This window comes from Acidovorax sp. SUPP3334, from assembly GCF_030159055.1.
GTDB lineage: Bacteria > Pseudomonadota > Gammaproteobacteria > Burkholderiales > Burkholderiaceae_C > Paracidovorax.
In genome coordinates, this window is record NZ_BQXQ01000033.1 from 1 (window position 1) to 57161 (window position 57161).

Here is a 57161-nt window from a genome sequence, read left to right on the forward strand (position 1 = left end):
GGTCGTGAATGCTTTGCTCTGCGGCCCCGCATTGCGGGCACGCCAGCCTGTGCTCGCCACAGGTGACCTTGAAATCAATGCGCCGTTTGGCCGTCTTGAGGTCCACCTCGCTGACCGACCACGGTGCATGCAAACCCAGCGCCGCCGTGAACAAGGTCTCTACACCAACGCTCATCTTCTTGCCTCCGCTTCAGCCCAGCACTATCTCATTACCCCGCATGTTCCCTGAGGTCAAGTTCCACTCGAAACGGCATAGAGCCGCAAAGGGGCGGTTTGTGCAACAAAGCCCAGTAGCGCGCATTGAACCATCCTATGGAAAAGAGAATGCATGTTAGTGGGCAAAGCGTGGCTATTCATGCGACACAATGCCCGCCATATTCAAATATCTAAAGGGAGAAGAATGATTGCACCAGCCACCCAAAAGCTCGATGGTTTCCTCGTAGCACTTTGCTTTGCTGTTTTTATAAGTACTGTAGGCGCCACGGCAAAGGCGGCGCCTCAACCACCAAATGCAGAGCGCACCGTCAAGAAAAAGCACTCTACAAAGGTAAAAAGCACTACCCAAAAAAGCACTTCCGAAGAGTCGAAGGCCGAGCGTGATCGCAGGATGTACAGGGAGTGCAAGGGCCGCCCCAATGCCGGGGCATGTTTGGGATACACCAGCAGATGACTGCCGGTAAAGTTTTGGACTTAAAACGCGTCGCGTCCCGACAGTCTTGCCACAACACGCAAGTCGGGTCCTATTGGATCAACCGAATGAAATGCCAACGCATCACCATTTGACAAAGCTGATATGTCGGGACGACGCGCGATTTCGCGCCCTGACCCCAATAATTTCGGCGCTAAATACAGCAAAATTTCGTCAACCATCTTCGCCCGAAGCATTGCGCCATTGAGCAAGCTCCCTGCCTCCATGTGCACCTCATTCATTTGAAGGCGGCCCAGATCGAAACACATGGCAGCAAGATCGACTTGGCCCGATGCGTCAGGGAAATGCAACACCGTCACTCCACGTGAGGCCAACACGGCTTCTTTCTCAAGATTTCGAACTGCCGTGTAAATAAAGACACTGCGTTCAGGCCTGAACAAAGCTGCGTCCAAAGGCATCCTCAACTGGCTGTCCAACAAGATCAGGGACGGTTGGCGATGAGTGCTCACCTCCCGCACATCCAACCTTGGATCGTCCGCCAGCACCGTACCAATTCCAGTCAGCACCGCACAAGCTCGGGCTCTCCAGGCATGGCCATCTGCACGTGCCAAAGTTGAAGTTATCCATTGACTTTCACCAGTGTGGAGAGCCGTTACACCGTCGAGAGACGCTGCGGACTTCATCCGAATCCATGGACGCTTCCGGATCATGCGGCTGAAGAATCCGATATTCAGTTCTCGAGAAGACTCGGCCTCCAACCCAACCGATACAGCAACTCCTCGCGCAGCCAACTTCTGAAACCCTTGCCCGGCCACTTCTGGATTTGGATCGGTGATGGACGCGACCACTCTTGCCACCCCAGCCTCCGCCAAGGCATCGCAACAAGGTCCAGTCCGCCCCTGATGAGCACAAGGCTCCAATGTCACATAAGCGGTTGTGCCTTCCACCGAAAACCCATGCTCCCGAGCATCGCGCAATGCCATGGCTTCTGCATGCGCTTCGCCCACCGCCTGGGTAGAACCTCGTCCAATCACCTTGCCCGCAGTGTCAACAATGACACAACCAACGCGGGGGTTCGGAGATGTGCGAAAGAGGCCTTCCTTCGCCAACCCCAAGGCCATCGCCATGTAGGCGGAGTCTGAAATCATCTACGTGTACCCCTGTGAAACTGTGCACATACCGCTGTGAAACCGTGAATTCTGCCGCCAAACGGTCGGCCTCAAGGGGCTAGCGGCAGAGGCAATAAGGGCGGATTTACGTAACATTCGTGCATGACATCTTCCGCCTTGTTACCAATTAGTTCGCTTCGCCTCACACCATTCTCTGCCCAACAGAAAGCTCGCAAACATCAGGGCTTTACCCTGATTGAAGTGCTGGTAGCGATCGTGATCATGTCTTTTGGCATGTTGGGCCTGGTGGGAATGCAAGCATTCGCTTTGCAATCAAACAGAGAGGCTAGATTGCAGGCGCAAGCAGCAATGCTGGCAAGGGAACTCGCAGAAATGATGCGAGGCAATAAAGAAATCGGCGTAAAAACCGCACCGGCTGATAATCCGTATTTAGTTTCGCTTTCAAGTGGCGCTATGGTTGCGGCCACCCCTTCTTATTGTCTGAGTGTTGGAAATGCCGCTACAGGCTGCACTTCCGCAACTGACATTGCAAATGCAGAGATGACCGATTGGTTAGCACGTGTTGATAACCTCCTTCCGGGAGCGCGCGTAGTTATATGCTTCGACAGTGCTCCTTATGATAGCAACGGCATACCCCAATGGTCATGCAACACTTCTGGAACAAATGAAATCGCAGTTATCAAGATAGGTTGGACAAGAAATTCCACAGACAGAAGCAAAACTGGAGCTGATGTGCTTGAACAAACCAGCACTACAGGCAGTACTCCTTATATTATTTTTCCAGTTACCAGCGGAAATGCAAGTGCCATATGAAAAATAATATTAAACCAAACTTTCCAGCTTTTCATAAAAGGCAAACAGGATTGACTCTGATTGAGTTGATGGTAGCAATGGTCATCAGCTTGCTAATTGTACTTGCCGCTGTTGCTGCGCTTGTCGTTTCCCGCCAAGGTTTCAGCAGTGTTGATACAGCCTCACAAATTCGCGATAACAGCCGATTCGCAGTCGATCTTATTCAGCGCCTGGGTGTTCAAGCAGGATATAAAGATGTGAGGGATGCGGCTACACCCTTACCAAACGCCACTGCCGGAATTCAATCAAATCCACCACCAAATATTTATGGAATCAATAATAAAAAGCGCAGCCAAACAAATGCTTGGGATGAAAGCTCAGATTGGTCATCATCCGAAGTAGGCAGCGGTAGCGATATTCTCATTATTCGAAATCAAGCGAGCCAACTATCGCCTACTGCCACGACCTCTGACGAAACCATGATCGACTGCATGGGCAATGCGCCCTCGGCCGTCCCGATAGACCGGTACGACCGGATGATCAGCATTCTTCATGTCGGCGTCGGCGATGATGGCGAACCGTCGCTCATGTGCACTTATGTATCTTCATCCGGCAGGCTGAAAGCGGAGCCATTGATCAGGGGTGTAGAGAACTTTCAAGTTCTTTACGGCGTAGACGGCATTGGACCAAATAACGCCACCTTACCCGCGAGTTCAGCAAGCTCCCCAGAAAATGGGCCAGAGCGTTACTTAAGAGCCGACCAAATTACCAACGCTTCAAATGCCTTAGTTAGCTATTCAAATTGGCAACGCGTCAGAAGTTTACGCATAGGTATGGTCGTAAGAGGTCCGTCTGGCTCTGCTGTTGATAAAAGCTCACAGACTCTATATCCAATGGGTACGGGCAAAGGCTCAAGCTCTGGGTCTATTGGGAGTGGATTGGCTGACTCTACAAATGATCCAGGCACGGTTGTGATCTCCAACGATGGACGATTGCGCCAAACAGTCACTTTTACTGTTCATCTGCGCAATTACCAACAAGACAATTAACCAGATTATTGTTATGAAATCAGCACATGTGCATCAGACGTCAAAGGAGCAAGGTGCCTCTTTGATTGTGGTGATGCTTATTCTCGTCATTGTTTCTATCTTAGGCATATCAGGAGTACAGATATCCATGATGGCGGAGCGAGGCACACGAAACGATCGAGACACACAGGTCGCTTGGCAAGCAACTGAAGCTGCTTTAATGGATGCAGAATTTGACATCCTAGGGCAACCAGCAACTTTCACCAACAAACGCAATAGCATCTTCAAACGAGGGAGTACTGAAATTGCGCAATTCGTTTCTGATTGCGGCAATTCCGGGAACAGCACCGGTTTATGCAGTCTTAAAGCGGCAGGCCAACCTGCGTGGTTGGCTGTTAACTTTCTCTCTACAGACACCAATAAACCTACAACAGAATTTGGACAATTCACGGGAAGGACGTTCCCATCCGGAGCAGTCGGAATTCAACCGGCACGACCTCCTCGGTATGTCATAGAACCTATTCCTGAGCCATCGATGTCCAGAACGACAAATCCGGCTGATATTAAATATATCTACAGAATCACAGCAATGGGATTTGGCCCGAACGAAGACACCCAAACTGTTTCCCAAGTAATTTTTAGAAATTAACGAGGCCGATATGGAATTAAATATTTTTTTAAGGCCTGCAGCAAATAAAGCAAAAAAGAGACTGATGAATTTACGAAATGTTTTCCGACGCCCTCGCACCAAATTGATTGCATGGGCATTTTTGCCGATTACGGCGACGGTTTCTTTCTTAGCTTTTGGCACCGACACGCCCCCTGCCATACCTGCAATTAATATATCTGCAGACCCTCTTTATGCAGCAGCAGCAGTAGATAAGCCTACTTTAGCTTTGGCTTTATCCGTTGAATACCCTACGGTAGGTTCACAGTATCCCTCGGGGGGAACTACAGACAGCACCTACTCCAATCTTCAAGAATATCTTGGATATTATGACGCAGAAAGCTGTTATGTGTATAACGATGCGCCCTCTGAGCCCCCATCTGCTGGACTGACGACTGCAGATTACAAGCGTTTTGATCGCAGCGGTGCAGCAACCAGTCGGAAGTGTACAGACGCCTTCAGTGGCAATTTTTTGAACTGGGCAAGTAGTTCAGCCATCGACATGTTGCGCCTTGCCTTGTCAGGAGGTGATCGCTACATTGATATGGCGACATCAAATTCTTCCCTTACGATCTTGCAAAGAGCGGTTATACCAAATGGTGATCCGGTCTGCATGTGGAACACTAGAAATTTTCCGGCGAAACAGTTGCAACGTGATGGGAGCGCTGCCGGAACTTACTGGGGAGCAGTGCCTGCAGCGATGATTACTGCTGCCAATGGAAATGATATATGGGTTGCAAATACCTTAAACCGAATTTATTTCGGCACTTCCAATACTGGTGATTGCTCTACAGGACCTGCATCCTATAAGTTAGGCTCTCCCACAGCGACCTCATCGGTTGGTCCGATTACAACCAATTCAAGTGCATTGCCTTCCGGCATGACATCGTGCGGCAATGAGGGTAACATCTGCAACTTTAGTGGAACTAAAGAAGTTTGGTATGGGGTAAGAGTGGGCTTCACTAATTACTGGAAGGTCGCACCTGCTTCTAATGGCGTAGCTTGTTCAAATGACGTTTTCGGCGACCCGAAAAACGGAACAGCCAAACAATGCTATTACAGAAACTATTCCGGCAATTGGACCCCGCCCGCTGCAACTGGTTTGAACAGCGATGGGTTCTTTTATGCGCGTGTTCAAGTATGCAACACAAGCTCAGGCACCTTACAAGACATTCGCACTGCATATAATTTATGCAGGCAATACCCTAACGGCAACTATAAACCTACTGGCGTGATTCAAAAATACAGCGATCAAATGAGGCTTGCCGCATTTGGTTATCTAATGGATCAAACAGCAAGCTATAATAATGGCCGTTATGGCGGTGTATTGCGCGCGCCTATGAAGTATGTTGGCAGCAAGACTTTCAACACCACTGGGCAAGACAATACTGCCAGCGGCGGAAATCCCAACGCCGAGTGGAATGCAAATACTGGTGTTTTCTTATCCAATCCAGATAACGACAATACGCAAACACCAAATATAAGTGGCGTCATCAATTATTTGAATAAATTTGGGAGGACTGGCCCTACCCCTGGACGCTACAAAATTTATGATCCAGTGGGGGAATTGCACTATGAGACACTAAGATATTTGCAAGGTTTGCAGCCAACCGATGCCGCAATTGACAACATAACAGCAGAAATGTATGACGGATATCCAGTTTACAAAAAATGGGCAGACCCTTATGCCAACAGAAGCAATGCCTCAAATTACTCTTGCCTTAAGAGCAATATAGTCGTAATTGGCGATATCAATACCCATGACGGCAATAGATTTCCTAAACCGGACGCAGCAAATAATATTCCAGATATCAACGCTTGGCGCGGCGTAGTACAAGCCTTTGAAAAAAATCAGTCAGTGAGTTATAAAGATGGGGAAAATATTTCCCGTACCACAGGCAATCCGAACGGTGCCAATAGCAGCGTTCCCACCAACTCCCAGACTAGCCAGATCATGGGTTCGGCTTATTGGTCTCACACGCATGACATTCGTGGGGCTGACTGGACTGCTGCAACCGATATGCAGCGCCCAGGTTTAAGAGTAAAAACGTTTCTGTTTGACGTCAATGAGTACGGCGCACAAAACAATGCATCAACTCGCCGGTTTGCAAACCAATTTTTCATGGCATCAAAGTACGGTGGCTTTGAATCTAATCCAGCCAATTCCGACGCCAAACCCTACAACACGTATGGAAATCCCTTCAAGCGCCAGGACGGAACAGATGACAATAACGTCTGGCAAAAATCAAGTGACCCTGGTGAAGCGGGAACGTATTACCTCCAAAGTAGTGCTCGCGGAGTATTGTCGGCTTTTGACGAGATTTTCAAAAACGCATTTACTCAAGCCAGAAGTATTGCAGGCAGTGCTTCTGCGTCAACGACCATTAACAGCTCGTCTGGGAGTGTTGTATATTCGGCGAAATTTGACACGAGCAATTGGAGCGGTGACGTTATTGCAGAGCCAGTGAACGCTTCTGGTTCCAGTCTTGTTTTGGGCACACAACTCTGGAGTGCGGCGGATCGCCTTTCGGTCATGGCGTCCCCCGCAGTCAATCGAAAGATTTATGTGGGCAATACAGCTGGAAATGCAAATTCGGTCGCATCGGATTTCACTTGGAGCACTATTGAAGTCTCTCTCCAAGCCTATTTGAATAAAACTGATCCTACCGCTCCAGCGGATGGGCAAGGTCCAGCACGGGTCAGTTTCTTGAGAGGTGACAGAAGTAAAGAAGGTAGCCCTTTCCGCGTTAGAAGTTCATTACTTGGAGATATCGTCAATTCGAGTGTTGTATATTCCGGCGCACCGACGGCAGCCTATTCAGGTGCGGCCTATACAGCATTTCGAAATGCGTATAAAACTCGGACCCCTGCTGTTTTTGTTGGTGCAAATGACGGAATGCTTCATTCTTTTAATGCAACCAATGGGAATGAGCTCTTTGCCTATATTCCAAGCTGGCTGGGCCACAAGCTTTCAGCATTGACAGATCCAACTTATTCGACAAGTCATCAAAGTTATGTAGACGCATCACCAGTTGTGGCAGAAGCGCAGGTGGCATCTAATGGCACAGCTTCCGACTGGAAAACAGTTTTAGTATCAGGAACAGGCGGAGGTGGTTCTGGCATTTTTGCTTTGGATGTATCTGACCCCGCTAATTTCACTGCAGCCAATGTAATGTGGGAATTTAAACGGTCTGATGAAAAAGCCGATAGCATGCATATGGGACAGATCATTGGGAAACCGCAAATTTTAAAATTTAAAACCAGCGGCAGCTCCAGCACCGCTACTTATCGTTGGTTTGCAGTTGTAGCAAGTGGGGTCAACAATTATGTACCAGATGTAAATGGGAGATTTAGTACTACGGGGGAACCGGCTCTTTTCCTATTGGCTTTGGACAAACAACCTGGTACTGCTTGGACATTAGGCACTAACTACTTCAAGATATCACTTCCCATCGATGAAACCCTGAAGGCAACTAACGCGACAGGGCTTGCCAATTTTCAGCCGCTGTGGGGCAGCGCCGGTGAAGTTACGCAGATCTATATGGGTGATTTTCATGGCAATCTTTGGAAATTGGACTTCTCAAAGAATCTTGCCACCACGGATTGGAATATAAGTAAGCTAACAGCGTTCAACAAGGGCACGACAGACTCCTCTACACCATACCCCTTGTATATCGCCAAAGATGCAAACGGCAAAGTTCAACCAATCACTGCTGCTCCAGCGATCTTCTCGGGACCAGCAGTTTCTGGGTTAGAAACTTTCTACGTGACTTTTGGCACCGGCAAGTATCTGGAAACTGGAGATAACACCTCGACAGCGACGAACAGCTTCTACGCGGTATATGACAATGGAACCACTGGCGCAGACAGCTCGCAAGCCGGTGCTAGCGTTATCAATGGCAGAGCGCGTTTAAAACAAGGCTCTGTGAATACCGGTACAAGAGTAGTTACGGTAGGGGCATTCAAATGGGGTAGAGCCATCTCCGATACTGATACGACACAGCGTTCAGGCTGGTATTTCGACATGCCAACTGCGGGTGAGAAGCTGGTCAGTGCCATCGGTGACCAAGGTAGTCTTTACGCTACCTTTAACACCATCATTCCTGGCGCTACCGGGGCTACCGGAACTTGCACGAATACGCCAGGCGACAGCAATGCCTACGTTATTGATATTGGCGAAGGCTCAGGAACATATAACCGATCACCTGTCGGACTGTTAGGACCAAGCATATTTTTTGAGACTGATGCCACTCCCGCGCCACTTGACAGTACCGGTCGAGGATGGAGGACCATTACTAAGCGGAGTACTACGATTGGACAAGCGGGGGCAAGCACAAGCACCCAAGTAGTTAGCTACACGGAAGCAGTGGGACGACTGAGCTGGCGCCAGATCAATAATTATCAAGACATGAAGAATAAGAAGGCAGTTCCATGATGATTTTCCGAAAGAACTGCGGGTTCACATTGATTGAACTCATGATCGTGGTAGCGGTAATCGGTATTTTGGCGGCCGTTGCCTATCCTGCTTATAACGACTCCATTTTGAAGGGCCGCCGAGCCCAAGGCCGCGCTGCCCTGGCAGAACTTCTCCAACAGCAGGAGCGATATATGACACAGAAGAACTGCTATCTGGCATTCAGCAACAGCGGGGGAACTGCTACACCTCTAGCACCCTCTCCTTCTACAGCCTGTGGTGGAATAACTGCCACTGGCGTGCCTTTCAAGACATTCTCAGGAGATGGAAATGCTGCATCAGCTGCCTATCTGTTGTCTGCCAATACTTGCCCAGGCGCTGGGAGCAGTACCTTATCTATTTCTCAATGTGTCAGAGTAATCGCGACCCCTGTTAAGTCGGACCCTGCAGTTGGTAATTTGGAGTTGATGAGCAATGGGACCAAAAGATGCACAGGAACTACTACCAATCCCAAACTATGCTGGCCATAATATGAAATTCAGATTTCAGCATGGCTTTACCCTGATCGAACTGCTAGTGACATTAGCGGTAGCGGGCGCACTGCTACTTGTAGCAGTTCCAGGATTTCAGGCATTTCAACGAAACTCCCAATTAACATCGCTCATCAATTCTTTGCTTGTGGCAATTAATACAACCAAAGCAGAAGCAATGAAGCAAAATGCTAGTGCTTTTGTCGTACCTTCCGATGGAGCTAATTGGGCTAATGGTTGGACAGTTTTTGTAGATAAAGACCGCAATGGAAAGTACAGTGCAAACGAGGACATTACTGTGATGGTACAAGAAGCACCTGCTAGCTACTTTAGCATTTCAGGAAATGGTACTTCAGGCGACACCGTTCCATATATTAAATTTGACAGCTCTGGATTTTCCAGAACCACATCAGGATCATCAGCTGCCAATCTCACACTAACAATAACAAGAAATGATTTAACTGGAGCCAAGAAAACAGAAGAAACTCGGCGAATCATTATCTCAAAAAGTGGTAGGGCAAGGTCTTGCAGCCCATCTAGCGACTCTAGTTGCACCACTACAGCTTCTGAATAATAGCCTTGATTTTTTAATAGCGTAGAGTGAAAAACCTTCCCACATCCAGCCTTCACTTCATAGTCGCATTTTTTTTAACGTTATTTATTTCAGGTTGCTCGAGCCTACCTGCAGAAGTCCATCGACCCGTCTCTCAAGCATTAGCTCGCCCAGGAAATACTGTTCTATCCAACATAGTCGACGAACAGCGTCGTCATTCGAGCGCGCGCCATGACTCAGGCTTCCTCCTGCTAAGCCGCCCACAAGAGGCCTACAGCAGCCGCCTGGCCCTCGTAGAAAACGCCCAGAAAACCCTGGACCTTCAGTATTACGCCATCCACGCCGACGCCAGCAGCGAGCGATTGCTGCGAGGCGTAGTCGCAGCAGCCCGCCGTGGCGTGCGAGTTCGGGTATTGCTGGACGACTTTCACAGCACCGGGCGCAATGCGTTGGTGATGGGCATGGCGTTCCAGCCCAACGTCGAGATGCGCATGTTCAATCCGGTCGCGGGGCCTCGTGGTTCGATGCTGGGGCGCCTTTGGGGCTCGGTCACCGACTTTTCCAGGGTGCAGCAGCGCATGCACAACAAGCTGTTCATTGCGGACAACGTCATGGGGGTGGCGGGTGGGCGCAACCTCGGCGACGCTTATTTCGGCAATGCCGAGTCGGGCAACTTCGTGGACGTGGACGTGCTGGCGGTCGGCCCGATCGTGCAAGACCTGTCGCGCAGCTTCGACAGCTATTGGAACAACGAGCGCGCCTATCCCGTGCAGTCGCTGATTACGCAACAGGAGCTGGCTCGCTTGCGCGAGCAGACGACGAAAGCCGCCGGGGCTACGCAGCCCCATCAAGGGGACGGCAACGACAACGACAGCGACGACTTGCCGCCTCCCGCCAGAGCCACCCCAGACACCAGTGGTTCACGGGGCGACGGCCCAAAGCCCCCCGATGGCGAACCGCGCCCCTCCCACGACGGCCCGACGCAGACGCAGCGCAACTGGGCCTGGAACCAACGGCCCATGGATTTGAGCACCGCCGCTTTTGTGTGGGCACCTGCCGTGATGCTGGCGGACCGGCCCGCAAAAATCCCTGCGGAAGGGGAGAGCGCAGCCCCTGCCGCGGACATGAAGCCGGGTGCTGCGGTGCAGGTGAGTGCTACCGACTCCCCTTCGGCAGGCGGCAAAGCCACGACGGCAGCAGCGCCACGCGCGCAGGCGCTGCAAGCTTCTGCGGAGCATGCGGCGCAAGGCGATACCGTAGTGGACGGCCTGTTGCAGCTTTTGGCCCAGGCCCGCCAGGATCTGCTCATCATCTCGCCCTACTTCGTGCCTGGCGACGATATGAAAAAGGCTTTTGCCGAGGCGCGCGCGCGCGGAGTGCGGGTGCGGGTGCTGACCAATTCACTGGCCTCCAACGATGCACCGGTCGCGCATGTGGGTTATGCGCGCCATCGCGAAGAATTGCTGGCGATGGGGGTTGAGTTGTATGAGTTGCGCAGCGAGCAATCCGGGCTCAAATCGACGTTTGGCTCCTCCGGAGCCACCGCCACCGGCGAGTCGCGGTCCATGCTGCACTCCAAGGTGCTGGTGCTGGACGGCCGATTGCTGGTCGTCGGGTCGATGAACCTGGATCTGCGGTCGCAACTGCAGAACACCGAAATCGCCCTGCTGATCCAGAGCCGCGCACTTTCGCGGATGGCGTCCGAGCAGATCGAGACAGCGATGCGCGAGGGCGCCTGGCGATTGGAGAAGACCGACAAAGGCCTGGTCTGGCGCGCTCCGCAGGGCAGCGGCCTGCCGGATGCCACGACCGATCCCGATACAGGCCTGGGCCTGCGTCTGCTGCTGAAGCTGCTGGGGCCGTTGGCGCCTGATCATCTGCTCTAGCGCCTTGCTCGCAGCAACGCAGACGCTGAAGTAGGCCGCTGCGATCTCAGAAGGATCACGGTTTGTGATCGAAAGCAGCCCTTGATCCGGATTGCTGATGCACCCCACCCTACTGCCGTTGCAGCCACTCCGTGATCTCCCGCTGGTCCGTCATCGTTCGCACTTGCTGATAAGCGGCCTCACCTTCAGGAAAACGACGACGCAGCAGATTGAGCCATTGCTTGAGGCGCCCTGCCCGCTGGCGTGGCTCCAGGTCTTCACAGACGAGCCGCCAGAAGTCGGCGATGTGCGGCTGCAATGCCGCCCAAGTCAGCGGCGGGGCACTCGCGTTGCCAGCGTCCGCTGATCGAATCGCAAGTGCCAAACCGGGGTCCGCGACGATGCCGCGCCCGAGCATCAGCGCATCGCAGCCTGAGGCCTCGCGGCAGCGCTGTGCATCGGCCACGGTCCAGATCTCGCCGTTGGCGACGACGGGGATAGAGACGGCACTCCGTATCGCAGGAATGTGCTCCCAATACGCCGGGGGCCGGTAGCCATCCATCTTGGTGCGCGCATGCACGACCAGCTCACAGGCGCCGCCAGCCTGCATGGCCTGTGCACATTCACGGGCCAAGGACGTGTCGTGGTAACCCAGGCGCATCTTGGCGGAGACCGGCAAATGCGGCGGCACGGCCCTTCGTACGGCATCCACCACGGCCGCGATGCGGTCCGGCTCTTTGAGCAGTGCCGCGCCTCCGCCATGCCGGTTGACCACATTCGCGGGGCACCCAAAGTTCAGGTCGATTCCCTCGGGGCCCAGGGCAGCGAGGCGCGCGGCGTTTTCCGCCATGCTGACCGGATCGGAGCCCAGCAACTGGGCTCGCACCGGCACGCCCGCCAACGTGCGGCCACCGTTGCGCAATTCGGGGATATAGCGCAGAAACACCTTGTCCGGCAGGAGCGTTCCTGTGACGCGGATGAACTCGGAAACGCAGCGGTCGACGCCTCCCACACGGGTCAGCACATCGCGCAGCACGAAGTCGAGAAGCCCTTCCATCGGAGCGAGCAGCAAGGTCATGACAACATGGATTTTTGAGGAGCGCGAAAGCCCTGACCACCGATTCTCGTGAAACCTTTCACCAAGCGTTTCAGGACGGAATTCAGACGACCTCGCCTGGCGCAGACATCAGCCGGAAAAGGAAGGTCACATCGGCTTTGAATCAGCAAAAAGGTCAGCATAACGGCTGCCCCTTGCGTGGCTCCGGCGCGATCTGCCGGCACGGAATGCGAGCGCCCCGCTGCGCAGGGCGCTCCATGGCTCAGCCCAGGATCTAGAAAGCGCCCTTCGGCAGATCGATGCCCTTGCCGTTGAGCTTGACCTGACCAGATTCCATCTTCACCACGCTGACCAGGTTGTCGCTCTCCTGGCGCACGTAACCGGCCGCCTGGGCCATGCCGATCATGGCGTCCATGTCTTCGCTCTTCATGTCCTTCTGGCCGACGGCCTGGGCAATGGGTGGGAGCCAGGCCTTGGGCAAGCGCATGCTGGCGTTCAGCGTCGACCCCTTGATCAACGACGCTTGCCAGCCGGCCTGCGCCACCTCTTCAGCCGACGGTGCGCGCTGCACCTCGGCGCCGTATTCGAGCTGCCCCTGCTGGCCCTTGTACGTGGCCAGGATCTTCATCGAATAGGCAGGAAGAGCGGCAACGAGACGGGGTGCGCTTTCCTGCAGCAGAGTCAGCCAGCGGTCTTCCACCTTGGCTGCTGTCTTCGCCACGCCATCGGTCCGGTACTCCTCGATCAAAGCCTGCTGCAGTGCCTTGATCGTATGGATGTCGATGCGCTGGAACTTCTCTTCGAAGCCGATGGATTCGAATTCGATGGGCCCCACGCTGCCTTTGCCGTTGAGCGAAGTCGCGATGTTCCCCGTCGGGCCGTTGTTCTCGATGGTCGATGTTCCGGCAACGTCTTTCAGCGCCATGATCGAAGTCACCGCACCACCGGCTGCCGGCGTGCTGCTGGCGTCGATCTGAGCGAAGCGCATCGTACCGGTACCTGGGGCGAAGAGCCACATTCCGTCGATCACCTGGTATTCGAACTTGCCGTCCATGCCCTTGAAGCCGAAGGTGATGCGGGAGGCCGGTTTGGCTTTTTCTTTTTCTTTTTCCTCTTCGTCTGCCTCGTCGTCCTTTTCACCGGGCGTGCCTGGCAGGCCGACCATCGACACTTCGGGCCATTGGAAGGTGCCATTGACGCGCGTGCGGTCGCCATTGAGGGTCATTTCGCTGACCATTTCCTGCCAGCGCATCGTCATCTCTTCGTTACCGATCTCGCCTGCTGGCACCAGGAAACGCAGGTCATGCTTGCCCGACAGATGGTGTACGGTGGTCAGCGTGGGAGCGGTCACCTTTTCCAGCTCCTTGGTGACCTTCGGGTCCAGCCCTTCCAGCGCAAACCGGGAGTCGACCACGGCGGCCGCCAGACGGCGCCCTGCCAACGGGCCATGGTGAACCGTGCTGTCCACGACCAGGCGCAATGGCGATGCGGGGGGGACGTTGGCATCGGCCTTCGCGCTGGCAGCGGGCGGCGTCCACTGCAGTACCAGCTTGGCTTGCGAGGTGAAGAAACCCTTGCGGTATTCCTCGGACACGATGGCTTGCGGACCGACAGCCTTGCGCAGTTCGACCAGCGCCTCTTCGTAGCTCGCCTGGGCACGTTGCCCCATGTACCAGGTAACACCGCCATACGCGACGACCACAAGCGCCACTGCGGCGCCGATTGCTGTTTTCTTGTTCATTGAATGTCCATCAAAAATGAGTTCTCCCCCTGGGCGAAGCCCGCGAGAATACCACCGCCCCCCCCCTGCAGGACTGCACGCACTTTGCGATGGGTGCAGCCGGTATGCCTGCCTGGCCGCGATCACGGACCTGAGGCGGCGGGCGCGGCCAGCCAGCCTCGGCGAAAGGGGTTACCCCTGCGTCATCGCCTCGTCACGCGACTGCGCTGCAATCAGGCCTTCGCCTGACCCTTAGCCCTTTCCATGCTGCTCCTGAGAACCGACAAGGCCCGCCTGGAACTGTCTCCCGGCGTGCGCACGCTCAGCCTGCGTGAACGCTCCTTATTGCTGCTGGCCGATGGCCGGCCGCTGAAGGATCTGCAGGCCATGTACAACGGCATCGGCGCCCAGATCGTGGAGCAGCTGATGCGCCAGGGTTACCTGGCGAACCCCGGCGCTGCGGCTGGGCAAGCCGACGCGCCCGCTGCCTCGATCGATGCGCCTGCGCCATCGAATGCGCTGCGCTCGCTCGCCGGCGCTCGCATGTACCTGTTCGACATTTGCGAGCGCATGTTCGCCCGCCGCAACGCCGATCTGGCCCGCCACTTCCATGAAGCGCTTCGTGGCGCACGCGATCGCGACAGCATGCTGGATGTGAGCGAAGCTCTGCTGGACGAGATCACCCTGCTGGCCGGCCCCGAGCGCGCCGCCGCCGTGAGGAAGCGCATGGACCAACTGCTGCCAGCCTGAACGCAACGGCCAAGCACTGCGACAGCGACCGGCAGGCGCTTCGCGGCGGCTGAAAAACCCAGCGATCAGGAAGCTGCAAGCCGCCAGAGCGAAGTGCGCTCTGCCGAGCGCGCTGCATGCAGCGGGTCTGCAGGGTCCATCGCCTTCGCATGGCGGGGTTGGACCTCATGGCGATCCACCACCTGCAGGCCCGCGCCTGCGATCCATTCGAGCAATTGCGCCCGGGAGCGCAGGCTCAGGTGCTCGGCCAGATCGGACAGGATCAGCCACCCCTCCCCTCCCGGAGAAAGATGGGCCTTCAGGCCCGTGAGAAAGCCGCGCAGCATGCGGCTGTCCTCGTCGTACACGGCATGCTCGATGGACGAACTGGCGCGGCCGGGCAGCCACGGCGGATTGCACACCACCAGCGGCGCCTGGCCGGGAGGAAACAGATCGGCCTGCAGCACCTCGACCTTCGACGCCAGGCCCAGCCGCTGCACGTTGTCGCGCGCGCAGGCCAACGCACGCGGGTCCTGATCGGTCGCTACGATCTTTTGCACGCCACGCCGGGCCAGCACCGCCGCCAGCACGCCGGTGCCGGTGCCGATATCGAAGGCGAGATCGGTGGCGGGCAACGGTGCCTGGGCGACCAGATCCACGTATTCGCCGCGCACGGGCGAGAACACGCCGTAGTGCGGATGGATGCGGAGCGGAGCCTGGGCCGTGCCAAGCGCCGGAATTTCAACGCCCTTCTTGCGCCATTCGTGCGCGCCGACCAGCCCCAGCACTTCGCGCAGCGAAACCACGCAGGCCGTGCCATCGGGCTTGCCCCAGGCTTCGGCAAAGGCTTCCCGCAGATCGGGCGCACGGCGCAACGCGATGGTGTGGTCGCCCTCGACCGGCACGAGCACCATGCCCAGCAGCCGAGCGCGTTGCGCCTGGGACTGCCGATGCAGATGGAAGGCATGTGCGGGCCCCACCGCTGCGGCGGCCGCGGCACTGGTCTGGGCCTTGCGGCCCGCCTTGGCGGCCTTGGGCTTCTTGTCCGCGCGGCGCATGAGCGACTGCAGCAAGTGACGAGCGTTCTGGAAGTCGCCGCGCCACAGCAGGCCCGTGCCCTCGCATGCCAGCCGGTAGGCCGTGTCTGCCGCGAGCGTGTCATCGGCCAACACCACCCGGCGGGGCGCGGCGGCACCGCTTTCGCTGCGCCAGGGCGCAGAGCGGTCCTCGCCGTTCTCGGTCCAGTGGATCATGCGGTGCAATGCAAAAAAGGGGTGGAAAGTGATGGGCTTGGCGGGCTTGGGCGGATCAGTTCAAGGGGCGCTTGAGACGCACTTCCTCGATCTTCACGCCGCCGACCACAGCGGTCTTGGCCGTGGACATTTCGCGCTTGAAGCCGGCCAGCTCGTGAAAGCGCAGCGCGCGTTCGTTGCGCAGCGGCACCCAGGCGGTGACGTTGGTGCAGCCCTCTTCCTGCAGGCCGTCGCGAGCGGCGTCCCACAGAGCCACGCCCACGCCCTGGCTCCAGTGCGTGGGAGCGGCGTAGATGGCCCAGATTTCACCCGTCGTGGGGCGGGATTTTTCATCGCGCGAGCGGTCGAAGCCGACGAAGCCGACGATCTTGTCGCCGTCCACCGCCACCTGGACCTGGGGCTCGCAATACTCGATGGCTTCGCGCCAATAGGCTTGGCGCTTTTCGACCGAGGAAAGGGATTTCAATTGGTCGTCGGGCAACAAGCCACGGTACACCTCGGCTGCGGAAACGGTATGGATCTGTGCAATGGCTTTGGCATCGCGAAGCGTGGCGGGACGAACCTGGATACTGGACATGGAAAAAACGGAACGAAACAGGGGATGAAAAAACGAAAGGAGCGGCATTGTCGCCGCAAATGGTTTTTCCACTCCAGCCCTCGGATGTCCACGACCCGGCGGTCGGGCTCGCTGGCGGCTACAACCAGCGGCGCAGCAGCCCCATGACACGGTCGAAACGCGCCCCATACGGCGGATAGAGCGCAGCGCCCATCGACCAGCGCGACTGCACCAGCACCGACTTCTGGTGGCAAAAGCGCAGAAAGCCCGCCTCGCCGTGATAAGCACCCCAGCCGCTGTCGCCCACGCCACCGAACGGCAGGTTGTCGTGAGGGATGTGCATCAGCGTGTCGTTCACCGTGACGCCGCCGCTCACCGTGCGGCGCAGCACGTCGTCGCGCACGGCCTCGTTGTGGCCGAACCAGTAAAGCGCCAGAGGCCGCGGCCCGGCGTTGATGTGCGCGATGGCATCGTCCAGGCGCTCATAGCCGAGCACGGGCAGCACGGGGCCGAAAATCTCCTCCTGCATCACCTGCATGTTCAGGCTGGCGTTGAAGACCAGCACCGGCGGCATCTGCCGCCCCACCCCGTCGCCGATGCCCTGCGCGGGCGGTGGCGGGGAGCCGGGCACGGGCTCCAGCACCTGCACGTCGGCCCCTTGGGTCTGCGCCTGCTGGAGCATGGTGCGCAGGCGCGCCAGCTGCCGGGGATTGATGACGGAAGCGTAGTCGGGGTTGCCTTCGAAGTACGGAAACAGGCGTGCCACGGCAGCGCGATAGGCCTCGCCGAATGCGGCTTCGCTGCCGCGCGGCAGCAGCACGTAGTCGGGGGCGATGCAGGTCTGCCCGGCATTGAGCAGCTTGCCGTGGGCGATCTTGAGGGCCGCATCCTGCAGGTCGCAACCGGCATCGATGATGCAGGGCGACTTGCCGCCCAGCTCCAGCGTGGTCGGCGTCAGGTGCACGGCGGCGGCCTGCGCCACCTTGCGACCCACGGCGGTGGAGCCGGTAAACACCAGGTGATCGAACGGCAACGACGCGACGAGCGCCGCCACGGCGGCATCGCCCTGCACCACGCAGAACTCGTCGGGCGAAAAGAACTGCGACACCAGCGATGCCAGTTGCGCGGAAGTGTGCGGCGTGAGTTCGCTCGGCTTGAGCATGACCCGGTTGCCCGCTGCCAGCGCGCCGATGGCGGGCGCCAGGGCCAGTTGCACGGGGTAGTTCCACGGCGCGATCACGCCCACGACGCCCAGCGGCTGCCGCTGGATCCAGGCATGCGCCGGCTGCAGGAACAGCGGCGTGAACACCTTGCGGGGCTTGACCCAGCGGGCCAGGTGCCGCAGCGTGTGCGACAGCTGCGTGCGCAGCACGAACAGGTCGGCCACTTCGGTCAGGCGGGGCGATCGCATGCCGAAATCGGCCTGCACTGCGGCAGCGAGCGCCGGGCCATGTTCGTCCAGCATCTTGCGCACCCTCAGCAGGCGCTCTCGGCGCACCAGCAAGGGCACATCGGCATGGTCCCGGCTGGCACGCCGCTGGATTTCAAACTGGTGGCGGATATCGGCAGGGGTCATTCCACGCATCATAGGCAGCGCCCTTGCAACGGCCTGTAAACCCAGGTCTCCAAGTGCCTCATTCGCGGAAATAGTCCGTGATGCCTGCGGGCGCGGTATGAAAACCCGGGCCGCCGACATGGCGCGCAGGCGCTCAGGTGCCCAGGCGCAGATCAGCGCCCGCCGCGCCACTCAAGCCGAAAGGCCGCCAGCCGCCGGCCGCGATCCAAAAAAGCGATCGCGGTCGCTGGGGTCAGGAGACGTCGCGGGGCTGCACGTCCGTCACGTCACGGGCACCGGGCAGTTCGCGCGACCGGACGACCGGCTCGGCGGGCCCATCCGCCACCGGGCGGCCACCGGGTGCGGCCGACCAGCGTGCGGTACTGCGGTACACCGTGCTCCATCCGGTGCGCGGGTCCATGCGCATCGCCCAGGGGGTGACGGGCCGGCCCGTGAGCCGCGCCCACAAGGCCCGAGCGCCCCAGACGACCGCAAGCAGGGCCGCAACGGCCAGCAGGCTCAGGAAAAAGACCACGCCGACCACCACCACGGCCAGGCGCAACATCCACCGGATCAATCCGGCTACAAAATCGTTCAAACCATGTCCTTTCCTGAGAAGGCCCGGCTCAGCCCTGGGTCAGGGCCTCGCCGAACCGGAACACGCCCGGATCGAGCACCGGGTCCACATCGACCGGAATCACGCTCTTGGGCGCGAACCGGCCTTCCAGCAGCAGCTTCGACAATGGGTTCTCCAGCCGTTGCTGGATCGCCCGCTTGAGCGGCCGCGCACCGAACACGGGATCGAACCCGACCTTGGCCAGCTCGGCCAGGGCCGTGTCGGACACCTGCAGGTGCAGGTCCATTTTCGCCAGGCGCGCTTCGAGCAACTGCAACTGGATGCGTGCAATCGCTTCGATGTTCTTCGCATCCAGCGCATGGAACACCACCGTCTCGTCGATGCGGTTCAGGAATTCGGGTCGGAAATGGTTCTTGAGTTCCCCCCACACCGCTTCCTTGATGTCGTCCACGTCCTGCCCGACCATCGCCTGAATGAGGTGCGAGCCGATGTTGCTCGTCATCACGATCACCGTGTTCTTGAAGTCCACGGTGCGCCCCTGGCCATCGGTCAGGCGGCCATCGTCCAGCACCTGCAGCAGCACGTTGAACACGTCGGGGTGCGCCTTTTCCACCTCGTCCAGCAGCAGCACGCTGTAGGGCTTGCGGCGCACGGCTTCGGTCAGGTAGCCGCCCTCCTCATAGCCTACGTAGCCGGGTGGCGCACCGATCAGGCGCGCCACCGAGTGCTTTTCCATGAACTCGCTCATGTCGATGCGGATCAGGTGGTCTTCGCTGTCGAACAGGAAGCCCGCCAGCGCCTTGCACAGCTCGGTCTTGCCCACGCCCGTGGGGCCGAGGAACAGGAACGACCCGGTCGGCCGGTTCGGATCGGACAGGCCCGAGCGCGAGCGGCGGATGGCGTTGGCGACGGCGGCAATCGCCTCGTCCTGGCCCACCACGCGCTCGTGCAGCTTGTCTTCCATCTGCAAAAGCTTGTCTTTCTCGCCCTGCATCATCTTGGCCACGGGAATGCCCGTCGCCCGGCTCACGACCTCGGCGATTTCCTCGGCGCCCACCTGGGTGCGCAGCAGGCGCGGGGCGCTGCCTGCGCCATCCTTGCCGGCTTCCTTGGCCTGCGCTTCCTTGAGCTGCTTTTCCAGGTCGGGCAGCTTGCCGTACTGCAGTTCGGCCACTTTGTTGAAGTCGCCCTTGCGGGTGAACTCCTCGATCTGGAACTTGAGCTTGTCGATGGCTTCGCGCACGTGCGCGCTGCCCTGCGCCTGGGCCTTTTCGGACTGCCAGATCTCGTCGTAATCGGCGATTTCCTTTTGCAGCTTGGCGATCTCTTCCTCGATCAGCGCAAAGCGCTTTTGCGAAGACTCGTCCTTTTCGCGGCGCACGGCCTCGCGCTCGATCTGCAGCTGGATCAGCCGACGGTCGAGCCGGTCCATCACCTCAGGCTTGGAGTCCATCTCGATCTTGATCTTGGACGCGGCCTCGTCGATGAGGTCGATGGCCTTGTCAGGCAGGAAGCGGTCGGTGATGTAGCGGTGCGAGAGCTCGGCCGCGGCCACGATGGCCGGGTCGGTGATGTCAACGCCATGGTGCACCTCGTACTTTTCCTGCAGGCCGCGCAGGATGGCGATGGTGGCCTCGACCGTGGGTTCGCCCACGAGGATCTTCTGAAAGCGCCGCTCCAGCGCTGCATCCTTTTCGATGTACTTGCGGTATTCGTCGAGCGTGGTCGCGCCCACGCAGTGCAGCTCGCCGCGCGCCAGGGCGGGCTTGAGCATGTTGCCGGCATCCATGGCGCCTTCGCCCTTGCCGGCGCCGACCATGGTGTGCAGCTCGTCGATGAAGACGATGGTCTGGCCCTCGTCCTTGGCCAGCTCGTTCAGCACGCTTTTCAGGCGCTCCTCGAACTCGCCGCGGTACTTGGCACCGGCCAGCAGCGCGGCCATGTCGAGCGACAGCACGCGCTTGCCCTTGAGCGATTCCGGCACCTCGCCGGCCACGATGCGCTGGGCCAGGCCCTCCACGATGGCGGTCTTGCCCACGCCGGGCTCGCCGATGAGCACGGGATTGTTCTTGGTGCGGCGCTGCAGCACCTGGATGGCGCGGCGGATCTCGTCGTCGCGGCCGATCACGGGGTCGAGCTTGCCGATGCGGGCCCGCTCGGTCAGGTCCAGGCAGTATTTGGTGAGGGCGCCGCGCTGGCCTTCGGCCTCGGCGCTGTCCATCTTCTGGCCGCCGCGCACGGCGTCGATGGCGGCCTCCAGGCTCTTGCGGGTCAGGCCGTTGTCCTTGGCCATCTGCGCGGCGTCGCCCTTGCTGTCGATCAGTGCCAGCAGGAAAAGCTCGCTGGCGATGAACTGGTCGCCGCGCTTGATGGCCTCCTTCTCGGTGGCCTGCAGCACCCGGCCGAGTTCCGGCCCGCCCTGTACCTGGTCCTGCCCGTGCACCTGGGGCAGGCGCTTGACGGCGGCTTCGGCCGCGGAAAGCAGCCCGGGCACGTTGGCGCCCGCACGCTGCAGCAGCGCGCGCGGGCCGTCTTCCTGGCGCAGCATCGCGACCAGCATGTGCACGGGTTCGATGTAGGCGTTGTCGTTGCCCAGGGCCAGCGACTGCGCGTCGCTCAGGGCTTCCTGGAACTTGGTGGTGAATTTGTCGAGACGCATGGTTGAAATGTCCTCCGAATTGCGATGCATTTGGGGGAGGTGGCGACGCTTTTCAAGCGTGCCCGCGCCTCAGGCGCTGTGCGGCAGAACATCCCCAGGCCGCTGGAAAAATTCTCAACCCTACCCATATTGCTCACTTATTAATAGCAATACCCCCTAGAGAAACATGCGCTGGAAGCTTATTTCGCTATGAACCCTGCGCCGCATTGGGGACCGCCGCGATGCCCCAGCGCGCCAGCGCGGCGTCATCGCTCTCCCGGGCATCGACCCAGCGCGCGCCCTGCGGCGTGGCTTCCTTCTTCCAGAACGGTGCCTGGGTCTTGAGGTAATCCATCAGAAACTCGCAGGCCTGAAAGCTCTGCCCCCGATGCGCCGAGGTGACCGCCACGAGCACGATCTGGTCCTGCGGCTGCAACAGCCCGACACGGTGCACCACCCGGGCGCCGAAGAGTTCGAAGCGGTGCAAGGCCTCGTCCACCATGGCTTCGATGGATTTTTCGGTCATGCCGGGGTAATGCTCCAGTTCCATCGAGGCGACGGCGTCGCCCGCATTGCGGTCGCGCACGGTGCCGACGAAGCAGCAGACCGCTCCCACGCGGGAGTCGCCAGCGCGCAAGGCGGCGAGTTCGGCAGACACGTCGAAGTCGGCGGCCTGAACCGCCACGCGGGACGGTGCGGCAGGCGGCGAAAGGGTGTCGGCCGAAGGCCGTGGCGAGGGGCTTGTCATGGCGGCGGAAGGCGATGCGGCTTCGGGTCCGAGGCTCATGGCGAGCGGTGCAGGCGCGGGGCGGCGAGCAGCCCGCGCTCTTCCTCGATGGCCTGGTCGAGCTGACGGCGCGCGGGCGATGCGGGCACCCGCGCCAGCATCGCCTGCAGCCGCGCCACGTCATTCGCCGACGGCGCCACTTTCACCTGTGCGAGGGCGGCCTGGGTATTGCCGCCCTGGATGAGCGCGAAGACTTTGCCGGCCCACTCGTCTTTGTCTCTTGAATTGCGTGCCATGCGGTCTGATCCTTGTGCGTGCGTTGGCAAACCGCGATTGTCACGGAAACCGCACGGGCGGCCGCGGGGATGGCGCCTCGGCCCGTTTGCTAAAGTGGCCGGCTTCGCGGACGTGCCGCCGCGCTCCCACGCCCCGTGCGTTGCGCCTCCCTCCTCCGCCACCTTTCGCCCGAGTTCCGCATGGCCACCCAGACCGTCACCAACGACCGCTACAAGCTCTTTCCCTCCCCGCGCAACCAGCACCGCGTGGTGTTCGAGCACGAGGTCTTTCAGCCCCATCCCTACGCGCTGATCGACCTGCCGAGCTACGACCTGCGGGGCCGGTACAGCCTGTTCGCCGCCCACCGCCTGGCGGACGGCAAGATGGGCCAGCTCGCCACGTTCGAGCTGGCCGAGGACGCCCAGCGTTTCGAGCGCCTGTTCACGCCCGACTGATCCGCCGAACGCACGACCGAACTACCGACCGACCGCACGAGCTTTTCGCGCCATGCACGACGACAACCAGATCCACGTCCCGCCTTCGTTTTTGAGCGTGTACAGCGATGCCCGCCAGCGCCTGTCCGAGCCGGCCGACGTGGTACGCGCCCGCTACGAGCTGTGCGAAGACCTGGCCTGCCACCTGGTCGAGCAGGCGCAGACGCTCTACCACGTGCAGGCCCCGTCGGAGGCCGAGATCCTGCTGCGCATCCACGCCGGCCTGGCCGGCACGGAGTCGGGCGTGACTGCGGGGGAGGCCCGCTGGATCGTGCTGCGCCTGGCAGAGCTGCTGGAATGGCGCTGCCCCGAGTTGCCGCTCACCCTCCCCGGCGCGGTGCAGGACGAAGCGCCCCAGCCCTAGCGCTGCCGCCTGCACGCGGCGGCTCTGCGCGCCCTCCCCCCGCAAACGCTGCAAACGCCGCGCAACCCCTGGCGATACTGCCGCCATGCCCGCGCAACCCCATTCGCCTTTCTGGACCATTCGGTCCGCATCGGCGTGCGCAGGCAAAGCCCAAAAACCCCAGCTCATCTGACCGGAGCTGCGGTTCCGTCCGGATGAGCGACGGAACCGCACGGCAGGCGCAACCCTTTTCCCTTTTCTTCCTTTGACGCCTGCCGCCCTGACGGTCGGCGCATGCATCCCTGGACGGCCTCCCTCGGTCGTTGCTTGAAAAGGATGCTTCCCGTGCACTCACTCCCTGCCAACGCTGCGTCTTCTTCCCTCAGCACTTCGCCGCACCATCGGCCGCAGACCCGTCCCCGAGGCGATTTTTCGGGTTTGTGGATTCCCCTGGTCACCCCGTTTCGCCATGGCGCCGTGGACCATGTGGCCCTGAAGGCCCTGGTGCGGCGGCTGCGCGACACCGGCATTGCCGGCTTCGTCGTGTGCGGCTCCACGGGCGAAGCCGCCTCGCTGGACATGCACGAGCAGGATGCCGTGCTAGCCACCGGACTCGCCCACGCCGCGGGCCTGCCGGTCGTGATGGGCGTGTGCCAATCCCATCTGGGCCACATGCTGGCACGCGTGCAGGGCCTGGGTCACCAGCCTCTGGCGGGCCTGCTGGTGGCCGCCCCGCCTTACATCCGCCCCCCTCAAGCAGGGCTGCTGCAGTGGTTTCGGGCCATCGCCGATGCCAGCGCGGTGCCGCTCATCGTCTACGACATTCCCTACCGCACCGGCGTGACGCTGGAGCTTTCCACGCTGCGCGATCTCAGCGGCCACACGAACATCCGCGCATTGAAGGACTGCGGTGGCCATCTGGCGAAGACGCAGGCATTGATCGCAGACGGTGCGCTGCAGGTGCTGGCAGGCGACGACCACCAGGCCTTTACCACCGCCGCGCTCGGAGGCGCCGGGGCCATCGCCGCGAGCGCGCACTGGAACACGGCCGAATGGGTGGCCTGCCTGCGCTCCATCGCGGCAGGCGACCTGGTGCCCGCCCGCCGCCTTTGGCAGGAGATTGCGCCATGGGTGGATCTCTTTTTCTCCGAGCCCAACCCCGCACCCATCAAGGCACTGCTGGCCGTGCAGGGCTGGATGGCGGACGAACTGCGCGCTCCGATGATCGCGGCCTCGCCGGCTCTGGTGCAGCGTCTGCAGGAGTTGCAGCAGTTGCAGCAGTCCCACCGGCCACCGCAGGCATCGGCGGACCCATCCCACGGCCATCCTGCCGCCGCAGCGACTGGAGACTGAGGGGCGGGCGGGCGGCCTGACGGCCTTCAGCCGCCCGTGACGGGCGGAAAAAACGCCACTTCCGCCCCATCGGCGAGCGCGGCGGATTCATCGCTCAGCGTCTGGTCGAGCGCCATGCGCACCGCGCGGCCACGGCCCAGGCTTCGTGCCCAGGGGTCGCCACGGGCGATGAGTTCATCGCGCAGCGCGCCCAGCGTGGCAGCCTGCGTGGAAACGGTCTCGCTGCCCTGCCCCACGGCTTCCCGGATGGCGGCGAAGTAGCGCACGGTGACGGTGCTCATGACTGCAACTCCGCCCACGGAATGAAGCGCACGGTGTCGCCCCGTGCAATGGTCTGGCCGGCCGGGTTGTCCACCACGCCATCGCCCCACGCGACCGAGGTGAGCACCCCAGACCCCTGGTGTGCGAACAGCTCCAGCCCGCCTGCGGCGTCATGCCGCACTCGCAGAAACTCCCGCCGCCGGTCCGCGCGCGGCCAGTCGAAATGGGCCCTGGCCGCCATGCCCTGGGGAGCGACTGCCTGCACGCCCTGCAGCCTCAGCAGGAACGGACGCACCAGGACGGCGAAGGTCATGAAGCTGGACACCGGATTGCCCGGCAGCCCCATGAAATGCGCGGCGCCGATGCGGCCATGGGCGAATGGCTTACCGGGTTTCATGGCGATCTGCCACAGGTCCAGGCGGCCCAATGCTTCGACGGCGGGTTTGACGTGGTCTTCCTCGCCCACCGACACCCCACCGCTGGTCAGGATGAGATCGTGTTCCAGGCTGGCGCTACGCAGCGCCTCCAGCGTGGCCTCTCGCCGGTCGGGGACGATGCCCAGGTCGGTCACCGCGCAGCCCAGGCGCTGCAGCAGCGCCCGCAGAAAGAAGCGGTTGCTGTTGTAGATGGCACCGGGCGGCATCTGGCCGGGGGCGATATCGCCGGGCATGACGAGCTCGTCGCCCGTCGAAAACAGCGCCACGCGCGGACGCCGCGCCACGGTCAGCCGTGCCAGGCCGATGCTGGCGGCCAGCCCCAGCGCGGCGGGGTTGAGCCGCGTGCCCGCGGCCAGCACCTCGGCGCCGAACGCGATGTCTTCGCCCGCCCGGCGAATCCACTGGCTGGCAGCGGGAACGGCGTTGATCTGCACGCGGTCGCCCGCCAGCGCTTCGCAGTCTTCCTGCATGGCGATGGCATCGGCCCCGGCCGGCACCGGTGCGCCGGTGAAGATGCGGGCGGCGGTGCCGGCGGCCAGGGGCTCGCCCGCGCTGCCGGCGGCGATGCGCTGCGACACGGGCAATCGCGCGCCCGGTGCGGCCACGTCGGCCCGGCGCAGGGCATAGCCGTCCATGGCGCTGTTGTCATGCGGCGGCACCTGCAGCGGCGAGACCGCGGCCGCAGCCAGCACGCGGCCATCGGCGTCGAACGTGTCCACGGTGTCGGTGCCCGCCAGCGGCACGGCGTGGGCCAGCAGGTCGGCCAGCGCCTCGTCCAGGGGTTTCATCGGAGGGCGGGGGGCTGAGGACATCAAGGGGCTCCAGGCGGTGGCGGCGGAACATATTCGAAACGCGGCCCCTGGGCGATCAGCCAGTCGGCCAGGGCATCGATCGGGCCAGCCCATCCGTCGAAGACGGGCAGGCCGGTGGGCACGGGCAGGCGGCCGGGTGCGTCGGTGGAAATGGCGACGATGAACGGGTCTTCGGGGTAGCGCACCAAGGGCTCGGCGCCATCGGACGGAGACCTCCACACCTCGACCTTGGGCAGGTCGCATTCCTTGAAGCCCTCCACCAGGGCCCAGTCCACGCGCGGGTCCAGTTCGGCCAGCAGGGCGTGGACGGTGGGCTCGACGGGCGGATGCTCGAACTCGCGCATGAGCACCAGCCGCCGGTCCGACGCGGCCACCACTTCGAACGCCCCCGCCTCGCGGTGGCGCCAAGTGTCTTTGCCGGGGTGATCGACATCGAATTTGTGGTGGGCATGCTTGACCACCGACACGCGCTGGCCGCGCTGGTGCAGCGCAGGGATGAGCCGCTCGATCAGCGTGGTCTTGCCGCTGCCGGAAAATCCGGCAAAACCCACGACCTTCATGGCGACGCCTCGGGATTTGCTACCAAATTAATAGCAATACATCCAATGAATACTAAGGCACCGGCCTGTTTCACGCTCAGGCGCAATGGCGGCTGATGTAGGCCTTCACCAGGCCCACATCGGCCGGCATGACCTGCACCCGCTTGGGCAGCGACTCTATGCCGTCGAACTTGGCAGGCCGCTCGGGCGGGTGGCCGAGCGCCTCGACGATGGTCTCTGCGAACTTGATCGGCAGGGCCGTCTCGAGCACCAGCATGGGCACGCCCGGCCGGTTGTGCTCGCGCGCCACCTTCACGCCATCGGCGGTGTGGGTGTCGATCGTCACGCCGAATCGCTGGAACGTGTCGCGAATGGTCGCGAGGCGGTCGGCGTGCGTGCTCTTGCCGCTCACGAAGCCGTAGCGCCCGGCGGCTTCGGCGAAGGCCGGGTCACCGCTCAGATCGAACGCGCCATCGCGCGCCAGCGCCTCGCCGAACAGCGCCTGCACGCGGGCACCGTCACGGCCCAGCAGATCGAACACGAAGCGCTCGAAGTTGCTGGCCTTGCTGATGTCCATCGAGGGGCTGGACGTCTCGTGCGTGTCGGCGCTGCCGCGCACGCGATAGACGCCGGTACGGAAGAACTCGTCCAGCACGTCGTTCTCGTTGGTCGCCACCACCAGCTGGTCGATCGGCAGGCCCATCATGCGTGCCACATGGCCGGCGCAGACGTTGCCGAAGTTGCCCGACGGCACGGTGAAGCTCACCTTCTGCTCGTTGGCGTCGGTGGCCTGCACGTAGCCGGCGAAGTAATAGACCACCTGCGCCAGCAGGCGCGCCCAGTTGATCGAATTGACGGTGCCGATCTTGTATTGGCGCTTGAAGGCCAGGTCGTTGCTGACCGCCTTGACGATGTCCTGGCAGTCGTCGAACACGCCCTCGATGGCGAGGTTGTGGATGTTCTCGTCCTGCAGACTGAACATCTGCGCCTGCTGGAATGCGCTCATGCGCCCGTGCGGGCTCGTCATGAAGACGCGCACGCCCTGCTTGCCACGCATGGCGTACTCGGCCGCGCTGCCCGTGTCGCCGCTGGTCGCGCCCAGAATGTTGAGCGTTTCGCCGCGGCGCGCCAGTTCGTACTCGAACAGGTTGCCCAGCAGCTGCATCGCCATGTCCTTGAAGGCCAGCGTGGGGCCGTTGGACAGGGCTTCGAGCCACAGGCTGTTTTCCAGGTGGCGCAGCGGCACGATCTCGCCGGTGCCGAACACCTCGGCCGTGTACGTCTTCTCGCACAGGGCCCGCAGGTCGGCCGCAGGGATGTCGTCGATGTAGAGCGACAGGATCTGGAAGGCCAGCTCCGCGTAGCCCTGCTCGTGGTAGGCCGTTCGCAGGCGGGTGAGCGCCGCGTCGTCGATCTGCGGATAGCGCTCGGGCAGGTACAGCCCGCCATCGGGCGCGAGGCCTTCGAGCAGGATGTCGCAGAAATGCTTGCGGTCTGCGTGGCCGCGGGTGCTGATGTACTTCATATCGATTGATCCGGTGTTGCGGACTCGTTCAAAACGTCCCACAGTTGTTGAAGATTGTCGGCCAATGATTGGTCCGAGGGCCAATCCCGCGCCTGGGCTATCGCGTCGGACAGCCACTCCCGGTGGATGCGAGGAAGGGCGTTGGACTTGGACCTGTCGCATAGCGGCAGCAGATTCAACAATGCCAGGGCCCAATCGCGCAAGGGCTCTGGGGCGCGATCCGTCAGCGCCACCAACCGCTCGCGCAATTGCAAGCTGCGTTCGTAGTGGTCTCGTGCATCATTCGACCGGCCCAGCGCTTGCTGGATATCGCCGAGCTTACTCAAGGATACTGACAGGTCACGCAGCGCCTTCGGGGAATGGTCGGTGCGCGCCACCAGTTGCTCATCCAACTGGAGACTTCGCTCGTAGTGGCCGCGTGCCGCATCTAGCTGGCTCATCGCTTGCAGCACTTCGCCCATCTTGTTCAAAGATACAGACAGGTCGCGCAACGCCTGCGGAGACGGATCGGTACGTGCCGCCAACTGCTCACTCAATTGCAGGCTGCGCTCATAATGACCACGCGCCGCGTCCAGCTGACCCAGCGCTTGCAGCACTCCACCCATCTTGCTCAAAGACACAGAAAGGTCGCGCAGCGCCTGCAGAGACGGATCGGTACGTGCCGCCAACTGCTCTCTCAACTGCAGACTGCGCTCATGTTGAACGCGCGCCGCGTCGAGCTGACCCAGCACTTCCAGCACGTCGCCCATCTTGTTCAAAGAAACAGACAAGTCGCCCAGCGCCTGCGGAGACGGATCGGTACGTGCCGCCAACTGCTCACTCAATTGCAGGCTGCGCTCATAGTGACCGCGCGCCGCGTCCAGCTGACCCATCGCTTGCAGCACTTCGCCCATCTTGTTCAAAGACACTGACAGGTCACGCAGCGCCTGCGGAGAATGGTCGGTGCATGCCACTCGCTGCTCATCCAACTGGAGACTTCGCTCGTAGTGGCCGCGTGCCGCATCTAGCTGACCCATCGCTTGCAGCACTTCGCCCATCTTGTTCAAAGACACTGACAGGTCGCGCAACGCCTGCGGAGACGGCTCTGCACATGCCGCCAACTGCTCCCTCAATTGCAGGCTGCGCTCATGTTGATTGCGCGCCGCGTCTAGCTGCCCTAGCGATTCAAGAACGTCGCCCATCCTTTCCAAAGACACAGACAAGTCGCGCAGTGCCTGCGGGGACGAGTCGGCACCTGACGCCAACTGCTCTCTCAATTGCAGGCTGCGCTCGTAGTGACCGAGCGCCGCATCTAACTGCCCCAGTGCTTCAAGAACGTCGCCCATCCTTTCCAAAGACACAGACAAGTCGCGCAGTGCCTGCGGGGACGAGTCGGCACCTGACGCCAACTGCTCTCTCAATTGCAGGCTGCGCTCGTAGTGACCGAGCGCCGCGTCCGCTCGGCCTAGCGCCCATTGCAGATCGCCCAGCTTGTTCAACGTAACCGATAGGCTGCGCAGCGCCTTTGGGGACTGCTCAGTGCTTTGCGCCAACGCCTCAGCCAACTTCAAACTTTGCTCGTAATAGTCCAAGGCTGCATCAAGTTGGCCCCGCGATTTTTGTACTTCGCCCCGCAACCCCAGAAACATGGCCTGCACCAGTTGCCGCATCGCCACGTTTTCAAAAAGGCTATCCGGCCCGTCCATGGCCTTTGATGGAAGCAGCGTCTCCAACTGCTTCAACGTTTTCTCCGCCAATGCCAATTCCTGCTGTTGTATTGCTTTTTCGGCCAAGGCCAAGCCCAAGTTGACATTGATCCGCGCGTCGGTTGGGCGCCGATGACTGCTCTTCTTCCGTGGCTTTTTCTTGCGGTAGGCACTCCAGGCCTGATTCCACATCTTCTCCTGCAACCGCAGCGAGGAAGTCGAAGCGGGCGGCACCTCGTGGGCCGGAACCAGTTCAGGGAGTTCGGACAGGCTGGGCGCAACGGCTCGAGGCAGTTCGAGGCTCAGGCTCCGCACCGACCACAGATCCGGCGCCACGGCTGCCGCCAAAGCATCCGCCCCCACCGGAGCAGCAATGACCAGGGCACGCGGATGGCCCAATGCTTGCGCGCGGCGCTCATTCAAACGCGCCAGGAAATAGCGCAGGACTGGGTACTCCGCTCCCTCGGGTGCTGTGCTGGCCTGCGCATCCCACTGCAGCCAGATGGCATTGCGTTCATCGCCCGGATCGGGCTCCAGCACATGTTGCAGCCAGGGTTGCACGGTATCCGCCATGGCCTCTGGCAATACCTGCGACGGCAGTCGAAGGAAGCGAACCCTTTGGGCGCGGGCACGCAGGCGGCTGTCCAGGTGTTCGCGCATGGCATCCAGTTGCCGGGCATCGGACGACCAGAAAAAAATCAGGCAGGCCCCTTCGGACCGCAGCACCAAGCGGCGCATGCGCCGCAGGGCATCGTACTCGGCCGGCGTGGTCAAGGCATGGCGGGAGGCAGCCACGTCAGCCTGATGCAGTGGCAGTGGCAGTGGCACTGCTACTGGCTTTCAATGCCGCCGCCCTTTTTTGGACCCAATCACGCAGCATGGGATGTACGGCATACCATGCGCTTCCGTTCAGGTAGGCCAGCACATGCTTGCTGGTCAGGTACTGCTGCAAGGTCAGGGAGGTGATTTTCTCGGACAACTCGGGCTCATGCGATGCCTCCAGCCGCGCCAGCCACGCCACATGCTCGTTAGGGATGGCCTTGGGCGGAGCGATTTGCTGCAGGGCATATTCAACCATTTCGTCGCTGACGGGCAGGCTGACGATGTCGTCGCTCAACACCACCCGAATGCTTCGCAAATAGTCGCGCAGGTCACCGCCGCACTGGATGGCGATGTACCTCAGTTGCTGCTCAGAGAAGACTTCCATGCAGCGAGGAAAGCGCGCCTGGATGAGCCTCAGCATGGCGTCCACGCCATCCTTGTCCTCTTGGGCGGAATTGCGTTGAAAGACATGGACGGACGGCATGGTAGCCACCGCCCCCACGCCCAACTGCGCTGGCAACTGGTTGTTCTGCTCGATGAGAAAGGGTGACACCGAATACACCACATGCAGTCCCGGTAGCCGCAGGGCCGCGCCATCACTTAAAAAGAGCTGCTGCAAGCTGGTGTAGATGCTTTCGCTTTGTTCACCATAGCCACGGAGCTTTTCGAGCGAATCCGCAATGAGGACGCATTTCTCGCCCCGAGAGCACAGGTCGTCTTTCAGGAGCCGCACAAAATCATGGGCTTGGCTGACGATGCTGGACTGGCGGTTCTTGAGCGCATCCGACACATGGTGTCGAAAGGAAGGATCGGTTTGCAGCGCAAACCCCACCTTCGCCTTGAGCCCGGCGGCATCCACGCCCAGGTCGAACCCTTGTGGAAGCAGTTGGGTGTTTCTGAAAAAGTCCCTCAAACGCTCCGCCGGCGTTTGCCGCCCCTGAATGCTGCCGGCTTCTTGCACCCAGGCAGAGAGCAGCGCCACCAGAAAACTGCCCAGCGTGACCGGCTCGTTGAGGTTCAGCCAGTCGGTCAGATCGCAGTAGAAGGCCTTCACCTGCGGGCTTGCAATCTCTGCTCGCAAACGCATCAGTTCCGTGCTCTTGCCACTGCCGATCTGGCCTGTGAACAAGAACACCCCGCCGCCTTCCAGGCGCACGATCTCTCTCTTGAGCCGCGCCACCGCATCACGCTGGCCATGCAACCCATGCACGTAGCGATGTTCCCTCAGCAGGGCTTCGTAGGTCGGAGTGACGTCCACGCGGACCGCGTTCGTGAAGTCGGTCAGAAAACGCTCTAGCTCTTCAGAAGTCATGGTCATGGCACAGCCTGCTGTGAAGGCACCTTTCAGTTGAGTTCTTCCTTGCGGATGCGCGTGATGGGCCCCAGCACGGTGGGCAGGGCCTGCATCTGCGCGATGGCGTCGTTCATGGTGCCCTCGCGCGTGTCGTGCGTGAGGATGATGAGGTCGGTCTGCGTGGAGCCCTCGCCGCCCACCTCGTCGGCCTCGCGCTGCAGCACCGCGTCGATGCTGATGCCGGCCGTGGCGAGCAGGCCCGTGACCTTGGCCAGCACGCCGGCCTCGTCGGCCACGCGCAGGCGCAGGTAGTAGCTGGTGACGACCTCGCTCATGGGCAGCACGGGCAGCGTGCCCATGGCCTGGTCGAGCGTGTGCGACTGGAAGGCCAGGTGCGGCACCCGGTGTTCGGGGTCGGCCGAGGCCAGGCGGGCGATGTCCACCAGATCGGCGATCACGGCGCTGGCGGTGGGCTCGCTGCCGGCGCCCTTTCCGTAGTAGAGCGTGGTGCCCACGGCATCGCCCTGCACGACCACGGCGTTCATCGCGCCTTCCACATTGGCGATCAGGCGCTTTGCGGGCACGAGCGTTGGGTGCACGCGCAGTTCGACACCATCGGGCTGGCCGGACGCGGCACCCGCGCCCGTGCGGCGCTTGGCGATGCCCAGCAGCTTGATGCGGTAGCCGAGCTGTTCGGCATAGCGGATGTCGGCCGCGCCGAGCTTGGTGATGCCTTCCACATAGGCCTTGTCGAACTGCACCGGAATACCGAAAGCGATGGCCGACATGATGGTGGCCTTGTGCGCTGCGTCCACGCCTTCGATGTCGAAGGTCGGATCGGCTTCGGCATACCCCAGGCGCTGCGCTTCTTTCAACACCACGTCGAAATCGAGGCCCTTGTCGCGCATCTCGGACAGGATGAAGTTGGTGGTGCCGTTGATGATGCCGGCGATCCACTGGATGCGGTTGGCGGTGAGCCCCTCGCGCAGCGCCTTGATGATCGGAATGCCCCCGGCCACGGCGGCTTCGAACGCCACCATCACGCCCTTGGCCGAAGCGGCCGCGAAGATCTCGGTGCCGTGCACCGCCAACAGCGCCTTGTTGGCGGTGACCACGTGCTTGCCGGCGGCGATGGCCTCCAGCACCAGGGCCTTGGCGATGCCGTAGCCACCGATGAGCTCGACCACGATGTCGATGTCGGGGTTGGCGATGACGGCGCGCGCATCGCCCACCACCTGGGCGGTGTCGCCCACGACGGTCTTGGCGCGCGCCGCGTCGAGGTCGGCCACCATGGCGATCTCGATGCCACGGCCGGCGCGGCGGCGGATTTCTTCCTGGTTGCGTTGCAGCACGTTGAAGACGCCGCTGCCGACGGTGCCAATGCCCAGCAGTCCCACTTGGATCGGTTTCATGATCGAATTACCAGTCAAATTGCACTGCAGCGCTTGATGAATATGCGCTGACAGCTATGAAAATAGGAGTAAAAACTCAAACGGTGCCGTGTTGCTGCCGGTACTTGGCGAGGAAGTCCGCCAGACGGCCGATGGCCACCCGCAGGTCGTCCTCGTGCGGCAGGAACACGATGCGGAAATGCTGCTGGTCGGGGTAGTTGAAGCCCGAGCCCTGCACCAGCATCACGCGCGTGGCGCGCAGCACTTCCATGAAGAACTGGCGGTCGTCGGCGATGGGGTACATCGCGGGGTCCAGGCGGGGGAACATGTAGAGCGCCGCCTTGGGTTTCACGCAGCTCACGCCCGGGATCGCCGAGATGAGTTCATAGGCCAGATCGCGCTGGCGCCGCAGGCGCCCGCCTTCCCTGACCAGGTCGTTGATGCTCTGGTAGCCGCCGAGCGCCGTCTGGATGGCCCACTGGCCGGGCACGTTGGAGCCCAGCTTGATGTTGGCGAGCATGTTGATGCCCTCGATGTAATCGCGGGCCACTTCCTTGTTGCCCGAAATCACCATCCAGCCCGCGCGGTAGCCGCACGATCGGTAGGCCTTGGAGAGCGAGTTGAAGGTCAGCGTGAGCACGTCTGTGGACAGGCTGGCCAGCGCGGTGTGCTTCACGCCGTCGTACAGCACCTTGTCGTACACCTCGTCGGCCAGCAGCACCAGGCCGTGCTCGCGGGCGATCTGCACGATCGCCTTGAGCAGCTCGTCGGAATACAGCGCGCCCGTCGGATTGTTGGGGTTGATGACCACGAGGCCCTTGGTGCGGGGCGTGATCTTGGCGCGGATGTCTTCCAGATTGGGCATCCAGCCGTTGGCCTCGTCGCACGCGTAATGCACGGGCTTGCCGCCCGAAAGGCTCGCGACCGCCGTCCACAGCGGGTAGTCGGGCGCGGGCACCAGCAATTCGTCGCCGTCGTCGAGCAGTGCGTTCGTGGCCATGCCGATCAGGTCGCTCGCACCGTTGCCCAGGTAGATGTCGTCGAGCGTCACGCCCGCCACGCCCTGTTGCTGGCTGTAATGCATCACGGCCTTGCGCGCGCCGAAAATGCCCTTGCTGTCCGAGTAGCCCGCCGAATTGGGCAGGTTGCGGATCATGTCCTGCTGGATTTCCTCGGGGGCGTCGAAGCCGAACGGCGCGAGGTTGCCGATGTTCAGCTTGATGATCTTCTGCCCCTCGTCCTCCATCTGCTTGGCCGCGTCCACGATCGGGCCCCGGACATCGTAGAGAACGTTACTGAGCTTCGCGGATTTGTGGATGGTCTTCATGCGCAGGCAGAAAAAAACGGAGGGCCGGACACGGGGGCGGGATGACCCGCCAGAGGGCATTGCCTCTCTGGCGAAACTTATAATTTGACCACAGTTCCCGCAGCGCCCCGGGGCCCTTGGCCCCTTGCAGCGCACCCTTTTCCCCCGAACGGGCGCACCCCGCCCCCGACGCATGAAATTCCAGCCCGACCGCACCGACACGCAGAACATCAGCGCCTACGGCCCCGGCTGGATCGGCGTGGATGGCGAGAAGCTCACGACGAGCCTGATCCTCGGCTCGCGCGGACTGCGCCGGGAATGGGCTTGTGCGCATTTCGAGGACCTCACGCCCGAACATTTCGCGCAATTGGCCGAACTCGATGCGGAACTCATCATCTTCGGCAGCGGCTCGCGCAATCGCTTCCCTCCGCCAGCGTGGCTGCAGCCTCTGATGGCCAAGCGGATGGGGCTGGAAACCATGGATACGCAGGCCGCCTGCCGCACCTACAACATTCTTGCGGGAGAGGGCCGAAACGTCGTCGCAGCCCTGTTGCTCGAACCTTCTGCTTGAGTTGTGTATCTTGGTTACAGACTGCGATTCGCGAAAGAGTCCGTTTCAAGGTAAAATCTCGGGTTGCGGTCGGGGGCCATCCAAGAGCAATAACACACCGCTCCCCCGGCTATTCAACGACTACATCCAGAGAGATTGAAGTGCCATGGCGATCGTTGTCAACAAACCCCTGCCTGAATTTGAAGCCAACGCGACCGGAGGGATCAAGGTCTCCAACACCTCGCACCTTGGCCAGATTCTGATCCTGTACTTCTATCCCAAGGACAATACCCCTGGCTGCACGACCGAAGCCATGCAGTTCCGCGACAAGTACAAAGACTTCGTCAAGGCCGGCGCCGCCGTCTTCGGCGTGTCGCGCGACAACATGAAGTCGCACGACGACTTCAAGGAAAAGCTCGAACTCCCGTTCGAACTGATCGCCGACACCGAAGAAAAAATGTGCCACATGTTCGGTGTCGTCAAGAACAAGATCATGTACGGCAAGAAGGTCAAGGGCATCGAACGCAGCACGTTCCTCGTCGGCCCCGACGGCATCCTCGCCCAGGAATGGCGCGGCCTCAAGGTGCCGGGCCATGTGGACGAAGTCCTCAAGGCCGTGAAGTCCATCAAGGCCCTCAAGAAAGCCGCCTGAGCGTGCTGCGGCATTGCGCCGTGGCCCGTCATGAGGAGCATGCATAATGGGTCGATGCTGCTGAGAAACGCAACGCCCTCCCCTCACCAAAAAGCCGCCTTGGCCTCCAGGCGGCTTTTTGCTTTCTGACCCCATCATCTCCTTGAGGCCATTGCACCATGCCCCTGCCCCCCGCCCCCACCCGGCGCGCCGCGCTGCTTTCCCCGGATGCCTACCACCAGACCGCGGCCCGCGCGGAGCTGACCGCCGCCGACGAACCGGCTGAAATCCTCGAAGCCCCTGAAGCACCCGCACCTCGCACTTCCCGCAAATCGCCGGCCCGCACGGCCCCAGCCGCGCGCGCTGAAGCCCCGCGCCAAGAGAGCCCCGCAGTCCGCACCCCGGCACCGATGGCAGACGATGCCGCCGCGCCGCAAGAACGCAGTCCTTCGACCCGCCGCCGCAATGCCCCGGCACCTGCCGCCGCACCACTGCAGGCGCGCGAGCCCGCCAGGGCCGAACCCCTGCAATCGCGCGCACCGGTCGCGGCCGCTGCGGAGCCAGCAGCTGCGCCCACCACATCGCCCGGCGCACGTGCCCGCAAAGCGCGCGGCAACGGACCCAAGAAGATGTTCGTGCTCGACACCAACGTGCTGCTGCACGACCCGACGAGTCTCTTTCGCTTCGAGGAACACGACATCTTCCTGCCGATGATCGTGCTCGAAGAGCTCGATGGTCACAAGAAGGGAATGACCGAGGTCGCCCGCAACGGACGCCAGGCCAGCCGCACGCTCGATGCGCTGGCGGCCGCGCAAGGCGCCGACATCGCTCGCGGGCTCAAGCTCGACTCCACCGGCCAGCGCGCGGCTGGCGGCTGCCTGTATTTCCAGACGGCTCCGCTCGACTACAGCCTGCCCACCAGCCTGCCCCAGGGCAAGGCCGACAACCAGATCCTGGGCGTCGTCGAGGCCCTGCGCAAGCTGCATGCCCCGCGCGAGGTGGTGCTGGTGTCCAAGGACATCAACATGCGCGTCAAGGCGCGCGCGCTCGGCCTGAACGCAGAGGATTACCAGAACGACAAGACGCTGGAAGACGGCGACCTGCTCTATTCCGGCCTGCTCGCGCTGCCGGCAGACTTCTGGGTCAAGACCGGCAAGAACGTGGAAAGCTGGCAGAGCGGCGTGCACACCTATTACCGCGTCGGCGGGCCGGTCGTGCCGCAGTTGATGATCAACCAGTTCGTCTACTTCGAAGCACCCGGCGAGCCCAGCCTGTTCGCCCGCGTGACCGAAATCCGCGATCGCACGGCGGTGCTGCAGACGCTCAAGGACTACGGCTCGGCCAAGAACGCCGTGTGGGGCGTGAATACGCGCAACCGCGAGCAGAACTTCGCCATGAACCTGCTCATGGACCCCGAGGTCGATTTCGTCACCCTCACCGGCACGGCCGGCACCGGCAAGACGCTGATGGCACTCGCCGCCGGCCTCACGCAAGTGCTGGACGAACGCCGCTACACCGAGATCATCATGACCCGCGCCACGGTGAGCGTGGGCGAGGACATCGGTTTCCTGCCCGGCACCGAAGAGGAAAAGATGGGCCCGTGGATGGGCGCGCTGGACGACAACCTGGAATTCCTGGCCAAGGGCGACGGCGGCAACGCCGGCGAATGGGGCCGCGCGGCGACGAACGAGCTGATCCGCAGCCGCATCAAGATCAAGAGCATGAACTTCATGCGCGGGCGCACGTTCCTGAACAAGTACGTGATCATCGACGAGGCGCAGAACCTCACGCCCAAGCAGATGAAGACGCTCATCACGCGCGCCGGCCCGGGCACCAAGATCATCTGCATGGGCAACCTGGCGCAGATCGACACGCCCTACCTGACCGAAGGCTCCTCGGGGCTGACCTATGCGGTGGACCGCTTCAAGGGCTGGCCGCACAGCGGCCACATCACCCTGGCGCGCGGCGAGCGCTCACGGCTGGCGGACTTCGCCAGCGAAGTGCTGTGAGCGGGGGCACGCGGTAATGGCCGTGGGATGGATGACTGCGCTGAAGCTGGTGCCCTGGGGCGACGTGATCGAAGCGACACCCCAGATCCTGCAGGCCGCCCGGCGGCTGCTGGGCCAGACCCAGAAAGGGCCGGCGGCCACCACCGCCGCGCCCCTGCCCAACGGCACGGAGGATGGCCTGGCCGCGCTGCGCCAGCGGGTGCAGACGCTGGAGGCCGAGCAGCAGGCGTCGGCCGTGCTGATCGGCTCGCTCGCCGAGCAGAACGCCCAACTCGTGCGTGCAATAGATGCCTTGCGGATGCGCAGCCAGCGGCTGACCATCGCCATGGCGCTGACCGGCGTCGCCACCGTGGGCCTGCTGGCCTGGGCGCTGGGCGGAAGCTGACCGGGCCTTGCATCGCATTCCAGACGGTTGCTATTTAATTAATAGCAACATCCCCTAGAGGAATATGCGCTGGAGGGCTTTTTGATTCAAACCGCTTAGAAATCGTCGCCAGAACCCATGGCGAGGTTTTCGAAGCGCGTCTGGTTCTTTTGAAAGAACAGCTTCACCGTGCCGGTGGGGCCGTTCCGTTGCTTGCCGATGATGACCTCGGCCACGTTCGGCTCCTTGCTGTCCTTGTTGTAGTAGTCGTCGCGGTAGATGAACATGATGATGTCGGCATCCTGCTCGATGGCACCCGATTCGCGCAGGTCGGACATCATGGGCCGCTTGTCGGTGCGCTGCTCCACCGAACGGTTGAGCTGCGACAGCGCGATCACCGGGCACTGAAGCTCCTTGGCCAGCATCTTGAGGCCCCGTGAGATTTCACCCAGCTCGGTGGCCCGGTTGTCCGAACTGGACGAACCCGAGCCGCTCATGAGTTGCAGGTAGTCGACCACGATCAGCCCCAGCTTGCCGCACTGGCGCGCCAGCCGGCGGGCATTGGCCCGCAGTTCGCTCGGGGTCAGGCCGGGCGTCTCGTCGATGTGCAGCGACACCGTGCGCAGGCGCTCGATGGCTTCGGTCAGACGCGGCCATTCTTCGTCGGTGAGCTTTCCGGTGCGCAGGTTGCCCTGGTTCACCCGGCCAATCGAACCCACGATCCGCACCGCCAGTTGGGCGGCGCCCATTTCCATCGAGAAGATGGCGACGGGGAGGCCCTCGTTGAGCGCCACGTGCTCGGCGATGTTCACCGCGAACGAGGTCTTACCCATGGACGGACGCGCCGCCAGCACCACCATGTCGCCTGCCTGCAGGCCCGACGTCATGCGGTCCAGGTCGGCGAAGCCGGTCGGCACGCCTGTCACGTCCACCGGGTTGTCGGCCATTTCCTGGACGCGATCGAGCAGGTCCACCACCAGCGTGTCGAGCGACTGAAAGCCCTGCTTCATGCGCGAGCCCTCTTCGCCGATGGCGAAGATCTTCTGCTCGGCCTCATCCAGAATGCGCTCGACCGGCTTGCCCTTGGGGTTGAAAGCGTTGGTGGCGATCTCGTCGCTGGCCGTGACCAGCTTGCGCAGGATCGAACGCTCCCGCACGATTTCGGCGTAGCGCCGGATGTTGCTGGCGCTCGGCACGTACTGCGCCAGGCTGTTGAGGTAAGCGAGGCCGCCGATCTCTTCGGCCTTCCCCAGACTCTGCAGCCGCTCGTACACCGTGATCACATCGGCGGGCTTGCTGGCGTTCACCATCGTGCCGATGGCCGAATAGATGAGCTGATGCTCATGCCGGTAGAAATCGCTGTCCACGAGCAGATCGCCCACCCGGTCCCAGGCCATGTTGTCCAGCAGCAGGCCACCCAGCACACTGGACTCGGCCTCCAGCGAATGCGGCGGCACGCGCAACTGGGCGACTTCGCGGTCCGGCGCCGGAGCGAAATCCTCGTCGATGGAAAGGGACTCGAGGGTCATGGCAAAAGGTCCTCTCGCGGCATGCGCGGTGGATTCACGTCAGGCAGCAAAGACTGAAAAGCGGCAGGCTGCAGATGACAAGTCTGTGGAAAAGCTGTTCACAGCCGGTGGGTGACCGGTGCATGAAACAACGCACCAGAAACGCGAAAGCCGCCCGAGGGCGGCTTCGCGATCGATGCCAGAGGCAGCGCTTTTCTTTATGCGGTTTCGCCGTAGACCGAAACGGTCACGTCCACCACCACATCGGTGTGCAGAGCCACGCTCACCGTGTTGTCGCCGACGACCTTGATCGGGCCGTTGGGCAGGCGGATCTGCGACTTCACGACCTTGTAGCCTTGCTTGTTCAGCTCTTCGGCGATGTCGTGGTTCGTCACGGAACCGAACAGGCGGCCGTCCACACCAGCCTTTTGCGTCAGCTTGACGGTAGAGCCGCTGAGCTTTTCGCCTTGGGCCTGGGACTCTGCCAACTTGGCGGCAGCCGCCTTTTCGAGTTCAGCGCGCTTGGCTTCGAACTCGGCCTTGGCCGATTCGGTAGCGCGGCGGGCGCGGCCCGAAGGAATCAGGAAGTTGCGGGCGTAGCCGTCTTTGACCTTGACGATTTCGCCGAGGTTGCCGAGGTTCACAACCTTGTCGAGCAGAATGATTTGCATGACTGGTGCTCCTTAGATCTTGTGCTGGTCGCTGTAAGGCACCAGGGCCAGGAAGCGCGCGCGCTTGATGGCGGTGTTGAGCTGACGCTGGTAGATGGCGCGCGTGCCGGTCAGGCGTGCGGGGATGATCTTGCCGTTTTCAGCGATGAAATCGCGCAGGGTGTCGACATCCTTGTAGTCGATCTCTTCCACACCGGCGACGGTGAAGCGGCAAAAGCGCTTGCGCTTGAACAGCAGCGACTGGGTGTTGCGCTTCGGGCGCTTGTCTTTGTTGAATTTCTTGAACGTGGCCATTGGCGGACCTCTTGAAAATTAATCTTGTTGAATATCCTGGATGTGGAACACCAGACCTTTGCCGTTGCGTGACGTCGCCAGAAACCCCTGGAATACCCAGAGGCTGCCGAGCGCCTGTCTTGCCAACCGCTCGGCGAGCGCGCCGAAAACGATGGCCTTCACAACGGCCTTGACCTCGCGCTGTACACCGGCTTCTTGCTGCTGAGACCCATGTTCGAGTTTCAGATCCAGCGCCGGGAGACCAGCGGGCGTGTAGCGCAGGGCATCGGCCTCGGCGATACAGGCGGTGAGGACAACGCGGTTTTCCACTCCTCCAGTCGATGGATCAGCGCTCGCCCGAAGCGGCGAACTCGGCCTGGCTGGCCTTGCGGGCTTCTTCGCGCTCGACGGTCTTCATCATCGAGGAAGGACCCGTATCGGCCTTCTTCTTTTGAACCGTCAGGTGGCGCAGAACGGCGTCGTTGAACTTGAAAGCGTGCTCCAGTTCAGCCATCACGGCCTGGTCGGCTTCGATGTTCACGCACAGGTAGTGCGCCTTGGCCAGCTTGTTGATCAGGTACGCCAGTTGACGGCGGCCCCAGTCTTCCACGCGATGCACCTTGCCGCCGCCGGCGACGATCATGCCCTTGTAGCGCTCCAGCATGGCTGGAACTTGTTCGCTTTGATCCGGGTGGATCAACAAAATGATTTCGTAGTGACGCATGCAATCTCCTTGTGGATGAAGCCACCCGCTGCGTCTAGAAGCGGTATGGCAAGGCAAAGCCGGCGATTATAGCCTCAGGGCCGCTGGCTTGTACACTCACGCCGGCCTGACTGACGCCAGCCCGACGCATCTGCGTGCAAACGGCGCCTTTTCGCTTGAAATCCGCCGGGCGGCACCCATGTGCCGCGCGTACCGTTCACTTTCAGAAGAAATCGACATGTCCGATCAACACAATCCAGCCACCGCCTCTCATGGGGATGCAGCCCCTGCTCCTGAAGAAGTCGAAGCCGCGATGGCGGCGCATGCCTCCGATGAACTGAGCCGCCTGCAGGGCGAACTGGCCGAGCTCAAGGCCAAGAGCGCCGACCTGGCCGACCAATTCCTGCGCGCCAAGGCCGAGGCCGAAAACGCCCGCCGCCGCGCCGAGGAAGAAATCTCCAAGGCCCGCAAGTTCGGCATCGAGAGCTTCGCGGAAAGCATGCTGCCCGTGGCCGACAGCCTGGCTGCCGCACTCGCCATCAAGGACGCGACGATCGATCAATTGCGCGAAGGCTCGGACGCCACGCTGCGCCAGCTGACCTCGGCCCTGGAGCGCAACAAGGTACTGGCCATCAATCCCAACGCTGGCGACAAGTTCGATCCCCACCAGCACCAGGCCATCAGCATGGTGCCGGCCGAGCAGGAGCCCAACACGGTCGTTTCCGTGCTGCAAAAGGGCTACGTGATCGCAGAGCGCGTGCTGCGCCCGGCCCTGGTGACAGTGTCCGCACCTAAGTAAGCGACCGCCAACTTGAAGAAAAACTCCGGGCGACGGCTTGAAGCCTGCGAAGTTATCCACAAGTTATCGGCATCCAAATCTTTTTCAAAATCTCGGAGAACAACATGGGAAAAATCATTGGCATCGATCTGGGCACGACCAATAGCTGCGTGTCGATCATGGAAGGCAACACCACTCGGGTGATTGAGAACTCGGAAGGCGCGCGCACCACGCCCTCCATCGTGGCTTACCAGGAAGACGGCGAAGTGCTGGTGGGCGCCTCGGCCAAGCGCCAGGCGGTGACCAACCCGCAGAACACGCTGTACGCCATCAAGCGCCTGATCGGCCGCAAGTTCACCGAAAAGGAAGTGCAAAAGGACATCGACCTGATGCCCTACAAGATCACGGCCGCCGACAACGGCGATGCCTGGGTCGAAGTGCGCGGCAACAAGATCTCGGCCCAACAAGTCAGCGCCGACATCCTGCGCAAGATGAAGAAGACGGCCGAGGATTACCTCGGCGAGCCGGTGACGGAAGCCGTCATCACGGTGCCTGCGTACTTCAATGACGCCCAGCGCCAGGCCACCAAGGACGCAGGCCGCATCGCGGGCCTGGATGTCAAGCGCATCATCAACGAGCCCACCGCTGCGGCGCTGGCCTTCGGCCTGGACAAGCAGGAAAAGGGCGACCGCAAGATCGCCGTTTATGACCTGGGCGGCGGCACGTTCGACGTGTCGATCATCGAAATCGCCGACGTCGATGGCGAAAAGCAGTTCGAAGTGCTGTCCACCAACGGTGACACGTTCCTGGGCGGCGAAGACTTCGACCAGCGCATCATCGACTACATCATTTCCGAGTTCAAGAAGGACCAGGGCGTTGACCTGTCCCGCGACGTGCTGGCCCTGCAGCGCCTGAAGGAAGCCGCCGAGAAGGCCAAGATCGAGCTGTCCAACAGCGCGCAGACCGACATCAACCTGCCCTACATCACGGCCGATGCGTCGGGTCCGAAGCACCTGAACATCAAGCTCACGCGCGCCAAGCTCGAAGCCCTGGTGGAAGAACTGATCGAACGCACGATCGCGCCTTGCCGCACGGCCATCAAGGACGCCGGCATCAGCGTGTCGGACATCCATGACGTGATCCTGGTCGGCGGCATGACCCGCATGCCCAAGGTGCAGGACAAGGTCAAGGAATTCTTCGGCAAGGACCCCCGCAAGGACGTGAACCCCGATGAAGCCGTGGCCGTGGGCGCTGCCATCCAGGGCCAGGTGCTGTCGGGCGACCGCAAGGACGTGCTGCTGCTGGACGTGACGCCGCTGTCGCTGGGCATCGAGACGCTGGGTGGCGTGATGACCAAGATGATCAGCAAGAACACCACGATCCCGACGAAGTTCGCGCAGACCTTCTCGACCGCCGACGACAACCAGCCGGCCGTGACGATCAAGGTGTTCCAGGGCGAGCGCGAGCTGGCCAGCGCCAACAAGCTGCTGGGCGAGTTCAACCTGGAAGGCATTCCACCGGCCGGCCGCGGCGTGCCGCAGATCGAAGTGAGCTTCGACATCGACGCGAACGGTATCCTGCACGTGGGCGCCAAGGACAAGGGCACGGGCAAGGAAAACAAGATCACCATCAAGGCCAACTCGGGCCTGTCGGAAGAAGAGATCCAGAAGATGGTCAAGGACGCCGAACTGAACGCGGCCGACGACAAGAAGAAGCTGGAACTGGTCCAGGCGCGCAACCAGGGCGAAGCCGCCGTGCACAGCGTGACCAAGAGCCTGGCCGAGCACGGCGACAAGCTCGATGCCTCCGAAAAGGAACAGATCGAGTCCGCCGTGAAGGCCCTGGAAGAAGTGCTCAAGGGCGAGGACAAGGCTGCCATCGACGAGAAGACGACCGCGCTGATGGCCGCCAGCCAGAAGCTGGGCGAGAAGATGTACGCCGATGCGCAGGCCGCACAGGCGGCAGCCCAGGGTGGTGCGGAAGGTGCCGCACCCCAGGGCGGCACCTCGTCGTCCGCCGGCGCAGCGCCGCACGACGACAACGTGGTGGACGCTGAAGTGAAGGAAGTGAAGAAAGGCTGAGCGCGCTCGCGTGCCCGACTAGCCGCCGCGCCGGGCCCTGCACAGGGGTCAGCGCGGCGTTCCTGTTCCAACCGAGCTCGGAAAGACCATGTCCAAGAGAGACTTTTACGAAGTTCTGGGCGTTCCAAAGAACGCTTCGGACGAAGAGATCAAGAAGGCCTATCGCAAGCTGGCGATGAAGCACCACCCTGACCGCAATCAGGGTGAAGCGGCCAAGCCTGCCGAAGAGCGGTTCAAGGAAGCCAAAGAGGCTTACGAAATGCTCTCCGATCCGCAGAAGCGGTCGGCCTACGACCAGTACGGCCACGCTGGCGTGGACCCGAACATGCGCGGCCCCGGTGGCGCGGGTGCGGAAGGCTTCGGTGGGTTTGCCGAGGCCTTCGGCGACATCTTCGGCGACATGTTCGGCCAGGGCGGCGCGCGCGGGCGCGGCCAGGGCGGGCGCCAGGTCTATCGCGGCAGCGATCTGAGCTATGCGATGGAGGTCACCCTGGAAGAGGCGGCCAAGGGCAAGGACGCGCAGATCCGCATTCCCTCCTGGGAGTCGTGCGAGACCTGTCACGGCAGCGGCGCCAAGCCGGGCACCAGCGCCAAGACCTGCACCACCTGTGCCGGCGCCGGCACGGTGCAGATGCGCCAGGGCTTCTTCAGCGTGCAGCAGACCTGCCCGCACTGCCGCGGCACGGGCAAGATCATTCCCGAGCCCTGCATCACCTGCCACGGCCAGGGCAAGGTCAAGAGGCAAAAGACGCTGGAAGTGAAGATTCCCGCCGGCATCGACGACGGCATGCGCATCCGCAGCACCGGCAACGGCGAGCCTGGCACCAATGGCGGCCCGCCCGGGGACCTGTACATAGAGATCCGGCTCAAGAAGCACGACATCTTCGAGCGCGACGGCGACGACCTGCATTGCCAGGTGCCCGTGAGCTTCATCACGGCCGCGCTGGGCGGCGAGATCGAGGTGCCCACGCTGCAAGGCAAGGCGGCCATCGACATTCCCGAAGGCACCCAGGCCGGCAAGCAGTTCCGACTGCGAGGCAAGGGCATCAAGGGCGTGCGGGCCAGCTATCCGGGCGATCTGTACTGCCACATCGCGGTGGAAACGCCGGTCAAGCTGACCGAGCACCAGCGCAAGCTGCTGCGAGAACTGGAGGAGTCGCTCAAGAAGGGCGGCGCCAAGCATTCCCCCAGCGGCGAAAGCTGGACCGACCGGCTGAAGAACCTGTTCAGCTGATCGCGGCAGTTTCTGCCTGCCAATGGCGCCCTCGGGCGCCTTTTTTTTGCGCGGATGGGCAGCAAAGCCATCGTGTTCCGCGATGGCCAAGGTGGCATTCCTGGGGGAAAATGCAAACACTCTCTTCAACAGAGAATTCTCCAACCCCGATGAAAAGCTCCGAGCGCAGTTTTGCGCGCCGAATCGACCTGACCTCGCTGCAGCTCTTCGTGGCCGTCTGCGAGCTGGGAAGCATCGGCCGCGCGGCAGAGCGGGAGTTCATCGCCGCCTCCGCCGTCAGCAAGCGCCTTTCTGATCTGGAAACCGCCGTGGACACGGCCCTGCTCTACCGGCACAGCCGCGGCGTCACCCTCACCCCCGCCGGGGAAAGCCTGCTGCACCATGCCCGCACCGTGCTGTTCGGCCTGGAGCGCATGCAGGGTGAGCTGAGCGAGTACGCCGACGGGGTGCGCGGCCATGTGCGCATGCACGCCAACATCTCGGCCATCGTGCAGTTTCTGCCGGAAGACCTGGGCGCCTTCGCCCGCGCGCACAGCCAGGTCAAGATCGACCTGCAAGAGCACCTGAGCCCAGACGTGCTGCAGGCCGTGCGCGAGGGCGCGGCCGACCTGGGGCTGTGCCACACCGGCACCGCGGCCGATCCGGAGGGACTGCAAGGCCGGCCCTACCGCCGCGACCAATTGGTGCTCGTTGTGCCCCGAGGGCATGCATTGTCCCGGGAGTCTGCTATCAAATTCGAAGCACTTCTCGACTGGGACATCGTCGGGCTGCAAGCCAACAGCAGCATCAGCCTGGCCATGCAGCAAGCCGCCGCTCGGGCGGGGCGGCCGCTGCGCCAGCGCATCCAGGTCACCGGGCTCGATGCCATGTGCCGCATGATCGACAACGGCCTGGGCATCGGCCTGCTGCCGGACCGGGCCTTCGCACTGATGCACGGCGTGGGGCAGTTGCAGTCCGTCGCGCTGGACGAGCCCTGGGGGCAGCGCGAGCTGCGCCTGGTGGCACGCGACTTCGATACCCTTCCCGTCACGGCCCGGCTGCTGGTCGAACACTTGGTGGCACCCTTGTCGCCAGAGCCTTCCTAAAATCACCCACCCCACCTGAAACCCACCAAAAGAGACCGCCATGGGACGCACCCTGTACGACAAGATCTGGGACGAGCACGTCGTCCACACCGAAGAGGACGGCACGTCCATCCTCTACATCGACCGCCACCTGGTGCACGAAGTGACCAGCCCGCAGGCTTTCGAAGGCCTGCGCGAGGCCGGCCGCAAGGTCTGGCGAATGAGCTCCATCGTGGGCACGGCCGACCACAACACGCCCACCACCGGCTGGGAAAACGGCTATGACGGCATCACCGACCCGATCAGCAAGGAGCAGATCACCACGCTGAACGCCAACATGGCGCAGATCACGCCCGCCGCGTTCTTCCCGTTCATGCACAAGCGCCAGGGCATCGTGCACGTGATCGGCCCCGAAAACGGCGCCACCCTGCCCGGCATGACCGTGGTGTGCGGCGACAGCCACACCAGCACGCACGGCGCGTTCGGCGCGCTGGCGCACGGCATCGGCACCAGCGAAGTCGAGCACGTGATGGCCACGCAGACCCTGCTGGCCAAGAAGGCCAAGAACATGCTGGTGCGCGTGGACGGCCAGGTGGCGCCCGGCGTGACCGCCAAGGACATCGTGCTGGCCATCATCGGCAAGATCGGCACGGCCGGCGGCACGGGCTACACCATCGAATTCGGCGGTGCCGCCATCCGCGCGCTGAGCATGGAAGGCCGCATGACGGTCTGCAACATGGCCATCGAGGGCGGCGCGCGCGCGGGCCTGGTGGCGGTGGACGACAAGACCATCGACTACGTCAAGGGCAGGCCGCTGTCGCCCACCGGCGTCGAATGGGACCAGGCCGTGGCGTACTGGAAAACGCTGCATTCCGACGCCGACGCGCAGTTCGACACCGTGGTCACGCTCAACGCCGCCGACATCGTGCCGCAGATCACCTGGGGCACGTCGCCCGAGATGGTGCTGGGCGTGGACGCCCGCGTGCCCGACCCGGACAAGGAAAAGGACGCCAACAAGCGCGGCGCGATGGAGCGCGCGTTGACCTACATGAACCTGGAGCCCGGCAAGGCACTGAACGACATCTTCGTGGACAAGGTGTTCATCGGCAGCTGCACCAACAGCCGCATCGAAGACATGCGCGAAGCCGCCGCTCTGGTCAAGAAGCTGGGCCAGAAAGTGGCCAAGAACATCAAGGTGGCGATGGTGGTGCCGGGCTCGGGCCTGGTCAAGGAACAGGCCGAGCGCGAGGGCCTGCACGAGATCTTCAAGGCAGCCGGCTTCGAATGGCGCGAGCCGGGTTGCTCGATGTGCCTGGCGATGAACGCCGATCGGCTGGAGCCGGGCGAGCGCTGCGCCTCCACCAGCAACCGCAACTTCGAAGGCCGCCAGGGCGCGGGCGGGCGCACGCACCTGGTGTCGCCGGCAATGGCCGCGGCCGCAGCCGTGCACGGGCATTTCGTGGACGTGCGCCAGTTCGCGTAAGCGCCCTGCAGCGCTTCTTCCCTTCCATTCCAGGACATTCGCCATGAACAAGATCGCCACCCTTTTGACCCTGGCCCTGGCTTGTCTGCTGGCCGGCTGCAACACCGTCAAAGGCATGGGCCAGGACGTGCAGCGCGCCGGCGGCGCCATCGAGCGCGCCGCCAAGTAAATACCCGAAACACACCATGCAGAAATTCACCCTCCACCAAGGTCTCGTGGCCCCCATGGACCGCGAGAACGTCGATACCGACGCCATCATCCCGAAGCAGTTCCTGAAGTCGATCAAGAAGACGGGCTTCGGCGTGAACCTGTTCGACGAATGGCGCTATCTGGACCACGGCGAGCCGGGCCAGGACCCAGCGAGCCGCAAGCCCAATCCGGACTTCGTGCTGAACCAGCCGCGCTACGCCGGTGCGTCCATCCTGCTGGCACGCAAGAACTTCGGCTGCGGATCGAGCCGCGAGCACGCCCCCTGGGCGCTGGACCAGTACGGCTTTCGCGCCGTGATCGCGCCCAGCTTCGCAGACATCTTCTTCAACAACTGCTTCAAGAACGGCCTGCTGCCGATCGTGCTGCCCGAAGCCACGGTGGCCAAGCTGTTCGATGAGGTGCATGCCTTCCCGGGCTACCAGCTCACCATCGACCTGGACCGCCAGGTGATCGTGCGCAAGAACCACGACGAGGTCGTGGGCGAAGAGATTCCGTTCGAGGTGAACGCCTTCCGCAAGTACTGCCTGCTCAACGGTTTCGACGACATCGGCCTGACCCTGCGCCAGTCCGACAAGATCAAGGCGTTCGAGGCCCAGCGCCTGGCCACCAAGCCGTGGCTGGCCCACACGATGGCCAGCTGATCCAGCGGCCCACGGACACCCATTCATCCAGTGTTCAATTGGCCTCTAGCGCAATAAGCACTAGGGCACATTGCTATAGAAAGAGAAGCAAATAATGAAAATCGCAGTTCTGCCGGGCGATGGCATCGGCACGGAAATCGTCGCGGAGGCCGTCAAGGTGCTGGACGCCCTGGACCTTCCCTTCGAGATGGAATCCGCCCTGGTCGGTGGCGCTGCCTACGAAGCCCACGGCCATCCGCTGCCGCAGGCCACGCTGAAGCTGGCACAAGACGCCGACGCGGTGCTCTTCGGCGCCGTGGGCGACTGGAAATACGACAAGCTCGACCGGCCTCTGCGCCCCGAGCAGGCCATCCTGGGCCTGCGCAAGAACATGGGCCTGTTCGCCAACTTCCGGCCCGCCATCTGCTACGAGCAACTGGTGGGCGCATCGAGCCTCAAGCCCGAGCTGATTTCGGGCCTCGACATCCTCATCATCCGCGAGCTGACGGGCGACATCTATTTCGGCCAGCCGCGCGGCCGGCGCGTCGCCACCGACGGGCATTTCCCCGGTGCCGAAGAGGCCTTCGACACGATGCGCTATTCCAAGCCGGAGATAGAGCGCATCGCCCACGTGGCGTTCCAGGCCGCGCGCAAGCGCAGCAAGAAGGTCACCAGCGTGGACAAGGCCAACGTGCTGGAAACCTTCCAGTTCTGGAAAGACGTGGTGACCGAAGTGGGCCAGCAATACCCCGACGTGGAGTTGCAGCACATGTACGTGGACAACGCGGCCATGCAGCTGGTGAAGGCGCCCAAGGCGTTCGACGTGGTGGTCACCGGCAACATGTTCGGCGACATCCTGTCGGACGAAGCATCCATGCTCACCGGCTCCATCGGCATGCTGCCCTCGGCCAGCCTCAACAGCAAGAACCAGGGCCTGTACGAGCCCAGCCACGGCAGCGCGCCCGACATCGCGGGCAAGGGCGTTGCCAATCCGCTGGCCACGATCCTCAGCGCCGCGATGATGCTGCGCTTCAGCCTGAACCAAGAGGCGGCAGCCCAGCGCATCGAAGCGGCCGTGCAGAAGGTGTTGGCGCAAGGGCTGCGCACGCCAGACATCTACAGCGAAGGCACCACGAAGGTGGGCACGGCGCAGATGGGCGACGCCGTGGTGAAGGCCCTGGGCTGATCGCTGCACGCCGGCTCGCGCTGAATGGCGCCGTTTCGGCGAAAAAGGGTGGCTCGCAGGCCACCCTTGTTTATGGGTCCATGGGTGGCAACTGCGCCCGCGTCAACGTCTCCTGCGATGCGATCGATGCCGGACTGTCTTGCGAACGTTGCAGCCGCTCAACAGGACGGCCAGTGCAAGGAGGGCAGTGGCGATGATGCGCATGCGGTCAGGGATCTTCGGCGTGGGAAAAAAAGGACGGATGTTAAACAACACCGTCCTACCGCCTGTCGAAAAACACCGCCGCCGGCAAAAGGCCATCCGCTACAATCGCCGCCTATGTTTGCCGCCCGCCCGTTCACCCTGCTGAACACCGCACCCGCCGCCCTGGCCGGTGGGGCCGAGCGCGCAACCACCACCAAAACCACGACCATTAAGGGCTGACCCAGCCTGGTTCGTCGTGCGCCCTTCCTGGCCAGACGAGCCAGGCGAAAAGTCCCGGTTGGGTACTGTTTCTTAAACTGAATAGGGGCGTTGAAATGAGCAAGTTGGTAGGTTTGGTCGGCTGGCGCGGCATGGTCGGCTCCGTATTGATGGACCGCATGCAGGCCGAAGGCGATTTCGGTCTCATCGAGCCCGTGTTCTTCTCCACGTCGAACGCCGGCGGCAAGGCCCCCGCGCAGGCGAAGAACGAGACCACGCTCCAGGATGCCTTCGACATCAACGCCCTCAAGCGCTGCGACATCATCCTGACCGCCCAGGGCGGCGACTACACCACCGAAGTGTTCCCGAAACTGCGTGACGCGGGCTGGAACGGCCACTGGATCGACGCCGCTTCCACGCTGCGCATGAAGGAAGACGCGGTCATCGTGCTGGACCCGGTCAACCTGCCCGTCATCCAGGATGCGCTGGCCAATGGCGGCAAGAACTGGATCGGTGGCAACTGCACCGTGAGCTGCATGCTGATGGGCGTGGGCGCGCTGTACAAGGCCGGCCTGGTCGAGTGGATGAGCACGCAGACCTACCAGGCGGCCAGCGGCGGCGGCGCCCAGCACATGCGCGAATTGCTCACGCAGTACGGCACGCTGAACGCGGAAGTTCGCTCCCTGCTGGACGACCCCAAGAGCGCCATTTTGGAAATCGACCGCAAGGTCATCGCCAAGCAGCGCAGCCTGTCGGACGCGGAGACCGCCAACTTCGGCGTACCGCTGGGTGGCAGCCTGATTCCCTGGATCGACAAGGACCTGGGCAACGGCGTGTCCAAGGAAGAGTGGAAGGGCATGGCCGAAACGAACAAGATCATGGGCCAGGGCGAAGGTTTCGGAACGCCAGCAGTCCCGGTGGATGGCTTTTGCGTGCGGGTCGGCGCCATGCGCTGCCACAGCCAGGCATTGACCTTCAAGCTGAAGAAGCATGTCCCCGTGGCCGACATCGAGGCCATGATCGCTGCCGACAACGAGTGGGTGAAGGTCGTGCCCAACACGCGCGAAGCCACCTTGAAGGATCTGACCCCCGTGGCCGTCACCGGCACCATGACGATTCCCGTGGGCCGCATCCGCCAGATGGCGATGGGACCGGAATACATCGGCGCGTTTACTATCGGCGATCAATTGCTGTGGGGCGCTGCCGAGCCGCTGCGCCGCATGTTGCGCATCCTTCTGGCCGCATGACGCGGCGGGCGCTGACACCAATCCGGCGTCAGCGCCCTTATGAAAAACATTTTGTTACTGCTCGTTGTCCTTTGACAACATTGCTGCAGCGCACATTGCCCTTCTGGAAGGCGTCCAAAGGTTGCGCTGTGGCTCAGCTTGTCAGTGCAAAACATTGATGCTATTGTGCTTTTTACATATTTTCACGCTTAGGTGCGGAACCAAACGCCCCTAAATCTGGCGCCCTGACGGACCGCACAATCCTCTTTTGTTGATGGCACACATGCATCGTTGGAAACTCTCAATCCTGGCCGCCGCGGCCGTCATGTCGGCCGGCCTGTATGCCACCGATGCGAATGCTCTCGCCCTGGGCCGCCTCACTGTGCAGTCCGCCCTCGGCGAGCCGCTGCGCGCCGAGATCGAGCTGCCCCAGATCACGGCTGCCGAAGCGGATTCGCTGCGGGCCGCGCCCGCATCGCCCCAGGTGTTCCGTGCGCAAGGGATGGAGATATCTCCAGCGCTCAACACCCTGCGCGTGCAGCTTCAGCGCCGCAGCGATGGTTCGATGGTGCTGCAGCTCACCAGCGACCGCCCGGTGAATGACCCGTTCGTCGATCTGGTGCTGGATGCCACGTGGAGTTCCGGCCAGATCGTTCGCAGCTACACCATGCTGTTCGATCCGCCAGCGCTGCGCCGCACCCCTGCCACGGTGACCGCATCACCCCAGGTGACGGCGCCTGCGCCCACCGCTGCTGCCCCATCCGCCCGCACGCCACGAAACACCGACTCCGCAGCGCCACAAGCTGCAGCGCCGGCCACTTCACCGCGCCCGGCCGCAGCGCCTCGCCCGGCTCCGGCGCCCGCTGCTGCGCCGGCCGCCCCTGCGGCCAGTGGCGGCACGGTCACCGTGCAGGCTGGCGACACGGCAGGCCGCCTGGCTGCCGCCAACCGCCCCGCAGGCGTTTCGCTAGACCAGATGCTGGTGGCCATGATGCGCTCCAACCCCGATGCCTTCATTCGCGGCAACGTGAACCGGCTGAAATCAGGCGCCGTGCTGCAGTTGCCCGATGAAACCCAGGCACGCGCGACCCCGCCGGGCGAGGCGCGCCAGATCATTGCCGCGCAAAGCCGAGACTTCAACGACTTCCGCCGCCGCCTTGCAGGTGCTGCTCCCACGGCCGAAGTGGCCGCGGCAGAACGCTCCGCCAGCGGCAAGGTCCAGGCCCAGGTCGAGGACAAGAAGCCAGCCACCGCGGCTCCGGACAAGCTCACCCTGTCCAAGGGTGCGATGCAAGGACAGAAGGCCGCCGAAGACCAGGTCGCCAAGGACAAGCAAGCCAGCGCCGCCTCGGCCCGCATGGCTGAACTGTCGAAGAACATTTCCGACCTCAACAAGCTCGGCACCGCATCCGCACCGGTCGCCGCAGGCACGGGCGCACCAGCCGCCACGGCGAGCACCGCTACCGGTGCAGCTGTTGCCACAGGCGCTGTCGTGCCAACCGCCGCCCCCCCTGCTCCGCAAGCAGCTGCCAGCGTTGCAAGCCCAGCGAGCGCGCCCGCAGCCCCCGTGACGCCTGTGGCAGTAACTCCAGCGAGCGGCGCGAGTAGCGCAGCTTCCGCATCGGCGGCGGCTGCATCGGCCTCCGTCGTTGCCTCTGCACCCCAGCCTGCGCCGGCCGCAGTTCCGGCACCGGCACCTGCGGCGGAAGAGCCGAGCTTTATCTCCGGCCTGTTCGACGACCCGCTCCTGCCGCTGGCAGGCGGGGCCTTGCTGGCCCTGCTGCTGGGCTATGGCGTGTACCGCACGGTACAGAACCGTCGCAACCACCAGGGCGTGGACAGCTCTTTCATGGAAAGCAAGCTGCAGCCGGACTCTTTCTTCGGCGCCAGCGGCGGCCAGCGCGTGGACACTGCCAGCAGCCAGTTGAGCACGGGCTCCTCGATGGCCTATTCGCCCAGCCAGCTCGACGCGGGCGGCGATGTCGATCCCGTGGCGGAAGCCGACGTATACCTGGCCTATGGCCGCGACCTGCAGGCCGAGGAAATCCTCAAGGAAGCGGTGCGCCATAACCCTGACCGCACCTCGGTGCACGTCAAACTCGGTGAAATCTATGCCAAACGCCAGGACCGCAAGGCCCTGGAAGCCGTGGCGCAAGATGTTTTCAAGCTGACCGACGGCCAAGGCCCCGACTGGGCACGCGTTTCGGAACTGGGCCGTGAACTCGATCCGGAAAACCCCCTGTACCAGCCCGGTGGCCGCCCAGGCCTTGCAGGCCTGGACGACGACGGCCCCAACGCCGGCAACGACTTCGCCAGCACCTTCACGGGCGGCCGCCCTCAGACTGCCAGCGCAACCAGCGCTGCGCTGCCGCCCGACATGGACCTGGACCTGGATCTCGACCTGCCCGGCGATGCGCTGACCGAAGCTCCCCCCGCACCGCCAGCTGCTCCAGGCGCCTTCGCCGCAGCGGCAGCCGCCGCCGGGGTCATGGCAGCGGCACCCGCCATGGCGCGCGAACCGGCGCCGGCTCCTGCGGTTTCGGAACCTCCGGCACTGGACATGGGCGCACTGGATTTGCCCGATCCCTCATGGGACAAGCCGGTGACGACCGCGGCAGCGCCCCTGTCGCCCACGCCGGCCAGCGCCGATCTGGAGTTTCCTGACGATCTGCGCCTGATGGATTCGGCGCCTAGCCCGCTTTCGCCATCTACTGACGCAGCCCCTTCGGGCCCCGCGCCTCTCGAATTCGACCTGGGTGCGCTGTCGCTGGACCTGGACAGCCCTGGCGCATCCGGCCAGACCGCCAACCCTTCTGCGCAAGAACTGCCGCAGGCCACACCGGCACTGCCCGACGATCCTCTGGCCACCAAGCTGGCGCTGGCGGAAGAATTCAACGCCATCGGTGACAGCGAAGGCGCCCGCACGCTGATCGAAGAAGTGATTGCAGAATCGTCCGGCGCGCTCAAGACACGGGCGCAACGCCTGCTGTCCGAACTGGGCTGATGCACGGCACCAGCGCCGCCAAGCTCCTTGCCGCACCGGGATGCCATCCATGAGGATGGCGCTCGGCGTCAGCTACAACGGGCAGGGCTACAACGGCTGGCAAAGCCAGTCTTCCGGCAGAACGATCCAAGACCACCTGGAAGCGGCCCTCGGCCGCTTTGCCACGCAACCCGTGTCCACCATCTGTGCGGGCCGCACCGATGCCGGAGTCCATGGGCTCATGCAGGTGGTCCATTTCGATACGCCCCTGGACCGCACGCCGTTTTCCTGGGTGCGTGGCACCAACACCTTTTTGCCCTCCGATATCGCTGTGCAATGGGCGCACCCGGTTCCGGATGCGTTCCACGCGCGTTTTTGCGCCACGTCCCGCCGCTACGCCTATGTGCTGCTGCAATCGCCCGTACGGCCCAGCGTGGACAGCGCGCGCGTCGGCTGGGTCTTCCATCCGCTGGACGGCGATGCCATGCGAGAGGCCGCAGCGTACCTGCAGGGGGAGCACGACTTCACGTCGTTCCGAGCCTCTGCCTGCCAGGCCAAGTCGCCGGTGAAGACCTTGCGGCACATCACCATCACCCGGCGCGGGCCGGAAGGTGCTGCCGCTGTGCCAGCCAACCCGCCTCCAAACGACTGGCAGCCCTGCTACTGGCGCTTCGAGTTCGAGGGCAATGCGTTCCTGCACCACATGATCCGGAACATCATGGGCTGCCTGGTCGCGATCGGCCAAGGCGCGCAGCCCACCGAATGGATGCAGCAGGTACTGCAGGCCCGTTCACGCGACGCAGCGGCACCGACGTTTTCGCCCGAAGGGCTGTACTTTCTGGGGCCGCTCTACGACGCCGCATGGGGATTGCCCGAGCGCACCGCTGCGTATGATTGGCTTCCATGAGCAGCAGCGCCAGCCCTCCGTCTTCGCACCTTCTTGCGCCCCCCGTACCGCCACGGCGTACGCGCGTCAAAATCTGCGGCCTGACCCGCGAGCAGGATGTGGATGCCGCCGTCGAAGCCGGGGCCGACGCGGTGGGTTTTGTGCTCTATGCCGCGAGCCCGCGTGGCATCACGCCGCAGCGCGCCGCCGTTCTTGCGCGCAGATTGCCGCCTTTCGTGACGCCAGTGCTCCTGTTCGTGAATGCATCTGCTACAGAAGTGATAGCATCTTGCGCAGACATTCCGGCGGCTACCGTGCAGTTTCATGGGGATGAGTCCCCAGAAACCTGCTGGGCCGCGACCGCAAGCGGTGCACGGCCGTTTCTTCGGGCTGCGCGCATTCCCCTCGGCGACGGTGCGGACAGGTTCGACCTCGTACAATTCGCCGCAACCCACTCCCGCGCCCAAGCCATCCTGCTCGACGCCCATGTCGAAGGTTATGGCGGTGGCGGCAAGGCATTCAATTGGTCACTTCTTCCTCCAAGCGTCGGCTCTCACCTCGTTTTGTCTGGTGGACTCACGCCTGCAAACGTGACCGATGGCATCTTGCAGGTGCGGCCGCGCGGCCTTTCGCTCGCGGTTGACGTCAGTTCCGGCGTAGAAGCCGATGGCCCCGACGGCAAACCGCTGCGGGGCATCAAAGACGCCGGCAAGATCCAACGCTTCATCGCCGCCGTGCAGGCGGCCGATGTGCCATTTGCAAAGATTCATTGATGCTTTCTTATCAGCAACCCGACGCCGCCGGTCATTTCGGCCCCTATGGCGGCAGCTTCGCGAGCGAAACGCTCACCCATGCCCTGACCGAACTGCGCGAGGCCTATGCCCGCTACCAGAACGATCCGGAGTTCCTGGCTGAATTCCACTCGGAACTGAAGCATTTCGTGGGCCGTCCTTCCCCCGTCTATCACGCAGCGCGCATGAGCCGCGAAATGGGCGGCGCGCAGATCTATCTCAAGCGCGAAGACCTCAACCACACCGGCGCCCACAAGATCAACAACGTGATCGGCCAGGCGATGCTCGCCCGGCGCATGGGCAAGCCGCGCATCATCGCGGAGACGGGCGCGGGCCAGCATGGCGTGGCGACAGCCACCATCTGCGCGCGCTACGGCCTGGAATGCGTGGTGTACATGGGGTCGGAAGACATCAAGCGCCAAAGTCCCAATGTGTACCGCATGAAGCTGCTGGGCGCGACGGTGGTGGCGGTCGATTCGGGCAGCAAGACCTTGAAGGATGCGCTCAATGAAGCCATGCGCGACTGGGTC

General features: G+C 62.3%; 52 protein-coding genes (1 of these 52 running past the window's edge). 29 read left to right on the forward strand and 23 right to left on the reverse strand.

Annotation, left to right across the window (positions count from 1 at the left end; translation table 11 throughout):
• Nucleotides 1-328 precede the first annotated feature (328 nt).
• The gene (locus AVHM3334_RS17560; RefSeq protein ID WP_349816629.1) at nt 329-670 is read left to right on the forward strand and encodes a hypothetical protein; all 342 of its coding nucleotides are present in this window, start codon (nt 329-331) and stop codon (nt 668-670) included.
• Nucleotides 671-690: 20 nt separating this feature from the next.
• Here AVHM3334_RS17560 and ribD read toward each other — a convergent pair whose 3' ends face one another.
• Nucleotides 691-1797: a bifunctional diaminohydroxyphosphoribosylaminopyrimidine deaminase/5-amino-6-(5-phosphoribosylamino)uracil reductase RibD gene (ribD, locus tag AVHM3334_RS17565; protein ID WP_284414429.1), complete on the reverse strand. Its 1107-nt coding sequence runs from the start codon at nt 1795-1797 to the stop codon at nt 691-693.
• Nucleotides 1798-1920: 123 nt separating this feature from the next.
• Here ribD and pilV point away from each other — a divergent pair, with 123 nt between their 5' ends.
• From pilV to AVHM3334_RS17600, 7 genes are read left to right on the forward strand one after another with little or no spacing between them, the layout of a single operon-like run.
• Complete coding sequence (gene pilV / locus AVHM3334_RS17570; RefSeq protein ID WP_284414431.1) at nt 1921-2592, forward strand: type IV pilus modification protein PilV; 672 nt, start codon at nt 1921-1923, stop codon at nt 2590-2592.
• The gene (locus tag AVHM3334_RS17575; protein WP_284414433.1) at nt 2589-3620 is read left to right on the forward strand and encodes a PilW family protein; all 1032 of its coding nucleotides are present in this window, start codon (nt 2589-2591) and stop codon (nt 3618-3620) included. The genes pilV and AVHM3334_RS17575 overlap by 4 nt, the downstream gene beginning before the upstream one ends.
• Nucleotides 3621-3633: 13 nt before the next feature.
• Complete coding sequence (locus tag AVHM3334_RS17580; RefSeq protein ID WP_284414435.1) at nt 3634-4248, forward strand: pilus assembly PilX family protein; 615 nt, start codon at nt 3634-3636, stop codon at nt 4246-4248.
• A gap of 10 nt (nt 4249-4258) precedes the next feature.
• The gene (locus AVHM3334_RS17585; RefSeq protein WP_284414437.1) at nt 4259-8701 is read left to right on the forward strand and encodes a pilus assembly protein; all 4443 of its coding nucleotides are present in this window, start codon (nt 4259-4261) and stop codon (nt 8699-8701) included.
• On the forward strand, nt 8701-9210 hold the full coding sequence (locus AVHM3334_RS17590) for a type IV pilin protein (RefSeq protein ID WP_349816630.1): 510 nt from the start codon (nt 8701-8703) through the stop codon (nt 9208-9210). The genes AVHM3334_RS17585 and AVHM3334_RS17590 overlap by 1 nt, the downstream gene beginning before the upstream one ends.
• On the forward strand, nt 9155-9784 hold the full coding sequence (locus tag AVHM3334_RS17595) for a GspH/FimT family pseudopilin (protein WP_284414441.1): 630 nt from the start codon (nt 9155-9157) through the stop codon (nt 9782-9784). Before AVHM3334_RS17590 ends, AVHM3334_RS17595 begins: the two co-directional genes overlap by 56 nt.
• A 26-nt stretch (nt 9785-9810) precedes the next feature.
• The gene (locus AVHM3334_RS17600; RefSeq protein ID WP_502869933.1) at nt 9811-11649 is read left to right on the forward strand and encodes a phospholipase D family protein; all 1839 of its coding nucleotides are present in this window, start codon (nt 9811-9813) and stop codon (nt 11647-11649) included.
• Between the two features lie 109 nt (nt 11650-11758).
• Here the strand turns inward: AVHM3334_RS17600 and AVHM3334_RS17605 are convergent, their stop codons facing one another.
• On the reverse strand, nt 11759-12706 hold the full coding sequence (locus AVHM3334_RS17605; protein WP_284414443.1) for a tRNA dihydrouridine synthase: 948 nt from the start codon (nt 12704-12706) through the stop codon (nt 11759-11761).
• 253 nt (nt 12707-12959) lie between these two features.
• A complete protein-coding gene (locus tag AVHM3334_RS17610; RefSeq protein ID WP_284414445.1) occupies nt 12960-14426 on the reverse strand; it encodes a YdgA family protein in 1467 nt (488 codons plus the stop codon).
• Between the two features lie 243 nt (nt 14427-14669).
• Here AVHM3334_RS17610 and AVHM3334_RS17615 point away from each other — a divergent pair, with 243 nt between their 5' ends.
• Nucleotides 14670-15155, forward strand: a complete 486-nt coding sequence (locus tag AVHM3334_RS17615) for a hypothetical protein (RefSeq protein ID WP_284414447.1) — start codon at nt 14670-14672, stop codon at nt 15153-15155.
• A 65-nt stretch (nt 15156-15220) separates the two neighbouring features.
• On the opposite strand, the gene AVHM3334_RS17620 is transcribed toward AVHM3334_RS17615, so the two are convergent.
• The 7 genes from AVHM3334_RS17620 to AVHM3334_RS17650 all read right to left on the reverse strand — a co-directional run bounded on the left by AVHM3334_RS17620 (nt 15221) and on the right by AVHM3334_RS17650 (nt 22736).
• Complete coding sequence (locus AVHM3334_RS17620) at nt 15221-16387, reverse strand: methyltransferase (RefSeq protein WP_284414449.1); 1167 nt, start codon at nt 16385-16387, stop codon at nt 15221-15223.
• Between the two features lie 55 nt (nt 16388-16442).
• Nucleotides 16443-16964, reverse strand: coding sequence for a GNAT family N-acetyltransferase (locus AVHM3334_RS17625; protein ID WP_092744242.1), 522 nt, complete (start codon nt 16962-16964; stop codon nt 16443-16445).
• A 118-nt stretch (nt 16965-17082) separates the two neighbouring features.
• Nucleotides 17083-18519: a coniferyl aldehyde dehydrogenase gene (locus AVHM3334_RS17630; protein WP_284414451.1), complete on the reverse strand. Its 1437-nt coding sequence runs from the start codon at nt 18517-18519 to the stop codon at nt 17083-17085.
• A gap of 232 nt (nt 18520-18751) precedes the next feature.
• Nucleotides 18752-19096: a hypothetical protein gene (locus tag AVHM3334_RS17635; RefSeq protein WP_284414453.1), complete on the reverse strand. Its 345-nt coding sequence runs from the start codon at nt 19094-19096 to the stop codon at nt 18752-18754.
• Between the two features lie 28 nt (nt 19097-19124).
• The gene (gene clpB, locus AVHM3334_RS17640) at nt 19125-21734 is read right to left on the reverse strand and encodes an ATP-dependent chaperone ClpB (protein WP_284414455.1); all 2610 of its coding nucleotides are present in this window, start codon (nt 21732-21734) and stop codon (nt 19125-19127) included.
• A gap of 187 nt (nt 21735-21921) precedes the next feature.
• Entirely contained in the window at nt 21922-22461 is a 540-nt protein-coding gene (gene moaE, locus AVHM3334_RS17645) for a molybdopterin synthase catalytic subunit MoaE (RefSeq protein ID WP_284414525.1), read from the reverse strand.
• A 35-nt stretch (nt 22462-22496) separates the two neighbouring features.
• On the reverse strand, nt 22497-22736 hold the full coding sequence (locus tag AVHM3334_RS17650) for a hypothetical protein (protein WP_284414456.1): 240 nt from the start codon (nt 22734-22736) through the stop codon (nt 22497-22499).
• Nucleotides 22737-22916: 180 nt separating this feature from the next.
• Between AVHM3334_RS17650 and AVHM3334_RS17655 the strand changes: the two genes are divergently transcribed.
• From AVHM3334_RS17655 to AVHM3334_RS17665, 3 genes are all read left to right on the forward strand, one after another.
• Complete coding sequence (locus AVHM3334_RS17655; RefSeq protein WP_284414458.1) at nt 22917-23171, forward strand: hypothetical protein; 255 nt, start codon at nt 22917-22919, stop codon at nt 23169-23171.
• A gap of 52 nt (nt 23172-23223) precedes the next feature.
• A complete protein-coding gene (locus AVHM3334_RS17660) occupies nt 23224-23574 on the forward strand; it encodes a hypothetical protein (RefSeq protein WP_284414460.1) in 351 nt (116 codons plus the stop codon).
• A gap of 417 nt (nt 23575-23991) precedes the next feature.
• A complete protein-coding gene (locus AVHM3334_RS17665) occupies nt 23992-24906 on the forward strand; it encodes a dihydrodipicolinate synthase family protein (protein WP_284414527.1) in 915 nt (304 codons plus the stop codon).
• A gap of 26 nt (nt 24907-24932) precedes the next feature.
• Here the strand turns inward: AVHM3334_RS17665 and moaD are convergent, their stop codons facing one another.
• From moaD to AVHM3334_RS17705, 8 genes are all read right to left on the reverse strand, one after another.
• The gene (gene moaD / locus AVHM3334_RS17670) at nt 24933-25187 is read right to left on the reverse strand and encodes a molybdopterin converting factor subunit 1 (RefSeq protein ID WP_284414461.1); all 255 of its coding nucleotides are present in this window, start codon (nt 25185-25187) and stop codon (nt 24933-24935) included.
• Nucleotides 25184-26416 carry a molybdopterin molybdotransferase MoeA gene (locus AVHM3334_RS17675; protein WP_284414463.1) on the reverse strand — a complete coding sequence of 411 codons (1233 nt, stop codon included), beginning with the start codon at nt 26414-26416 and terminating at the stop codon, nt 25184-25186. The genes moaD and AVHM3334_RS17675 overlap by 4 nt, the downstream gene beginning before the upstream one ends.
• A complete protein-coding gene (gene mobB, locus AVHM3334_RS17680; RefSeq protein WP_284414465.1) occupies nt 26416-26976 on the reverse strand; it encodes a molybdopterin-guanine dinucleotide biosynthesis protein B in 561 nt (186 codons plus the stop codon). The genes AVHM3334_RS17675 and mobB overlap by 1 nt, the downstream gene beginning before the upstream one ends.
• Nucleotides 26977-27052: 76 nt before the next feature.
• Nucleotides 27053-28480 carry a threonine synthase gene (gene thrC / locus AVHM3334_RS17685; protein WP_284414467.1) on the reverse strand — a complete coding sequence of 476 codons (1428 nt, stop codon included), beginning with the start codon at nt 28478-28480 and terminating at the stop codon, nt 27053-27055.
• Nucleotides 28477-30939: a tetratricopeptide repeat protein gene (locus tag AVHM3334_RS17690; RefSeq protein WP_284414468.1), complete on the reverse strand. Its 2463-nt coding sequence runs from the start codon at nt 30937-30939 to the stop codon at nt 28477-28479. Before AVHM3334_RS17690 ends, thrC begins: the two co-directional genes overlap by 4 nt.
• 22 nt (nt 30940-30961) lie before the next feature.
• Entirely contained in the window at nt 30962-32305 is a 1344-nt protein-coding gene (locus AVHM3334_RS17695; RefSeq protein ID WP_284414469.1) for a hypothetical protein, read from the reverse strand.
• A 26-nt stretch (nt 32306-32331) separates the two neighbouring features.
• Nucleotides 32332-33693: a homoserine dehydrogenase gene (locus tag AVHM3334_RS17700; protein WP_284414471.1), complete on the reverse strand. Its 1362-nt coding sequence runs from the start codon at nt 33691-33693 to the stop codon at nt 32332-32334.
• A gap of 76 nt (nt 33694-33769) precedes the next feature.
• Nucleotides 33770-34999: a pyridoxal phosphate-dependent aminotransferase gene (locus AVHM3334_RS17705; RefSeq protein ID WP_284414473.1), complete on the reverse strand. Its 1230-nt coding sequence runs from the start codon at nt 34997-34999 to the stop codon at nt 33770-33772.
• 172 nt (nt 35000-35171) lie between these two features.
• On the opposite strand from AVHM3334_RS17705, the gene AVHM3334_RS17710 reads away from it, so the two are divergent.
• The 4 genes from AVHM3334_RS17710 to AVHM3334_RS17725 all read left to right on the forward strand — a co-directional run bounded on the left by AVHM3334_RS17710 (nt 35172) and on the right by AVHM3334_RS17725 (nt 38553).
• Nucleotides 35172-35549, forward strand: coding sequence for an Mth938-like domain-containing protein (locus AVHM3334_RS17710; RefSeq protein ID WP_284414475.1), 378 nt, complete (start codon nt 35172-35174; stop codon nt 35547-35549).
• Nucleotides 35550-35694: 145 nt separating this feature from the next.
• Nucleotides 35695-36180: a peroxiredoxin gene (locus AVHM3334_RS17715; protein WP_284414477.1), complete on the forward strand. Its 486-nt coding sequence runs from the start codon at nt 35695-35697 to the stop codon at nt 36178-36180.
• A gap of 158 nt (nt 36181-36338) precedes the next feature.
• On the forward strand, nt 36339-38168 hold the full coding sequence (locus AVHM3334_RS17720; RefSeq protein WP_284414479.1) for a PhoH family protein: 1830 nt from the start codon (nt 36339-36341) through the stop codon (nt 38166-38168).
• Nucleotides 38169-38184: 16 nt separating this feature from the next.
• A complete protein-coding gene (locus tag AVHM3334_RS17725) occupies nt 38185-38553 on the forward strand; it encodes a hypothetical protein (protein WP_284414481.1) in 369 nt (122 codons plus the stop codon).
• Nucleotides 38554-38648: 95 nt separating this feature from the next.
• Here the strand turns inward: AVHM3334_RS17725 and dnaB are convergent, their stop codons facing one another.
• The 5 genes from dnaB to rpsF form a co-directional block, all read right to left on the reverse strand.
• Nucleotides 38649-40061 (reverse strand): replicative DNA helicase, encoded by a 1413-nt coding sequence (gene dnaB / locus AVHM3334_RS17730; RefSeq protein WP_284414483.1) that lies wholly within the window; start codon nt 40059-40061, stop codon nt 38649-38651.
• Between the two features lie 197 nt (nt 40062-40258).
• On the reverse strand, nt 40259-40711 hold the full coding sequence (gene rplI / locus AVHM3334_RS17735) for a 50S ribosomal protein L9 (protein WP_284414484.1): 453 nt from the start codon (nt 40709-40711) through the stop codon (nt 40259-40261).
• A 12-nt stretch (nt 40712-40723) separates the two neighbouring features.
• Nucleotides 40724-41005, reverse strand: a complete 282-nt coding sequence (rpsR, locus tag AVHM3334_RS17740; protein ID WP_011794373.1) for a 30S ribosomal protein S18 — start codon at nt 41003-41005, stop codon at nt 40724-40726.
• A gap of 18 nt (nt 41006-41023) precedes the next feature.
• The gene (gene priB, locus AVHM3334_RS17745) at nt 41024-41314 is read right to left on the reverse strand and encodes a primosomal replication protein N (RefSeq protein WP_284414486.1); all 291 of its coding nucleotides are present in this window, start codon (nt 41312-41314) and stop codon (nt 41024-41026) included.
• A 16-nt stretch (nt 41315-41330) separates the two neighbouring features.
• Complete coding sequence (rpsF, locus tag AVHM3334_RS17750) at nt 41331-41708, reverse strand: 30S ribosomal protein S6 (protein ID WP_272551597.1); 378 nt, start codon at nt 41706-41708, stop codon at nt 41331-41333.
• Between the two features lie 217 nt (nt 41709-41925).
• On the opposite strand from rpsF, the gene grpE reads away from it, so the two are divergent.
• The 13 genes from grpE to trpB all read left to right on the forward strand — a co-directional run.
• A complete protein-coding gene (grpE, locus tag AVHM3334_RS17755) occupies nt 41926-42486 on the forward strand; it encodes a nucleotide exchange factor GrpE (RefSeq protein WP_284414489.1) in 561 nt (186 codons plus the stop codon).
• A gap of 104 nt (nt 42487-42590) precedes the next feature.
• Complete coding sequence (gene dnaK / locus AVHM3334_RS17760; protein ID WP_284414491.1) at nt 42591-44546, forward strand: molecular chaperone DnaK; 1956 nt, start codon at nt 42591-42593, stop codon at nt 44544-44546.
• Between the two features lie 88 nt (nt 44547-44634).
• Nucleotides 44635-45780 carry a molecular chaperone DnaJ gene (gene dnaJ / locus AVHM3334_RS17765; protein WP_284414493.1) on the forward strand — a complete coding sequence of 382 codons (1146 nt, stop codon included), beginning with the start codon at nt 44635-44637 and terminating at the stop codon, nt 45778-45780.
• Nucleotides 45781-45929: 149 nt separating this feature from the next.
• On the forward strand, nt 45930-46865 hold the full coding sequence (locus AVHM3334_RS17770) for a LysR family transcriptional regulator (RefSeq protein WP_284414495.1): 936 nt from the start codon (nt 45930-45932) through the stop codon (nt 46863-46865).
• Between the two features lie 40 nt (nt 46866-46905).
• On the forward strand, nt 46906-48327 hold the full coding sequence (gene leuC / locus AVHM3334_RS17775) for a 3-isopropylmalate dehydratase large subunit (protein WP_284414497.1): 1422 nt from the start codon (nt 46906-46908) through the stop codon (nt 48325-48327).
• Nucleotides 48328-48370: 43 nt separating this feature from the next.
• The gene (locus AVHM3334_RS17780) at nt 48371-48496 is read left to right on the forward strand and encodes an entericidin A/B family lipoprotein (RefSeq protein ID WP_092744083.1); all 126 of its coding nucleotides are present in this window, start codon (nt 48371-48373) and stop codon (nt 48494-48496) included.
• A 16-nt stretch (nt 48497-48512) separates the two neighbouring features.
• Nucleotides 48513-49178: a 3-isopropylmalate dehydratase small subunit gene (gene leuD, locus AVHM3334_RS17785; protein WP_284414500.1), complete on the forward strand. Its 666-nt coding sequence runs from the start codon at nt 48513-48515 to the stop codon at nt 49176-49178.
• A 94-nt stretch (nt 49179-49272) separates the two neighbouring features.
• Nucleotides 49273-50343 carry a 3-isopropylmalate dehydrogenase gene (leuB, locus tag AVHM3334_RS17790; RefSeq protein ID WP_284414502.1) on the forward strand — a complete coding sequence of 357 codons (1071 nt, stop codon included), beginning with the start codon at nt 49273-49275 and terminating at the stop codon, nt 50341-50343.
• Between the two features lie 518 nt (nt 50344-50861).
• The gene (asd, locus tag AVHM3334_RS17795) at nt 50862-51992 is read left to right on the forward strand and encodes an aspartate-semialdehyde dehydrogenase (protein WP_284414504.1); all 1131 of its coding nucleotides are present in this window, start codon (nt 50862-50864) and stop codon (nt 51990-51992) included.
• Nucleotides 51993-52254: 262 nt separating this feature from the next.
• A complete protein-coding gene (locus AVHM3334_RS17800; protein WP_284414506.1) occupies nt 52255-54975 on the forward strand; it encodes a motility hub landmark protein FimV in 2721 nt (906 codons plus the stop codon).
• Nucleotides 54976-55024: 49 nt separating this feature from the next.
• Nucleotides 55025-55861, forward strand: a complete 837-nt coding sequence (gene truA, locus AVHM3334_RS17805; protein WP_284414508.1) for a tRNA pseudouridine(38-40) synthase TruA — start codon at nt 55025-55027, stop codon at nt 55859-55861.
• Complete coding sequence (locus AVHM3334_RS17810) at nt 55858-56613, forward strand: phosphoribosylanthranilate isomerase (RefSeq protein ID WP_284414510.1); 756 nt, start codon at nt 55858-55860, stop codon at nt 56611-56613. Before truA ends, AVHM3334_RS17810 begins: the two co-directional genes overlap by 4 nt.
• On the forward strand, nt 56613-57161 hold the 5' portion of the coding sequence (gene trpB / locus AVHM3334_RS17815; protein ID WP_284414512.1) for a tryptophan synthase subunit beta. The gene runs 720 nt beyond the window's last position; 549 of the gene's 1269 nt are visible here — the first part of the coding sequence; the start codon lies at nt 56613-56615; its stop codon lies beyond the right edge, outside the window. Before AVHM3334_RS17810 ends, trpB begins: the two co-directional genes overlap by 1 nt.

What these genes read in the sequence shown, in the direction of transcription:
- AVHM3334_RS17560 (WP_349816629.1), top strand. Translation starts at nt 329, where the DNA reads ATGTTAGTGGGCAAAGCGTGGCTATTCATGCGACACAATGCCCGCCAT.
- ribD (WP_284414429.1), bottom strand. Translation starts at nt 1,797, where the DNA reads ATGATTTCAGACTCCGCCTACATGGCGATGGCCTTGGGGTTGGCGAAG.
- pilV (WP_284414431.1), top strand. Translation starts at nt 1,921, where the DNA reads ATGACATCTTCCGCCTTGTTACCAATTAGTTCGCTTCGCCTCACACCA.
- AVHM3334_RS17575 (WP_284414433.1), top strand. Translation starts at nt 2,589, where the DNA reads ATGAAAAATAATATTAAACCAAACTTTCCAGCTTTTCATAAAAGGCAA.
- AVHM3334_RS17580 (WP_284414435.1), top strand. Translation starts at nt 3,634, where the DNA reads ATGAAATCAGCACATGTGCATCAGACGTCAAAGGAGCAAGGTGCCTCT.
- AVHM3334_RS17585 (WP_284414437.1), top strand. Translation starts at nt 4,259, where the DNA reads ATGGAATTAAATATTTTTTTAAGGCCTGCAGCAAATAAAGCAAAAAAG.
- AVHM3334_RS17590 (WP_349816630.1), top strand. Translation starts at nt 8,701, where the DNA reads ATGATTTTCCGAAAGAACTGCGGGTTCACATTGATTGAACTCATGATC.
- AVHM3334_RS17595 (WP_284414441.1), top strand. Translation starts at nt 9,155, where the DNA reads ATGGGACCAAAAGATGCACAGGAACTACTACCAATCCCAAACTATGCT.
- AVHM3334_RS17605 (WP_284414443.1), bottom strand. Translation starts at nt 12,706, where the DNA reads ATGACCTTGCTGCTCGCTCCGATGGAAGGGCTTCTCGACTTCGTGCTG.
- AVHM3334_RS17610 (WP_284414445.1), bottom strand. Translation starts at nt 14,426, where the DNA reads ATGAACAAGAAAACAGCAATCGGCGCCGCAGTGGCGCTTGTGGTCGTC.
- AVHM3334_RS17615 (WP_284414447.1), top strand. Translation starts at nt 14,670, where the DNA reads ATGCTGCTCCTGAGAACCGACAAGGCCCGCCTGGAACTGTCTCCCGGC.
- AVHM3334_RS17620 (WP_284414449.1), bottom strand. Translation starts at nt 16,387, where the DNA reads ATGATCCACTGGACCGAGAACGGCGAGGACCGCTCTGCGCCCTGGCGC.
- AVHM3334_RS17625 (WP_092744242.1), bottom strand. Translation starts at nt 16,964, where the DNA reads ATGTCCAGTATCCAGGTTCGTCCCGCCACGCTTCGCGATGCCAAAGCC.
- AVHM3334_RS17630 (WP_284414451.1), bottom strand. Translation starts at nt 18,519, where the DNA reads ATGACCCCTGCCGATATCCGCCACCAGTTTGAAATCCAGCGGCGTGCC.
- clpB (WP_284414455.1), bottom strand. Translation starts at nt 21,734, where the DNA reads ATGCGTCTCGACAAATTCACCACCAAGTTCCAGGAAGCCCTGAGCGAC.
- moaE (WP_284414525.1), bottom strand. Translation starts at nt 22,461, where the DNA reads ATGACAAGCCCCTCGCCACGGCCTTCGGCCGACACCCTTTCGCCGCCT.
- AVHM3334_RS17650 (WP_284414456.1), bottom strand. Translation starts at nt 22,736, where the DNA reads ATGGCACGCAATTCAAGAGACAAAGACGAGTGGGCCGGCAAAGTCTTC.
- AVHM3334_RS17655 (WP_284414458.1), top strand. Translation starts at nt 22,917, where the DNA reads ATGGCCACCCAGACCGTCACCAACGACCGCTACAAGCTCTTTCCCTCC.
- AVHM3334_RS17660 (WP_284414460.1), top strand. Translation starts at nt 23,224, where the DNA reads ATGCACGACGACAACCAGATCCACGTCCCGCCTTCGTTTTTGAGCGTG.
- moaD (WP_284414461.1), bottom strand. Translation starts at nt 25,187, where the DNA reads ATGAGCACCGTCACCGTGCGCTACTTCGCCGCCATCCGGGAAGCCGTG.
- AVHM3334_RS17675 (WP_284414463.1), bottom strand. Translation starts at nt 26,416, where the DNA reads ATGTCCTCAGCCCCCCGCCCTCCGATGAAACCCCTGGACGAGGCGCTG.
- mobB (WP_284414465.1), bottom strand. Translation starts at nt 26,976, where the DNA reads ATGAAGGTCGTGGGTTTTGCCGGATTTTCCGGCAGCGGCAAGACCACG.
- thrC (WP_284414467.1), bottom strand. Translation starts at nt 28,480, where the DNA reads ATGAAGTACATCAGCACCCGCGGCCACGCAGACCGCAAGCATTTCTGC.
- AVHM3334_RS17695 (WP_284414469.1), bottom strand. Translation starts at nt 32,305, where the DNA reads ATGACCATGACTTCTGAAGAGCTAGAGCGTTTTCTGACCGACTTCACG.
- AVHM3334_RS17700 (WP_284414471.1), bottom strand. Translation starts at nt 33,693, where the DNA reads ATGAAACCGATCCAAGTGGGACTGCTGGGCATTGGCACCGTCGGCAGC.
- AVHM3334_RS17705 (WP_284414473.1), bottom strand. Translation starts at nt 34,999, where the DNA reads ATGAAGACCATCCACAAATCCGCGAAGCTCAGTAACGTTCTCTACGAT.
- AVHM3334_RS17710 (WP_284414475.1), top strand. Translation starts at nt 35,172, where the DNA reads ATGAAATTCCAGCCCGACCGCACCGACACGCAGAACATCAGCGCCTAC.
- AVHM3334_RS17715 (WP_284414477.1), top strand. Translation starts at nt 35,695, where the DNA reads ATGGCGATCGTTGTCAACAAACCCCTGCCTGAATTTGAAGCCAACGCG.
- AVHM3334_RS17720 (WP_284414479.1), top strand. Translation starts at nt 36,339, where the DNA reads ATGCCCCTGCCCCCCGCCCCCACCCGGCGCGCCGCGCTGCTTTCCCCG.
- AVHM3334_RS17725 (WP_284414481.1), top strand. Translation starts at nt 38,185, where the DNA reads ATGGCCGTGGGATGGATGACTGCGCTGAAGCTGGTGCCCTGGGGCGAC.
- dnaB (WP_284414483.1), bottom strand. Translation starts at nt 40,061, where the DNA reads ATGACCCTCGAGTCCCTTTCCATCGACGAGGATTTCGCTCCGGCGCCG.
- rplI (WP_284414484.1), bottom strand. Translation starts at nt 40,711, where the DNA reads ATGCAAATCATTCTGCTCGACAAGGTTGTGAACCTCGGCAACCTCGGC.
- rpsR (WP_011794373.1), bottom strand. Translation starts at nt 41,005, where the DNA reads ATGGCCACGTTCAAGAAATTCAACAAAGACAAGCGCCCGAAGCGCAAC.
- rpsF (WP_272551597.1), bottom strand. Translation starts at nt 41,708, where the DNA reads ATGCGTCACTACGAAATCATTTTGTTGATCCACCCGGATCAAAGCGAA.
- grpE (WP_284414489.1), top strand. Translation starts at nt 41,926, where the DNA reads ATGTCCGATCAACACAATCCAGCCACCGCCTCTCATGGGGATGCAGCC.
- dnaK (WP_284414491.1), top strand. Translation starts at nt 42,591, where the DNA reads ATGGGAAAAATCATTGGCATCGATCTGGGCACGACCAATAGCTGCGTG.
- dnaJ (WP_284414493.1), top strand. Translation starts at nt 44,635, where the DNA reads ATGTCCAAGAGAGACTTTTACGAAGTTCTGGGCGTTCCAAAGAACGCT.
- AVHM3334_RS17770 (WP_284414495.1), top strand. Translation starts at nt 45,930, where the DNA reads ATGAAAAGCTCCGAGCGCAGTTTTGCGCGCCGAATCGACCTGACCTCG.
- leuC (WP_284414497.1), top strand. Translation starts at nt 46,906, where the DNA reads ATGGGACGCACCCTGTACGACAAGATCTGGGACGAGCACGTCGTCCAC.
- AVHM3334_RS17780 (WP_092744083.1), top strand. Translation starts at nt 48,371, where the DNA reads ATGAACAAGATCGCCACCCTTTTGACCCTGGCCCTGGCTTGTCTGCTG.
- leuD (WP_284414500.1), top strand. Translation starts at nt 48,513, where the DNA reads ATGCAGAAATTCACCCTCCACCAAGGTCTCGTGGCCCCCATGGACCGC.
- leuB (WP_284414502.1), top strand. Translation starts at nt 49,273, where the DNA reads ATGAAAATCGCAGTTCTGCCGGGCGATGGCATCGGCACGGAAATCGTC.
- asd (WP_284414504.1), top strand. Translation starts at nt 50,862, where the DNA reads ATGAGCAAGTTGGTAGGTTTGGTCGGCTGGCGCGGCATGGTCGGCTCC.
- AVHM3334_RS17800 (WP_284414506.1), top strand. Translation starts at nt 52,255, where the DNA reads ATGCATCGTTGGAAACTCTCAATCCTGGCCGCCGCGGCCGTCATGTCG.
- truA (WP_284414508.1), top strand. Translation starts at nt 55,025, where the DNA reads ATGAGGATGGCGCTCGGCGTCAGCTACAACGGGCAGGGCTACAACGGC.
- AVHM3334_RS17810 (WP_284414510.1), top strand. Translation starts at nt 55,858, where the DNA reads ATGAGCAGCAGCGCCAGCCCTCCGTCTTCGCACCTTCTTGCGCCCCCC.